Annotated in this window: 54 protein-coding genes (1 of these 54 cut by a window edge); 11 read left to right on the top strand and 43 right to left on the bottom strand. The window is 64.5% G+C overall.

The features are described from left to right. Positions 1-17: 17 nt before the first annotated feature. The 6 genes from trkA to dusB all read right to left on the bottom strand — a co-directional run bounded on the left by trkA (position 18) and on the right by dusB (position 8,426). Positions 18-1,391: a Trk system potassium transporter TrkA gene (trkA, locus tag E5162_RS04245; protein ID WP_135943689.1), complete on the bottom strand. Its 1,374-nt coding sequence runs from the start codon at positions 1,389-1,391 to the stop codon at positions 18-20. A gap of 19 nt (positions 1,392-1,410) precedes the next feature. After that, on the bottom strand, positions 1,411-2,811 hold the full coding sequence (gene ntrX / locus E5162_RS04240) for a nitrogen assimilation response regulator NtrX (RefSeq protein ID WP_135943688.1): 1,401 nt from the start codon (positions 2,809-2,811) through the stop codon (positions 1,411-1,413). Between the two features lie 7 nt (positions 2,812-2,818). Further along, positions 2,819-5,032 (bottom strand): sensor histidine kinase, encoded by a 2,214-nt coding sequence (locus E5162_RS04235; protein WP_233342143.1) that lies wholly within the window; start codon positions 5,030-5,032, stop codon positions 2,819-2,821. 84 nt (positions 5,033-5,116) lie between these two features. After that, complete coding sequence (locus tag E5162_RS04230; RefSeq protein ID WP_135943687.1) at positions 5,117-6,364, bottom strand: response regulator; 1,248 nt, start codon at positions 6,362-6,364, stop codon at positions 5,117-5,119. After that, positions 6,361-7,410: a two-component system sensor histidine kinase NtrB gene (locus E5162_RS04225; protein ID WP_135943686.1), complete on the bottom strand. Its 1,050-nt coding sequence runs from the start codon at positions 7,408-7,410 to the stop codon at positions 6,361-6,363. The genes E5162_RS04230 and E5162_RS04225 overlap by 4 nt, the downstream gene beginning before the upstream one ends. After that, entirely contained in the window at positions 7,407-8,426 is a 1,020-nt protein-coding gene (gene dusB / locus E5162_RS04220; protein WP_206751058.1) for a tRNA dihydrouridine synthase DusB, read from the bottom strand. The genes E5162_RS04225 and dusB overlap by 4 nt, the downstream gene beginning before the upstream one ends. Before the next feature lie 92 nt (positions 8,427-8,518). Between dusB and E5162_RS04215 the strand changes: the two genes are divergently transcribed. Next, positions 8,519-9,667, top strand: a complete 1,149-nt coding sequence (locus E5162_RS04215) for a bifunctional 2-C-methyl-D-erythritol 4-phosphate cytidylyltransferase/2-C-methyl-D-erythritol 2,4-cyclodiphosphate synthase (protein ID WP_135943684.1) — start codon at positions 8,519-8,521, stop codon at positions 9,665-9,667. 2 nt (positions 9,668-9,669) lie between these two features. Further along, positions 9,670-10,158, top strand: a complete 489-nt coding sequence (locus E5162_RS04210; RefSeq protein WP_135943683.1) for a CinA family protein — start codon at positions 9,670-9,672, stop codon at positions 10,156-10,158. Here the strand turns inward: E5162_RS04210 and E5162_RS04205 are convergent. The 6 genes from E5162_RS04205 to lpdA form a co-directional block, all read right to left on the bottom strand. Continuing rightward, complete coding sequence (locus E5162_RS04205; RefSeq protein ID WP_135943682.1) at positions 10,123-10,650, bottom strand: type II toxin-antitoxin system RatA family toxin; 528 nt, start codon at positions 10,648-10,650, stop codon at positions 10,123-10,125. The genes E5162_RS04210 and E5162_RS04205 overlap by 36 nt on opposite strands. Before the next feature lie 5 nt (positions 10,651-10,655). Next, positions 10,656-11,624, bottom strand: a complete 969-nt coding sequence (gene lipA, locus E5162_RS04200; protein WP_135943681.1) for a lipoyl synthase — start codon at positions 11,622-11,624, stop codon at positions 10,656-10,658. A 139-nt stretch (positions 11,625-11,763) separates the two neighbouring features. Next, entirely contained in the window at positions 11,764-12,996 is a 1,233-nt protein-coding gene (locus E5162_RS04195) for a DUF8173 domain-containing protein (protein WP_135943680.1), read from the bottom strand. Between the two features lie 11 nt (positions 12,997-13,007). Beyond that, on the bottom strand, positions 13,008-13,181 hold the full coding sequence (locus E5162_RS14725) for a hypothetical protein (RefSeq protein ID WP_158291190.1): 174 nt from the start codon (positions 13,179-13,181) through the stop codon (positions 13,008-13,010). A gap of 193 nt (positions 13,182-13,374) precedes the next feature. After that, on the bottom strand, positions 13,375-14,061 hold the full coding sequence (locus E5162_RS04190; protein WP_158291189.1) for a hypothetical protein: 687 nt from the start codon (positions 14,059-14,061) through the stop codon (positions 13,375-13,377). Between the two features lie 80 nt (positions 14,062-14,141). Further along, entirely contained in the window at positions 14,142-15,554 is a 1,413-nt protein-coding gene (lpdA, locus tag E5162_RS04185) for a dihydrolipoyl dehydrogenase (RefSeq protein ID WP_135943678.1), read from the bottom strand. 148 nt (positions 15,555-15,702) lie between these two features. Between lpdA and E5162_RS04180 the strand changes: the two genes are divergently transcribed. Beyond that, positions 15,703-16,608 carry a haloalkane dehalogenase gene (locus E5162_RS04180; RefSeq protein ID WP_135943677.1) on the top strand — a complete coding sequence of 302 codons (906 nt, stop codon included), beginning with the start codon at positions 15,703-15,705 and terminating at the stop codon, positions 16,606-16,608. 51 nt (positions 16,609-16,659) lie between these two features. On the opposite strand, the gene E5162_RS04175 is transcribed toward E5162_RS04180, so the two are convergent. The 14 genes from E5162_RS04175 to tpiA all read right to left on the bottom strand — a co-directional run bounded on the left by E5162_RS04175 (position 16,660) and on the right by tpiA (position 29,139). Next, a complete protein-coding gene (locus tag E5162_RS04175; protein ID WP_135943676.1) occupies positions 16,660-17,451 on the bottom strand; it encodes an acyl-CoA thioesterase in 792 nt (263 codons plus the stop codon). Between the two features lie 144 nt (positions 17,452-17,595). Continuing rightward, complete coding sequence (locus E5162_RS04170) at positions 17,596-17,967, bottom strand: cupin domain-containing protein (RefSeq protein WP_135943675.1); 372 nt, start codon at positions 17,965-17,967, stop codon at positions 17,596-17,598. Positions 17,968-17,971: 4 nt separating this feature from the next. Beyond that, positions 17,972-19,405, bottom strand: coding sequence for a pyruvate dehydrogenase complex dihydrolipoamide acetyltransferase (locus tag E5162_RS04165; RefSeq protein WP_135943674.1), 1,434 nt, complete (start codon positions 19,403-19,405; stop codon positions 17,972-17,974). An 18-nt stretch (positions 19,406-19,423) separates the two neighbouring features. Continuing rightward, the gene (locus E5162_RS04160; RefSeq protein WP_135943673.1) at positions 19,424-19,840 is read right to left on the bottom strand and encodes a hypothetical protein; all 417 of its coding nucleotides are present in this window, start codon (positions 19,838-19,840) and stop codon (positions 19,424-19,426) included. A gap of 6 nt (positions 19,841-19,846) precedes the next feature. Further along, positions 19,847-21,304 carry a pyruvate dehydrogenase complex E1 component subunit beta gene (locus tag E5162_RS04155; RefSeq protein ID WP_135943672.1) on the bottom strand — a complete coding sequence of 486 codons (1,458 nt, stop codon included), beginning with the start codon at positions 21,302-21,304 and terminating at the stop codon, positions 19,847-19,849. Then, a complete protein-coding gene (locus E5162_RS04150; RefSeq protein ID WP_135943671.1) occupies positions 21,304-21,711 on the bottom strand; it encodes a nuclear transport factor 2 family protein in 408 nt (135 codons plus the stop codon). Before E5162_RS04150 ends, E5162_RS04155 begins: the two co-directional genes overlap by 1 nt. A gap of 4 nt (positions 21,712-21,715) precedes the next feature. Next, positions 21,716-22,756 carry a pyruvate dehydrogenase (acetyl-transferring) E1 component subunit alpha gene (gene pdhA / locus E5162_RS04145; protein WP_135943670.1) on the bottom strand — a complete coding sequence of 347 codons (1,041 nt, stop codon included), beginning with the start codon at positions 22,754-22,756 and terminating at the stop codon, positions 21,716-21,718. Positions 22,757-22,879: 123 nt separating this feature from the next. Further along, complete coding sequence (locus E5162_RS04140) at positions 22,880-23,191, bottom strand: FtsB family cell division protein (protein ID WP_233342142.1); 312 nt, start codon at positions 23,189-23,191, stop codon at positions 22,880-22,882. A 134-nt stretch (positions 23,192-23,325) separates the two neighbouring features. Continuing rightward, a complete protein-coding gene (gene eno / locus E5162_RS04135; protein WP_135943669.1) occupies positions 23,326-24,603 on the bottom strand; it encodes a phosphopyruvate hydratase in 1,278 nt (425 codons plus the stop codon). Between the two features lie 213 nt (positions 24,604-24,816). After that, positions 24,817-24,999 carry a 50S ribosomal protein L32 gene (gene rpmF / locus E5162_RS04130; protein WP_135943668.1) on the bottom strand — a complete coding sequence of 61 codons (183 nt, stop codon included), beginning with the start codon at positions 24,997-24,999 and terminating at the stop codon, positions 24,817-24,819. A gap of 107 nt (positions 25,000-25,106) precedes the next feature. After that, positions 25,107-26,735, bottom strand: a complete 1,629-nt coding sequence (locus E5162_RS04125) for a CTP synthase (protein WP_135943667.1) — start codon at positions 26,733-26,735, stop codon at positions 25,107-25,109. 93 nt (positions 26,736-26,828) lie between these two features. Continuing rightward, complete coding sequence (gene secG / locus E5162_RS04120; protein ID WP_135943666.1) at positions 26,829-27,287, bottom strand: preprotein translocase subunit SecG; 459 nt, start codon at positions 27,285-27,287, stop codon at positions 26,829-26,831. 49 nt (positions 27,288-27,336) lie between these two features. Continuing rightward, positions 27,337-28,338, bottom strand: a complete 1,002-nt coding sequence (locus tag E5162_RS04115) for a response regulator (protein WP_135943665.1) — start codon at positions 28,336-28,338, stop codon at positions 27,337-27,339. 66 nt (positions 28,339-28,404) lie between these two features. Then, a complete protein-coding gene (gene tpiA, locus E5162_RS04110; protein ID WP_135943664.1) occupies positions 28,405-29,139 on the bottom strand; it encodes a triose-phosphate isomerase in 735 nt (244 codons plus the stop codon). Between the two features lie 176 nt (positions 29,140-29,315). On the opposite strand from tpiA, the gene E5162_RS04105 reads away from it, so the two are divergent. Both E5162_RS04105 and trpE read left to right on the top strand, forming a co-directional pair. After that, complete coding sequence (locus E5162_RS04105; protein WP_135943663.1) at positions 29,316-31,211, top strand: peptidylprolyl isomerase; 1,896 nt, start codon at positions 29,316-29,318, stop codon at positions 31,209-31,211. Between the two features lie 18 nt (positions 31,212-31,229). Then, complete coding sequence (gene trpE / locus E5162_RS04100; RefSeq protein WP_135943662.1) at positions 31,230-32,741, top strand: anthranilate synthase component I; 1,512 nt, start codon at positions 31,230-31,232, stop codon at positions 32,739-32,741. On the opposite strand, the gene E5162_RS04095 is transcribed toward trpE, so the two are convergent. After that, positions 32,738-33,682 (bottom strand): divergent polysaccharide deacetylase family protein, encoded by a 945-nt coding sequence (locus E5162_RS04095; protein WP_135943661.1) that lies wholly within the window; start codon positions 33,680-33,682, stop codon positions 32,738-32,740. The two genes, trpE and E5162_RS04095, sit on opposite strands and share 4 nt — an antisense overlap. Positions 33,683-33,774: 92 nt before the next feature. On the opposite strand from E5162_RS04095, the gene E5162_RS04090 reads away from it, so the two are divergent. The 4 genes from E5162_RS04090 to lexA all read left to right on the top strand — a co-directional run bounded on the left by E5162_RS04090 (position 33,775) and on the right by lexA (position 36,941). Beyond that, on the top strand, positions 33,775-34,362 hold the full coding sequence (locus E5162_RS04090) for an anthranilate synthase component II (RefSeq protein ID WP_135943660.1): 588 nt from the start codon (positions 33,775-33,777) through the stop codon (positions 34,360-34,362). After that, on the top strand, positions 34,359-35,384 hold the full coding sequence (gene trpD, locus E5162_RS04085) for an anthranilate phosphoribosyltransferase (RefSeq protein ID WP_135943659.1): 1,026 nt from the start codon (positions 34,359-34,361) through the stop codon (positions 35,382-35,384). Before E5162_RS04090 ends, trpD begins: the two co-directional genes overlap by 4 nt. Beyond that, positions 35,381-36,169: an indole-3-glycerol phosphate synthase TrpC gene (gene trpC, locus E5162_RS04080; RefSeq protein WP_135943658.1), complete on the top strand. Its 789-nt coding sequence runs from the start codon at positions 35,381-35,383 to the stop codon at positions 36,167-36,169. Before trpD ends, trpC begins: the two co-directional genes overlap by 4 nt. A 97-nt stretch (positions 36,170-36,266) precedes the next feature. Beyond that, entirely contained in the window at positions 36,267-36,941 is a 675-nt protein-coding gene (gene lexA / locus E5162_RS04075) for a transcriptional repressor LexA (RefSeq protein ID WP_135943657.1), read from the top strand. Positions 36,942-36,973: 32 nt separating this feature from the next. Here the strand turns inward: lexA and E5162_RS04070 are convergent, their stop codons facing one another. Continuing rightward, a complete protein-coding gene (locus tag E5162_RS04070; protein WP_135943656.1) occupies positions 36,974-39,121 on the bottom strand; it encodes a ComEC/Rec2 family competence protein in 2,148 nt (715 codons plus the stop codon). A gap of 62 nt (positions 39,122-39,183) precedes the next feature. Between E5162_RS04070 and gltX the strand changes: the two genes are divergently transcribed. Both gltX and gltA read left to right on the top strand, forming a co-directional pair. Next, on the top strand, positions 39,184-40,623 hold the full coding sequence (gltX, locus tag E5162_RS04065) for a glutamate--tRNA ligase (protein ID WP_135943655.1): 1,440 nt from the start codon (positions 39,184-39,186) through the stop codon (positions 40,621-40,623). 74 nt (positions 40,624-40,697) lie between these two features. Continuing rightward, complete coding sequence (gltA, locus tag E5162_RS04060) at positions 40,698-42,002, top strand: citrate synthase (RefSeq protein ID WP_135943654.1); 1,305 nt, start codon at positions 40,698-40,700, stop codon at positions 42,000-42,002. Positions 42,003-42,039: 37 nt separating this feature from the next. On the opposite strand, the gene lpxB is transcribed toward gltA, so the two are convergent. From lpxB to dnaE, 15 genes are all read right to left on the bottom strand, one after another. Further along, complete coding sequence (gene lpxB / locus E5162_RS04055; RefSeq protein WP_135943653.1) at positions 42,040-43,224, bottom strand: lipid-A-disaccharide synthase; 1,185 nt, start codon at positions 43,222-43,224, stop codon at positions 42,040-42,042. Further along, positions 43,221-44,072, bottom strand: coding sequence for an LpxI family protein (locus tag E5162_RS04050; RefSeq protein WP_135943652.1), 852 nt, complete (start codon positions 44,070-44,072; stop codon positions 43,221-43,223). The genes lpxB and E5162_RS04050 overlap by 4 nt, the downstream gene beginning before the upstream one ends. A 3-nt stretch (positions 44,073-44,075) precedes the next feature. Continuing rightward, positions 44,076-44,867, bottom strand: coding sequence for an acyl-ACP--UDP-N-acetylglucosamine O-acyltransferase (gene lpxA, locus E5162_RS04045; RefSeq protein WP_135943651.1), 792 nt, complete (start codon positions 44,865-44,867; stop codon positions 44,076-44,078). Positions 44,868-44,926: 59 nt separating this feature from the next. Then, complete coding sequence (gene lpxD / locus E5162_RS04040) at positions 44,927-45,955, bottom strand: UDP-3-O-(3-hydroxymyristoyl)glucosamine N-acyltransferase (protein ID WP_135943650.1); 1,029 nt, start codon at positions 45,953-45,955, stop codon at positions 44,927-44,929. Between the two features lie 9 nt (positions 45,956-45,964). Next, the gene (locus E5162_RS04035; protein ID WP_135943649.1) at positions 45,965-46,588 is read right to left on the bottom strand and encodes an OmpH/Skp family outer membrane protein; all 624 of its coding nucleotides are present in this window, start codon (positions 46,586-46,588) and stop codon (positions 45,965-45,967) included. A gap of 4 nt (positions 46,589-46,592) precedes the next feature. Next, entirely contained in the window at positions 46,593-48,986 is a 2,394-nt protein-coding gene (bamA, locus tag E5162_RS04030; protein ID WP_135943648.1) for an outer membrane protein assembly factor BamA, read from the bottom strand. A gap of 34 nt (positions 48,987-49,020) precedes the next feature. After that, positions 49,021-50,226, bottom strand: a complete 1,206-nt coding sequence (locus E5162_RS04025; RefSeq protein WP_135943647.1) for a M50 family metallopeptidase — start codon at positions 50,224-50,226, stop codon at positions 49,021-49,023. A 42-nt stretch (positions 50,227-50,268) separates the two neighbouring features. Continuing rightward, positions 50,269-51,450, bottom strand: coding sequence for a 1-deoxy-D-xylulose-5-phosphate reductoisomerase (dxr, locus tag E5162_RS04020; protein ID WP_135943646.1), 1,182 nt, complete (start codon positions 51,448-51,450; stop codon positions 50,269-50,271). Further along, entirely contained in the window at positions 51,450-52,286 is an 837-nt protein-coding gene (locus E5162_RS04015) for a phosphatidate cytidylyltransferase (RefSeq protein WP_135943645.1), read from the bottom strand. The genes dxr and E5162_RS04015 overlap by 1 nt, the downstream gene beginning before the upstream one ends. Next, positions 52,273-53,013, bottom strand: a complete 741-nt coding sequence (uppS, locus tag E5162_RS04010; protein WP_135943644.1) for a polyprenyl diphosphate synthase — start codon at positions 53,011-53,013, stop codon at positions 52,273-52,275. The genes E5162_RS04015 and uppS overlap by 14 nt, the downstream gene beginning before the upstream one ends. 29 nt (positions 53,014-53,042) lie before the next feature. Further along, positions 53,043-53,606, bottom strand: coding sequence for a ribosome recycling factor (gene frr / locus E5162_RS04005; protein ID WP_135943643.1), 564 nt, complete (start codon positions 53,604-53,606; stop codon positions 53,043-53,045). Positions 53,607-53,648: 42 nt separating this feature from the next. Further along, on the bottom strand, positions 53,649-54,404 hold the full coding sequence (pyrH, locus tag E5162_RS04000; RefSeq protein ID WP_135943642.1) for a UMP kinase: 756 nt from the start codon (positions 54,402-54,404) through the stop codon (positions 53,649-53,651). An 82-nt stretch (positions 54,405-54,486) separates the two neighbouring features. Beyond that, complete coding sequence (gene tsf, locus E5162_RS03995) at positions 54,487-55,428, bottom strand: translation elongation factor Ts (protein ID WP_135943641.1); 942 nt, start codon at positions 55,426-55,428, stop codon at positions 54,487-54,489. 42 nt (positions 55,429-55,470) lie between these two features. Continuing rightward, positions 55,471-56,343 carry a 30S ribosomal protein S2 gene (gene rpsB / locus E5162_RS03990; RefSeq protein ID WP_135943640.1) on the bottom strand — a complete coding sequence of 291 codons (873 nt, stop codon included), beginning with the start codon at positions 56,341-56,343 and terminating at the stop codon, positions 55,471-55,473. 329 nt (positions 56,344-56,672) lie between these two features. Next, positions 56,673-57,395, bottom strand: the 3' portion of a protein-coding gene (gene dnaE, locus E5162_RS03985; RefSeq protein WP_135943639.1) for a DNA polymerase III subunit alpha. It continues 2,727 nt past the right edge of the window; only the last 723 of its 3,450 coding nucleotides appear in the window; its start codon lies beyond the right edge, outside the window; the stop codon is at positions 56,673-56,675.

The raw sequence follows: 57,395 nt of genomic DNA, 5'->3' as shown, positions 1-57,395 counted from the left end.
GAGAGCCCCATATCGGTCTAGAAGTATTCGAGGCTGACCCGGAAGAGCTGTTCCACCTTGGAAACCGCACTCTTGAGGGCAAAGAAGATGACGCGATCGTTTTCCTGTATGGTGACCGGGTCGCGCTGGAAGAACACCTGGTTACCGCGCACGAGCGCACAGATGGCCACGTTTTCGGGAAGCTCCAGGTCGTTCAACGTCTTCCCGATCAACGGTGAGGTCGACAACGTAACCCCTTCAAGCGCCTCGGCTTCACCGCCCCCCAGCGTCTGCAGGCCGGTGATCCGGCCGCGCCGGATGTGCTGGAGGATGGTCGAGATCGTCACCGTACGCGGGTCGATCAGAACGTCGATGCCGAGCGCCGTCTTGACCGGGCGGAAGGCTTCGTCGTTCACGAGCGAAAGCGTGCGTTGTGCCCCCTCGCGCTTGGCCATCACCGCGCTGAGAAGATTCACCTTGTCGTCATTGGTCAGACAGATGGCCAGCTCGGCCTCCTCCACACCGGCTTCTCTCAGGACCTGCCGATCCAGCCCGTCGCCGTGAAGCACGACCGTGCGGCGCAGCGCATCCGCGGCATTTTCTGCGCGGGTCTTGTCGCCTTCGATCAGGCGGACTTTCACGCCCGACACGCGTTCAAGCGCCTGAGCAACATAGAGCCCGATATTGCCGGCCCCCACGATCACGACACGCCGTGCGCGCGGCGCGGCCCGGCCGAACACATCGAGCGCTCGACCGACATGGCCCGCAGCCACGGACAGATAGACCTCGTCCTCGGCCATAAGCGGGTCGTTGCCCTGCGGTACAAACAAGGTCTTGTCACGCAGGATTCCGACCACATCAATCGCCAGATCGGGAAAGAGCTCCAGCAGCTGGTCGCGCGAACTGCCGGCCACCGGCGAATTCTCGTCCACGCGGACCCCCAGCACCTGGACCCGTCCGTTGGCGAACGGCGCGGTGGTAAACGCCCCCGGCGTTTCCAGGCGTTGCAGTATGGACCGGCTCACCTCCAGCTCGGGCGAGATGGTCACGTCGATGGGCAGATTCCCGGTGGAGAACAGATCGCGCCATTGCTTGTCGAGATAGCTTTGCGCCCTCACCCGCGCGATGCGTGTCGGGGTTTCGAACAAGGAATGCGCAACCTGGCACGCAATCATGTTCGTCTCGTCGGAATAGGTCACCGCGACAAGAAGGTCGGCATCCTTTGCGCCGGCGCGCTTGAGCACGTCAGGATGGCTGCCGTGGCCGACAATGCCGCGCACGTCGAGATTGGTGGTCACCCGGTCGATCAGTTCGGCCGACCAGTCAACGACCGTGACCGCATTGCCCTCGCGCGCCAGCTCGCGCGCGATTCCGTAGCCCACACGGCCTGCGCCGCACACGACTGCTTTCATAGGAAACCTGCTCCAAAAATCAGGACGCGTCGTTCGGATCGGCGTCTTTTTGACTGCTCGCCACGCCGAGCGCCTTCAGCTTGCGGTGGAGCGCGGAGCGCTCCATGCCGATAAAGCTCGCAGTGCGGGAGATGTTGCCGCCAAACCGCGATATCTGCGCTTTCAAGTACTCACGTTCGAACTTTTCACGGGCATCGCGCAGAGGCAAGGCGATCATGCGCTCGGATTCAAAGCCTTCCCCGTCATGTTCGCGGGACACGACCTCGGAGGGCAGCGCATCGATCGTGACCGGCTCGTCCGGCGTGCCCGAGGCCAGGATCAGCAAACGTTCCACGTTATTACGCAACTGGCGCACATTTCCCGGCCAGTTATGGGCCTGGAGCGCGGCCATCGCATCGTCACCGATGACCCGGCGCGTGAGACCGGATGTCGAGGCCAGCCGGTCGATGAAATGCTCCACAAGGCGCGGGATATCCTCACGCCGTTCCGCCAGCGAGGGGACCGTCACGGGAACCACGGCCAGCCGGTGGAAGAGATCCTCGCGGAATCGGCCCTGGGCGATCAGCGCTCGAAGATCACGGGCGCTGGAGGACAGGACGCGGACATTCACTTCCACATCGACACCGCCGCCGATCCTGCGGAAATGCTGTTCGACCAGCATCCGAAGCAGTTTGCTCTGCGTTGCCACCGGCATGTCGCCGACCTCATCCAGGAACAGAGTCCCGTTATGAGCCTGCTCAAGAAGGCCCACGCGCTCCACGCTGCCGTCGGGACGCTCGGTGCCGAACAATTCTTCCTCGACCCTGTCCGGATTCATGATCGCGGCGCTGACGGCCACGAAATTGCCGTCGCGGCGCGTGGACGCGGTGTGGATAAGGCGGGCAATCAATTCCTTGCCGGAGCCCGACGGGCCCTCGATCAGGATGCGCGAATTGGTCGGCGCGACCCGGTCGATGGTCTGGCGAAGATGAACCGCGCTCGCGGAATCGCCGATGAGCTGATCTTGAAGATCGCTTTTCTTGCGAAGCTCGGCATTTTCCCGGCGCAGTTGGGAAGCTTCGAGCGCCCGCTGAACTGTCAGCAGTAACTTATCGGATTTAAACGGCTTTTCTATAAAATCATAAGCGCCTTTGCGGATCGCGGCGACGGCCGTTTCGATCGTGCCGTGACCGGAAATGACGATCACCGGCATGTCGGGGTCGCCCCGCTTGATTTCGTCGAGAAGCTCGATTCCGTCGAGCCGGCTGCCTTGCAACCAGACATCAAGAATCGCGAGCGAGGGCGTGCGCTGTCGCATTTCTGCGAGCGCCTCGTCCGCTTGTGAAGCGTAGCGCGCGATATAGCCCTCATCTTCCAGGAGACCGCCAATCAATTCCCGGATATCGGTTTCGTCGTCTACGATCAGGATATCTTGCGCCATCTCGTCCTCAAACTTGCGCGCTTTCGGCGCGGTTGGGCAGTGAGCCGTTATTGTCTAGCAAGGGGAAGGCCAGCCGAACCACGGCGCCCTGTTGGGAATCGTCGCGATCGTGAAGCTCCAGCCGGCCCGAATGGTCTTCCATGACCCGCCGAACGATGGCGAGGCCCAGCCCGGTCCCTTTCTCGCGCGTCGTCATGTAGGGCTCTGTCAGCCGCGCCTTGTCCGGCGATGGCCAGCCCAACCCGTCATCCTTGACCTCGATGATCGCGAACCCATCCTGAACCAGGACTGAAACCTGCATCTGGCCGATCGACTTCCCGGCCTCCGATTCCATTCGGGTGGAAACCGATTCGGCCGCGTTTTTCAGTATATTGGCCAGAGATTGTGTCGCCAGACGCGAATCGCATTCCACCATCACCGCGTCGTCGGGACGCTGCAGCGAGACCCTGATCTGCGGCGAGGCGACCCTCTGCGCGAAAACCGCCCCTTCCGCCACGACATTGAGATCGGTGACTTCCATTTTCGGCGCGGGCATTCGCGCGAAGGTCGAGAATTCATCGACCATCCGGCCAATATCGCTGACTTGTCGGACGATCGTATCCACGCACCGGTCGAAGACATCGACCTGGGTCTCGTCCACATCCTTGCGGTACTTGCGCCGTAAACGCTCGGCGGAGAGCTGGATAGGCGTCAACGGGTTCTTGATTTCATGAGCGATCCGCCGCGCCACGTCCCGCCAGGCCGCGTTGCGCTGTGCCGCAACCAGCCGTGTCACGTCGTCGAAGGTGATCACCATCCCACCATCGTCATCGAGTGCCGCGCGCGCATTGAGGTGAACCAGAGCGCCATCCGCGCCAGTCAGGTCGATCTGACGCTCCGCAATGTCGCTCGGACGGCGAGCCGCCTCCTCCACGACCGCCGCGAACACAGGCGCAGCGGTATCGACCGTCTCGCCAACGACATCGCCCGGTTCGAGGCCGAGAAGGGTTGCGGCAGAACGGTTCATGAGTGTGATGCGTCCGTCTGAGTCAACGCCGATCACCCCGGCGCTGACACCGGTCAGCACCGCCTCGATGAAGGCGCGCCGCCGCTCGGCCTCCGCGTTGACCTCCAGAAGCGTCGAGCGCTGGCTATTCAGCTGGCGAGTCATCCGGTTGAAGGCCCGCCCAAGGGCGGCGAGCTCATCGGGATTGCCGGCCACTTCGACGCGCGCGTCCAGATCTCCGCGGCGCACACGTTCGGCTGCGCTCACCAGTCTGCCGACCGGGGCCACGACCTGGTTGGCAGCCGACAATGCCAGCCAGATCGCGCCGGCCAGGATCAGCATGGCCGCCTCGACGTAGACAAAGAAGAAGAGACGGCGCGTCTGTTCCTCCGCCGCGACCGCATCGCGGAACGCGGCCGTGGCTTGTTCGGTCTGCGTCAGCAGGCTGAAATCGTGGTACCAGACGACGTAGAGATAGGCATCCTCGTAGGCGGGCAGCTCGAGCAATAGCCGGACGAAATCAGGCGCATCGTCCCGTGTCACCGGGTCGGAAACCGCAATTTCGGTGTCGCCGAGAATCTGGAACAGGCGTGGTGATGGCGCCGTGAAAAGCGGCGCATTCTGAGCTTCGGCGCGGGCCAGAATGGTGGACTGGGAATCCACGATGTAGGCAGCCTGGAAATTCCGCCGGATCGCCTGCTCACGCAGATAGGCCGAATACACGATCCGATTGCTGCGCAGCGCTTCGACCGCCTCGCCCTGGGAGAGGTCGTTGGCCATCGACCGCATCTGGATGCGGGCCAGTTCGAGCTCCTCGGGTGCCTGTTCTCGTCCGAGATCGGCTACGCTTTCCACGAGTGTGTTCACCGGCTCGCCCAGCCAGAACTCCATGCCCCGGCCCAGGACGAGCGCGTTGAACCCCGCGGTCAGGACGGCCGGGGTGATCGCGGCGACCGAAAACAGGATGATGAAGCGGATATGCAGGCGCGGCGCCGGTTCGCCGAAGCGGCGTCCCATGAGTTTTCGCACCACCCGGATGCCGGCCGCACTCAGCAGAACCAGGATCAGCGCGCCATTGCCGAAGATGAGTGCATAGAGCTGGCGGCTATTCTCGTCGGCGTCGCGCGACATCGACAGGAAGGCGAGCAGGATCAGCCCGATACTGGCCAGCGCGAACCCGACCGCGAAAAGCGATCGGCCTCCGGCACGGGTCAGGTGTTGCCTTCTGAAAGTCAACGCAGGAAGCGCTCCATTAAACAGACGCCCATCCTGACGCGAGTGTGACCCATTGTCCACGCTCTGTTGCCGAACTGGCGCAACTCAGACATCCAGATTCAGCGCTTCGATCCGTCTGGCCAACGTGTTGCGATTCCAGCCCAGAAGTGTGGCGGCATCGCGCCGCACGCCGCCAGTCCGTGACAGGGCTGCTTCGATCAGCGCGGCATCGACGCGGTCGTGAACGCTGCGCCCGGGGTCCGCCTGGCCAGAGGCGAACGCGCGGCTGGCAGCGTCGATGACGGCGGCCTCCAGGGCCTCCGCGTGTTCGCCTGCTTGCGCAAGAAGGCCCGCCAGGAGCTCGGCTGAAGGCATCTCGCAAAGGCTCAACCGCGTGAGCACGAATTCCAGTTCGCGCACCTCACCCGGCCAGGCCCAGCGTGAGAGGGCCGTGCGCACCTGTGCGGGCAGGCTTCGCTCCGGCGAAAGCCTCGACCAGACATGATCGACGATCAGATCGAGATCGCCCTCGCGATCTCGGAGCGGGGGCAGCTCGACAAGGCCCGCACCGATGAGAAAATAGAGCGCATCCGGCAACGCGTTGCGGACGGTGGGCGAACCGGTGACGTAGAGGTTGGTGGCGGGTTGAGCTTCGCACCACTCTCGCACCTGCTGCGCGGCCCGCTCGCTCCACATGTCGGCGCGGCGAAGCAAGAGACCATCGGCCTCGCCCGTTGCCGCGCCGGGCCCCTCGCGGTCAAGCCGGGCCGGACCCAGCTCGATCAGCTTGCGTCCGCCGCGGGCGGTGTGCAGCGCACGTGCAGCCGTAGCACGGCCAGAGCCCTCCGGCCCGGTGAGCAGCACGGGGCAAACGACACGGGATAATCGGCCGAGCGCCTGGAAAACCGTCTGCATCGCGCGCGACCGGCCCAGCAAGCCTTCGTACCCGCCGGACTTTGTCGGCCGGCTTGTCTCGCCGCTGCGCCCCGGATGAGCCGCCAGGCAGGCGCTGACTGCACGGGTCAGCTCATCCAGGTCGAACGGCTTGGGAAGATATCGCCGCGCGCCCCGCTTGGCCGCGTGGATTGCGGTCGCGGCAGTCGTCTGTGCACTCACGATGATGATGGGTGCATCGGGACGCACGCGCGTGATTTCGTCGATGCGATCCAGGAAATTCTCCTGACCCAGTACGACATCGGCGACCAGCAGATCTGCGTCCCCGCCGATCATACGGTCGATCGCGCTCTGCGGAGAGGCGGTCGCGCGCACATCAAATCCGGCACGCGACAAAGCCTTGGTCACGACCAGGCGCAGCGACTCGTCATCCTCAAGCACAAGAATGCGGGCGGTCATGTATCCCTGGCCTCCTGAAGGAAGAGCTTGAACACGGTCCGTCCGGGCCGGCTTTCGAATTCAACCGCGCCATTGTGAAGGTCCGCCACGCGGCTGACAAAGGCCAGGCCCAGCCCCTCGCCCGCCGGCTTCCCCGTCACGAAGGGATTGAAGATACTCCCGGCCAGCCGGTCCGGCACGCCCGGCCCTGTATCGAGCACCTCCAGCTCCAGGCGGGCATCCGGCGCCGCGCTGCCCGGTCCCAGCCGGCGATAGCGCGTCGTCAGGCGCACCAGTCCGTCGCCATGGCGCGCAATGGCCTCCGCCGAGTTCGTCAGCAGGTTGAGGACCGCCTGCAACAGGAGGTCGCGGTCGCCCCAGGCTTCCGGCAAAGATGGGTCGAACGCTTCCTGGAAGCGGATCTCGTTGCCCGCAGCTACGCGTGCCGAGGCAATAGCCTCACGCGCGAGCGCGTGCAGATTGATCGAGGTGGCCTCACCGGCAACCACATCGCCGATCCGGCTCCAGTGCTCCGCAATCCGCCGGGCCCGATCCAGTTCGGTCATGATGATTGCGGCGAGCTCGGCAGTCTCGCCATCTGCTGTCTGTGAAATGAGCTGGGCCGCGCCGCGCGCGCCTGCAATCGGGTTCTTCAGCTCGTGCGAAAGCAGGCGTCCGAATCCGACCGCGGCATTGGCCGCCCCCTCGCCGCTGGGCTGGACCGATGCGGCCGGGGTCGGCCGGATCACGAGACACAGATCGTCTCCGTCCGGAACCGCGTCGATGGCACCGCGCAGGCGCTCGTCGCCCTCGTGGAGCGACACATCGTGAGCAAGCACTTCGCGTCCGCTGATCCGCGCGCGCCGTGCAATCTCCCCGGCCACACGGCCCCACGCGCCAAGCTCCTCCAGATCGGCTCCGATCAGGCGCTGACGCGAGCGTCCGAAAAGTGGCTCAGCCGCCCCGTTTGCGTAAATTACCTGTCCGCAGGCATCGATCATGATCAGCACTGACGCGGCGGTCTCGGCCGCCCGCGCCGCGCGCCGTTCGATCGCGTCGAGACTCACGCGGCAGCCTGCCGCGAGGCCGTGTCGCAGAAGGCGAGCAAGGCGGCGCGCGTCCGGGTCGCCGAAGTTTCGCGGCACAATTGCGCCCGCGCCTGTTTGGCGCGGTCCGCATCCGGTTCGGCCCAGTCCACAAAGCTCGCGAAATGCTTGCGCATGCAGCGCACGCCGAGCTCTTCGCCGTAGAGCTCGACCGAATCTGCGAGCGCCTCGTCCAGCGCCTGCCCCGCAATGGCGACCCCCGGTTCCACCAGAGCTCCGCCGTCGCGAAGGGCGTGCCCGATGGCGCCCGGCAGCCAGGGACGTCCCTGACTCGCACGGCCCACCATGACCGCGTCGGCGCCCGACTGACGCAGAGCGGTCCGGGCCTCGTCCGGGGTCGCGATATCTCCGTTGACCACGAGGGGCAGCGTGCAGACATCGCGCACGGCGCGTACCGCGGCCCAGTCGGCCTGGCCCTTGTAGAATTGCTGCCGCGTCCGCCCGTGGACGGTGACCATCTGGATGCCGGCATCCTGTGCCCGGCGGGCAAGTTCGGGCGCATTCACGCTGTCCTGATCCCAGCCGAGGCGCATTTTCAACGTCACCGGCAGGGACACGGCCCGCACCGTCGCCTCGATCAGACCGAGCGCGTGATCGAGATCGCGCATCAGCGCAGATCCCGACAGCCCGCGAGTGACCTGTTTTGCCGGGCAGCCCATATTGATGTCGATCACCTCGGCGCCGGCGTCAGCCGCTATGCGCGCGCCGATATCCATCCATTTCGCCTCGCGCCCGGCCAGCTGGATGACGCGCGGTCCGCTGCCGGAATCGCCGCGCATGCGCCGCACGACATCCTCGCGCCCCTGCGCCAGAGTCTCGCACGCGACCATTTCGGACACGACCAGCCCCGCGCCGAAGCGCCAGGCCTGCTTGCGGATCGGGTAGTCGGTCACGCCGGACATGGGCGCAAGCAGACAGGGCCCGCGCACGAAGACGGAACCGATGGAAAAGGTCGATGTCGCAGCGGTGTCGGCCATCATTCTGCTCATAGCGCGTCTGGACCTGGGCTTCCAGAGACCGTAACGCTTCCACCTGCCTGATCTGCAATCTGCGACCGGAACCTCCGCCCATGGCCTCCCGCTTCACCGCCTGTATCGTTGCCGCCGGCCGGGGCGAGCGTGCGGGAGGGAGTGAGCCCAAGCAGTTCCGCCCCCTGGCGGGCAAGCCCATGCTGCGCTGGAGCGTCGAAACCTTCAGCCAGCATCGCGACTGCGCAGAGATCGTCATCGCGTGCGCCCCCGATCAGGTCGCGCGGGTCGAGGACATGACGCAAGGCCTCGTCTGCCCCGTTTCTGTCGTGCCGGGCGGGACCAGCCGGACCGCCTCCGTACGCGCGGCGCTCGAGGTTGCTGACGCACCACATGTGCTCATCCATGATGCCGCCAGGCCCGGTGTCACCCCTGCCCTGATCGACAGGCTGCTGGCGGCGCTCGACGATGCTCCGGGTGCCGTTCCCGTCCTGCCTGTGGCCGATGCCCTGACGCGGGAGGATGAAAGCGGACTCGTGCCGGTTTCCCGCGACGGGCTGATGCGTCTCCAGACTCCGCAGGCCTTCGAGCGGGCCCGTCTGACCGAGGCCTTCACGCGCGCCGGCGAGGTCAGCTATCCTGACGAGAGCGCCCTGGCGCGCGCAACCGGTCTCCCGGTGGCCACCGTCCCGGGCGAGGAGCGTAATTTCAAGGTGACCTGGCCTGAGGATTTCGAGCGTATGGCATCCCTGCTCCAACCGAACCCTGCGGCCATGACCGTGTCGGGTTCCGGCTACGACGTTCACCGCCTCGCGCCGGGCGATGGTCTGACCCTGTGCGGAGTCTTCATCGACTGCTCCCTTCGCCTTGTCGGTCATTCTGACGCCGATGCCGGCCTGCACGCCATTACCGACGCGCTCCTGGGTGCATCGGGTCAGGGCGATATCGGCCAGCACTTTCCCCCGACCGATGCGCGGTGGAAGGATGCGGACTCAGTCGATTTCCTGCGCCATGCGCTGGGGCTGGCGCGGGAGGCCGGGGCAAGCCCGGTCCACGTGGATGTCACACTGATCTGTGAGCGCCCCAGGATCGGACCCTTCCGGGATGCCATGCGGACGAGAGTCGCTGCGATCCTGGACCTTGCGCCACAGCGGGTGAACATCAAGGCGACCACAACCGAGAAGCTCGGCTTTACCGGACGGGGCGAAGGTCTCGCCGCTGAAGCCATCGTGACCGTGAGGGTGCACTGACCATGTTACCGGCCAACCTGATTAGGCTTGCAGAGAACGTGAACGCCTTGTCGCGCGAGCATGGCCTGATGATCGCCACCGCCGAAAGCTGCACCGGCGGCATCGTGGCCGGGGCGTTGACCGAGATCGCCGGCTCATCCAGCGTTCTTGACCGCGGCTTCGTGACCTATTCCAACGAGGCCAAGCAGGAAATGCTCGGCGTTGATAGAGCGCTGATCGACACCCACGGTGCCGTGTCGGAAGAGGTCGCGCGCGCAATGGCGGACGGGGCACTTGAGCATTCGAATGCCGGACTGGCCGTGTCTATTACCGGCATTGCCGGCCCTGGCGGCGCAACGGCATCAAAGCCGGTGGGACTGGTGTGGTTTGGTGTAGCCAGAACCGGCCAGGCCGTCCGCACATTCCGTGAAGAATTTGGCGAGCTCGGCCGCTCGCAAGTGCGCGAGCGCGCAGCCCTAACCGCTCTGGGTCTTCTGAAGGAGGCCTTCTAGCCCCTTCATCTCCGCCTCGACGTCCAGAGTGTCCTTTCCGACCGGCTCGAGACGCTTCTGCGCGGCTCCCTCGAACGCGTCGATCAGGAAGCGCACAGCCCGGCCTCGATTGGTGTCGACCAGCATCTGCAGGATCGGATTGCGGAAATGGTAGCGAATCCAGAAATCAACCAGCGTCGAGCCGTCTGACAATTCGTGGAAGCGCCACCGATTGGCCAGGTCGGTAAACGGCCCGGACAGATAGGTGACATCGATCCGGCGGTCCGGCTTGCACAGGTGAACGCGCGAGGTGAATTTCTCGCGCACAAAGCGGAACTTCACCCTCGCCTCGGCGTCCATCTCCCCTTCGCCGTCCGAGACATGGTTTCGCGTCACGCGCATGGCCGTGATCAGCGGAATGAATTTGGGGTATTGGCGGATATCCGCGACCAGATCGAACAGTTCGTCCGGACGGTATTTCAACCGCAAACGCTCGACATGCTCGGTCGTCATGCCCGCTAGACCTGACGGCCCGCAGCCAGGGCGGCTTCGCGCGCCGCGCGCAGCTTCTCGAAATCCTCGCCGGCATGGTAGCTTGAGCGGGTCAGCGGCGTGGCCGAGACCATCAGGAAGCCCTTCGCGCGAGCGATGGTCTCATAGCCCTTGAACTCGTCCGGCGTTACATACCGGTCGATCGCGGCGTGCTTGCGCGTCGGCTGCAGATACTGGCCGATCGTCAGGAAATCGATTCCGGCCGACCGCATGTCGTCCATGACCTGCATCACCTCTTCCTTGGTCTCGCCAAGGCCGACCATGATGCCCGACTTGGTGAACTGGGCCGGATCGCGCTCCTTGACGCGTTCGAGCAGACGCAAGGAGTGGTAATACCGCGCGCCCGGACGAATGGAGAGGTAGAGCCGCGGCACGGTCTCCAGATTATGGTTGAAGACGTCCGGCTTGGCGTCGATCACGATTTCCGCAGCGCCCGGCTTGCGCAGGAAATCGGGTGTCAGGATCTCGATCGTGGTCCCGGGTGCGGCCTTGCGAATCTCGCGGATCACTTCTGCGAAGTGCTCCGCTCCGCCATCGGGCAGGTCGTCGCGATCAACCGAGGTGATGACGACGTGCTTCAGCCCCATCGTCGCGGTCGCCTCACCCACGCGCTTGGGTTCGTCGGCGTCGAGCGCGTTGGGAAGTCCGGTCTTCACATTGCAGAAGCTGCAGGCCCGCGTGCAGGTATCGCCCAGAATCATGAAGGTCGCATGCTTCTGCGACCAGCATTCGCCGATATTCGGGCAGCCAGCCTCCTCGCAAACCGTGACGAGGTTGTTTTCCTTCACCACATTACGGGTCTCGGAGAAGACGCCGCCAGCGGGCGCCTTGACGCGAATCCAGTCCGGCTTGCGCAGGACAGGGGTGTCCTCGCGCTTTTGCTTTTCCGGGTGCCGCGCTGCGCGCGCGTTGCGAGCATCAATCAGTGTCGTCATGAGCCGTTACATGGACCGGAGCGCGCCAAGGTTCAAGCACACCATGCTGATGCGCGTCGCCGCACCCGGGGAGCGTAAACACGAAAACGCCCGGCTGGACACGGGCCAGCCGGGCGCAATTTCAAGAGTGGACGTCTGTCTAGACCGCGTCGTCCGTCGTAGCGATCCGATCATTGTGCCGTGAGAAGATCGCGACACTCCACGCCCCCAGACCGATACACAGGACGATCGAGACGATGAGCCATCCGATCACCGGGATCATGCCGAGCGCGACGATCGCGGCCAGCGCCACCAGGAATGAGATGGCACGAAGGCCCAGCCCGGCCTGCCCGCCCTTGCGATTGAAAACCAGATCTCCAACCGCCATGCCACCGAAGGCAAACGCCAGGAACAGAACCACCGGGTAGATGAAGAGCAGGATCAGTCCCAGAGGGATGCCGACGATCGTGATCATCAGCAGAACCATCAAGGTCAGGACGAGTACCGGAGACACCGCCAGCACAATGAGGCCAAGCAGGGTCGAGATGAAGGGACGGCGGCGGAAGGCTGCCGCAATGGCGCCCACCGAGCGCGGGGCGATCAGGACGGCCAGCATGCCCAGGATGAACGCGCTGAACGCCGATGCACCGGCCAGCGGCCACTCGGGCAGCTTGAAATTGGGGCCGTCATAGTCGCCGAATTCGCGATCCGTGAACTCGCGGTATTCGTAAGTGACACCTTGGGGAATCACTGCGCCATCCTCGATCGTCGGCTCGTGAAGGCTCTCGACGAGCACCGGTCCCAGCAGGCGGGCCGACTCTTCGATGACGACCGAACGTGCCCGGATCTCGACCGGACCGGCAACCTCCCCGGAAATCCGCACATCGCGGCCAAACGCCTCCAGGCCGCCCAGGACCTGACCGTCGACACGCAGATCGCGGCCATTCAGTTCGGCATCGCCCCCGACAAGCCCGCTGGCTTCGAGCACAACCGAAGCGCCGCTGGCATTCAGGTCCTGTCGAATCTGGCCGGAAACCGTGATATCGGCTGCGCCCAGATTGACCGAACCGAGCACCTCTCCGGCAATCACCGCGTTGGCAGCGCCGACATTCACGTCGCCGCCTACGCGGCCTTCTTGACGAAAGTCGGCAACGGCCACGCTGACATCGCCGCCGATGTCGGCATCGATGCTCATGTCTGCGGCAAGACCGTCAACATCGCCTCCGACACGGCCCCTCAAGGTGACGTCGGCAGCCAGCACGAAGATGTCGCCATTGTCATCGAGATCGAGAGACAGGTCGCCGCCGACATATTGGGCGTTCGCCGCGGTGAATGCGGTGCCAGACAGGACAAGAGCAGCCAGCACGTATCTGACGTGATGAAGAATATTCATTTCGCCCTCCTCTAGCTGCGCTCGCAGCGTTGATTGTCAGAAGGGACGCAGGACACGTCGCGCGTGTCAGCAGCCCCTTCCACTCCGACCAGATCGGCGCTGGCCTCACCCTCTTCGATGACAATGATGCAGCCGCCCAGCATCAGCATCGACGCCGCAGCGGTAGTCAGGAGGAGACGTTTCATTTTCTTACCGTTCTTATTGTGACCAACCATATCGAAACTCGATAACATATCGAAACTCGATATCAAAGCATTTTTTCCGAAAAACGATAAAACTCGTGAACGAACCGGCACGCCAAAGGTCCGGAAACGAAAAAGGCGGCGCCCCCTCGGGACGCCGCCTGTACCTGCCTTGTTGAAGGAAAAACGGACTCGGCTAGTCGCCGTTGCAGTCTCTGTCCTCGCGCGGGGTAAACGTCACCAGCGAGGCGTCGATCAACTCGTTCAGCTCCGGTTCGTTGTCGGCCATCACGGTCAGCGGCGCGCCAAGGGCCGCGCGCGAGCGGAAGACAACCTCATGCGCGCAGATCGTGCCGCCTGCCTGGAGATCGCCGGAAATGACGATTTCGCTGCGGTCACCGCGGCGGAACAAGCCACCGCGGCCCTCACCTGAAATATCGACCGCCTCCTGGAACGTACCGCTCAACGTCGCACCGCCGACCCGCGCCCGAATCGGCCCTTCGAAGACGCCGGCGAACTCGACACCCGCCGCATTCACGTCCACGGGCCCGCCATACCAGCCTTCCAGATCGATTCCGGCCCCGTTGGCGATCGTGCGTCCGTGAATCCTGGCGTCGACCTCGATGGAGGCGCCGTTCAGGTCGGCATCCCCGCCAATTTCACCTTCGACATCGACGCTCGCGCCATTCATTTCCAGGTCTCCGCCGACCCGGCCGCGGGAGGTGACGGCGGTGCCGTTCATCTCGCGATTTCCCTCGGTATCGCTGTCGTAGGTACCGGCAAGGCCATTGAATTCGGAGTCCTGCGCCAGGGCGGGCGCTCCCGCGGCTGCGGCAACCAGAACGACGCCACTCGAAATCAGACCAACCAAATTTGACATCATGTTTCTCCTGTCCAGACGGCGCACTTGGCGTGCGCTCTGCCAGCCATGATGCACTCAAGACCGGATCTGGATGCAAGCGATTAGTAGTGAATGGCCCGGTCGTACGCGTCCAGCACGCTCTCGTGCATCATTTCAGACAGGGTCGGGTGCGGGAAGACGGTGTGCATGAGCTCCGCCTCGGTGGTTTCCAGCGTTTTGCCGACCGCATAGCCCTGGATCAGCTCGGTCACGTCTGCACCGATCATGTGCGCGCCCAGCAACTCGCCCGTCTTCTTGTCGAAAATGGTTTTCACAAAGCCCTGATCTTCGCCCAGCGCAATCGCCTTGCCGTTTCCGACAAAGGGGAAATTCCCCACCCGGATTTCGTATCCGGCCTCTTTCGCCTTGGCTTCGGTCAGGCCGACCGAGGCGATCTGGGGATGACAGTAGGTGCATGCGGGAATGTTCGACGTTTCCATTGCGTGCGGGTTCTCGCCGGCAATCTTCTCCACGCAGATAATGCCTTCGTGAGACGCCTTGTGCGCAAGCCACGGCGCGCCGGTCAGATCCCCGATCGCGTACAGGCCTTTCACCCCGGTCCGCCCGAACCCGTCAGTCTTCACGTGGGATTTCTCGATCTCGACGCCGAGCTCCTCAAGCCCGAGATTCTCGACATTGCCCACGATCCCGATGGCGAGGATCGCGCGGTCATAGGTATTCTCTTCCGTCTTGCCGCCAGAAAGCTTGATCTTCGCCTTTACGGCGCTGCCGGAAACGCTCACCTTCTCGACCTGCGCGCCGGTATGAATGGTCAGCCCCTTTTTCTTGAACGCTTTCAGGGCGAAGGCAGAAACTTCTTCATCTTCCTGAGGCACGATGCGGTCGAGCATCTCGACCACGGTCACCTCCGCGCCCATGGTCGCGTAGAAGTCGGCAAACTCGATCCCGATCGCGCCCGATCCGATGACCAGCAGCTTCTTCGGCATCTCGTCAGGGACCATCGCCTCGCGATAGGTCCAGATCCGCTTGCCATCCGGCTCCAGTCCGGCCTGGGGGATGGTCCTTGCACGCGCGCCGGTCGCGAGAATGACATGACTGGCAGTGTAGCGCGTATCCTTGCCGTCGGCCTTCACGATGACGGCCGGCGCCTCACTGCCCTTCTCCAGGCGCGCTTCGCCCTCGATCACGGTCACCTTGTTCTTCTTCATCAGGCTGGACACGCCCGAGGACAGCCGGCCGGCCACCTTGCGCGAGCGTTTCACCACTGCGTCGAGATCGAAGGAGATATTGTCCGCGCTGAGACCGAATTCCTTGGCGTTCTTCATCAGGTGATAGACGTCGGCCGTGCGCAGCAGCGCCTTGGTCGGGATGCAGCCCCAGTTCAGGCAGATCCCGCCGAGCTTGTCGCGCTCGACCACGGCGGTCTTCATCCCCAGCTGGGCGCCGCGAATGGCCGCCACATAGCCGCCCGGCCCGCCGCCAACCACGATCAGATCGAATTTTGTTTCGGACATGAAATAACTCCGCCTTTTGGGTCGGTTTTTTCTTACCGGTTACGCCCGGCGGACGCCACCATGTGTTCGCAGGCTGAAGCCCGGCAGTGGGGGCTTTCCCAGACACCTCGACGCGTTGCATGCTGATATGGACATGTGAGGAGTTCCTATGACGACCGTTGACGCCCTGCGCACCCCGGACGATCGCTTTGCCACCCTGCCGGGCTGGACCTATGAACCGCGCTATATCGATGACTTGCCAGGCTATGAGGGCCTGCGCATGGCCGTCCATGACGAAGGACCGCGCTCGGATGCGCCGGTCTTTCTCTGCCTGCATGGAGAACCGAGCTGGAGTTATCTCTACCGCAAGATGGCCCCGGTCTTCCTGGCCGCCGGCGCGCGGGTCGTGATGCCCGACCTGTTCGGCTTTGGCCGCTCGGACAAGCCGGTGGATGACAGCGTCTATACCTTCCACTGGCACCGCAACTCCCTCAAGGCCCTGATCGAGCGGCTGGACCTGACCGATATCTGCCTCGTCTGCCAGGACTGGGGCGGGCTGCTCGGCCTGACGCTGCCGATGGATTATCCGGATCGCTTCACCCGCCTCATCGTGATGAATACCGGGATCGGGATCGGCAAGAGCCCGGGCGAAGGGTTCGAGGCCTGGCGCGAATACGCGCGTACCCATCCGGACATGGATGTCGGCGCGCTCTTGAAACGCTCCACCGCGGGGATGAGCGATGGCGAAGCGAATGCCTATGCCGCGCCCTTCCCCGACGAGCGCTACAAGGCCGGCGTGCGCCGCTTCCCGGCCATCGTGCCGACCGATCCGGACATGGAAGGTGTGGAGACGGGCAAGAAGGCTCTGAAATTCTGGAGCCAGGACTGGTCTGGCGAAAGCCTGATGGCCATCGGCATGCAGGACCCGGTCCTCGGCCCCGCCGTGATGGAGTCGCTACGCAGCGTGATCCGCAACTGTCCCGAACCGATGAAGATCGAACAGGGCGGACACTTCGTCCAGGAACATGGCGAGCCGATCGCCCGCGAAGCCGTCAGACGCTTCGCGCTGGCCTGAAGGCGGGATCGAGGTCCGGCCAGGCGTGTCCGTAATCGCGGGCACACACCGTCAGGAGTGCGGCTCCAATCTGCGCGCCGGGGTCGGGCGGCCGTTTTCATCGAGTGCGACCATCACATAGGTCGCCTCGCCGACCAGACGGCGCTCGCCGGACATCAGATCCTCGGCCTCGGCCCGCACGGCAATCTGCATGGAGGTCCGGCCGACCGAAGAGAGCTGCGCGATGACGTCGAGCAGCTCGCCCTCCTTCGTCGGCGCAATGAAATCGATCTTGTCCGAGGCCGCCATGCCGACATCGCTGCGCGTATGGCGCGCGGCGGCGATGTAGGCCGCCTTGCCCATCAGCGACATCGCATTGCCGCCGAAGAGCTGGCCGAGGTGATTGGTGTCACCGGGAAAAACGAGCTGCAGCACCCGCGCGAACCCGGCGTCCGACGCGGCGAAGTCCGGCAGCGCGTCCGGAGAGGGCGGCAGGCGGGCGGGATTGGTCTTGCGGTCGCCGGCCACCATGGTGAAGGCGCCTCGCGTACACAGGCGGCGCTCGCCGGTTCGCAGGTCCTCCGCCGACAGCTCGACATCGACCACCATCGACGTGCGCCCGACCATCCGCACCTGTCCGGTCAGCTCGATCAGATTGCCGACATAGACCGGCGCTTCGAAATCCAGCCTGTCGCAAGAGGCCGTGACGAAGGGCCGGCGCGCATGCCGGGCGGCGACCAGGAAGGCGATCTTGTCCATCTCGGCCATCGCCGCGCCCCCGAAATAGGTGCCCTGGTGATTGGTCTGGTCGGGAAAGACGAGATCGGTATGGCGGATCTCGGCGAGATGGGCAGGTTGGCTCATGACAGGTCTCCGGGCTACATCCCCCGCGTTCCCCGGAACGTGGGCACGCTCAAGCTAGGACGCTTTCGCCAGCCCTGCACCCGGCGGCAACCGTCCTGCTCCGTTGTTTTCAAGGTGCTTGCGGAACCGGGGCGAAGGCCGGCGCTAGATTTCGCCGACCTCGGCGGTCAGCGCCCCGCCTTCCTGGCCGGTATTGACCACGCCGGCACGTTCCAGCAGCAGCATGTGGACCGGACCCTCCTCCACCACGGGGCGGTGGCGCAGCCCCTTGGGGATCACCGTCATCTCCCCGGGGCGCAGGACGAGGGGCTCGCCGTTCTCGATCTCGATGCGCAGCACGCCCTGGAAGACGAGGAAGAGCTCGTCTTCCTCCTCGTGGTGATGCCAGATGAACTCGCCCTCGGCCTTGGCCAGCTTGACCTCGTAATCGTCCACCCGCGCCACGCGCTTGGGCGACCAGACATCGTCGAAGCGCGCGTGCTTGGCGGCGATATTGATGACTTGGGGCGCGTTCATCGCTCTACATCAACAGCGTCATCGGGTCTTCGAGATAGGCCTTGAAGGCATTGAGCCAGCGGGCACCGGTCGCGCCATCGACCACGCGGTGATCGCAGGTCAGCGTCACGGTCATAACCGTCGCCTTGGCCAGCGCCCCGTCCTTCACGACCGGGCGTTCCTCTCCCGCGCCGACCGACAGGATCATGCCCTGGGGCGGGTTCAGGATGGAGGCAAAGGAGCTGATCCCGAACATGCCCAGATTGGACAGCGAGAACGTCCCGCCCTGGTATTCCTCCGGCTTCAGCTTGCGGTCGCGCGCCCGCTCGGCCAGGTCCTTCATCTCGCGCGAGATTTCCGCCAGGCCCTTGCGGTCGGCATCCTTGATCACCGGCGTTATCAGCCCGCCCTCGATCGCCACGGCGACCGAGACATCGGCATGCTTGTGCCGGGCCACGCGCCCGTCCTCGATCCAGCTCGCATTGGCGTCGGGCTGGGCTTTCAGCGCCGCGCCGGACGCCTTGATCAGGATGTCGTTGACGGAGACCTTCACGCCCTCGGGCGCCTTGGCGTTGATCTTCTTGCGGAACTCCAGCAGCGCATCGATATGCACATCCACGTTGAGCGGGAAGTGCGGTACGTCGCGGAAGGACTCCGACAGGCGCTTGGCTGAAATCTTCTGGATGCCGTCCGCCTTAACGATCTCGTAGCGCTCGCTCGAAATGCCATAGGCCTTGAGGGGCTCTTTCTCGTCGATCTGTTTCGGTTTCTCTGCGGACGGCTCGGACTTGGCCGTCGCTTTCGCGGCGGCCTTGCCTACGCCCTCTTCCTTCGCCTTTTCGATATCGCGTTTGACGATCCGGCCATGCGGCCCGGAGCCGGTAACGGCCGTCAGCTCGATATCGGCATCGGCCGCCAGACGGCGGGCCAGAGGACTGGCCTTCACCCGCTCACCATCCTTCTCCGGTGCCGGCGGCGCCTTGGTCTCGGACGCGCCCTCGCTCACATTGGGATCTTTGGCTGACGCCTGCTTTCCTGAATCCCCGGATTTGCCCTCGGCGCGATCCGGGCTCTTGCCGGCCTCTTCGCTCTTGGTCTCCGAGGCCCCGCCCCCCGCCTTCGACGTGTCGGGGCTTTCTTCCGGGCCGGAGCCCGGCGCCTTGGCTTCCGGCTTGTCGTCACCCGGCGTCCAGTCGTCTATCGCGCTGTCGTCCTCGCCCTCTTCCAGCAACAGGGCGATGACCTGATTGACCTTCACACCTTCGCTGCCTTCCTCGACCAGCAGCTTGCCGACCCGGCCCTCGTCGACGGCCTCGACCTCCATGGTCGCCTTGTCGGTCTCGATCTCGGCGATGATGTCGCCGGATTTGACCTCGTCACCTTCCTTCACCTGCCAGCTGGACAGCGTGCCCTCCTCCATGGTGGGCGACAGGGCGGGCATCAGAACTTCGATGGGCATGAAAAGGCTCCGCAGGGTTTAAGCGTTTGGCGCGCGCAGGATCAGGCGCGGGAAGAAGGTCAGCAGGAAGGTGGCAACGTAGAAGCCGAGTCCGACCGCCCACATCACCATCTCGATATTCGCATCCACGCCGCTGGCCGAGTTGATCAGCGCGGCCTGTCCCGCCGGGGAGAGGCCCTGTCGCCCGTCAATCTCGTACAGCGTGTCGATCAGTCCGGCGTGCTGGACGCGCGCGCCCTGAAAGAAGACGATCAGGAAGGCGACAGCAGCGCTGAAGAAGGCAAAGGCGAACAGGCGCAAGATGCCCCCTGCCCGGGCCAGGAACGCATAGAGCGCGACGATATAGGCCGACACGATCGTGAAGAAGACCGACACGCCGAGCATGAGCACGTTCATGAACTCGATCAGCTGCTCGATCACATCGGCTTCGGTCATTGTCGATCAATCCACGTAACAGACGGCCTTCGCCGCGGTGATGATATCGGCCACGCCCGGAAGAGAGAGCTTTTCCAGGTTCGCCGCATAGGGCAGCGGCACATCGGCCTGGTGCACGCGCGCAGGCGGAGCGTCGAGATAGTCGAACGCCTCGGCTGTCACCACGGCGGCGATTTCCGCGCCCACGCCATGCTGGCCCCAGCCTTCTTCCGCGCAGACCAGGCGATTGGTCTTCTTGACCGAATCCACGATCGTTTTCGTGTCCAGCGGACGCAGCGTACGCAGGTCGATCACCTCGGCCTCGATGCCATGCTCCTGCGACAGCGTCTCTGCCGCCTCGAGCGCGTAGCCGACCATGCGCGAATGGGCCGTGATGGTCAGGTCGCTCCCGATCCGGCGCACCTTCGCCTTGCCGATGGGAAGGACCCAGTCCTCCATGTCGGGTACGTCGAAGGTTTCGCCGTACATCAGCTCGTGTTCCAGGAACACGACCGGGTTGGGATCGCGGATGGCGGCCTTCAGCAGGCCCTTGGCGTCCGCCGCATCGTAGGGCGCGATGACTTTCAGGCCGGGAACATGGGCATACCAGCTCGAATAATCCTGGCTGTGCTGGGCGCCGACGCGGCTGGCCGCGCCGTTGGGGCCGCGGAACACGATGGGGCAGCCCATCTGCCCGCCGGACATGTACAGCGTCTTGGCCGCCGAGTTGATGATCTGGTCGATGGCCTGCATGGCGAAGTTGAAGGTCATGAACTCGACGATCGGCTTCAGCTTGCCGAAGGCCGCGCCGACACCGACGCCAGCAAAGCCGTGTTCGGTGATCGGGGTATCGATGACGCGCTTGTCGCCGAATTCCTGGAGAAGCTCACGGGTCACTTTGTAGGCGCCCTGATACTCGGCCACTTCCTCGCCCATCACGAAGACGGCCTCGTCGCGGCGCATTTCCTCGGCCATCGCGTCACGCAGCGCGTCGCGAACCGCGGTCTCCTTCATCGATGTGCCTTCGGGGATTTCCGGGTCGGAGGCGGACGGCTGGGCATGACGCACGCGTTCGGGCTGTTTGTGATCGGAACTCTCCGATGCCTCGCCGCCCTTTTCGCTCTCCTTCTGGGAGGCGGAGCCGCTCTCGGACTCGTCCGTGCTTTCATCGGAAGAGGCTGCGCCCTGGGCTTCGGGCTTGTCCTCGCCCGGCGTGTAATCGTCCAGGGCGCTCTCGTCCTCGTCTTCGTCCAGCAGCAGGGCGATCACGGCGTTGACCTTCACGCCTTCGGTGCTCTCCTCGACGAGCAGCTTGCCGACCGTGCCCTCTTCCACGGCCTCGACTTCCATCGTGGCCTTGTCGGTCTCGATTTCGGCAATGACGTCGCCGGAACTGACCGTGTCACCCGGTTTGACATTCCACTTGGCAAGCGTGCCCTCCTCCATGGTCGGGGACAGGGCGGGCATCAATACTTCGATGGGCATCAGGCGGTCGCTCCGGCTGGAGATTGGTAGCGCAAGGCATGCGCACGCATGCGCTCGGCAAAGGCCATAAGGGTATTGAGCGGACGGATCAGGACCTCGATGAGGACCATTTCGCCCTGCTCGTTCAGCGTGATCTTGTCGATACCGACCAGGCCCTTGCTATCGACCGTTCCGGTGAACTCCAGGATCAGGTCCTGGCCGTCAATCACCTCGTTTCGATAGGCAAAGCCGTCGACGGTCTCGATCACGCCTTGAAGAATGTGAATCAGGTAGTCCTTGTCCTGCGTGGGCGTCCACACGACCGGAGAACGCAGCTCGCATCCCTCCGCAATGATTGCAGAGAGCGCTGTCGCGTCTTTGGCCAGTACGGCTTCGTGCCAGCGGGACAGGAATTCGTGAGCGGTCACCGCCCTACCCCTCGATCAGAACGTCGGTATAGAGCTCGTCCGGGTTCGGCTCCGGGCTCTCGCGGGCAAAGTCCGCGGAGTCCGAAACGATCTCCTTGATCTCCTTGTCCATTTTCTTCAGCGCGTCCTCGTCGGCATAGCCGGCTTCGAGGATTTTCTTCTTGGCGCCTTCGATGGGGTCGGAGTGCGAGCGGATATCGTCGACTTCCTCGCGCGTGCGGTATTTGGCCGGGTCGGACATGGAGTGACCGCGATAGCGGTAGGTCTTCATCTCCAGGATATACGGCCCGTTGCCCGAGCGCGCATGCTCGGCGGCCTTGGCCGCGGCCTCGTTCACGGCGACCACGTCCATCCCGTCGACTTCCTCGCCGGGAATGTTGAACGACACGCCGCGCTTGTAGAGATGGGTCTCGGAGCTCGAGCGCTTCACGCTCGTACCCATGGCGTACTGATTGTTCTCGATCACGTAGACGACCGGCAGGTCCCAGATCTTGGCCATGTTGAAGCTCTCATAGACCTGGCCCTGGTTGGCCGCGCCGTCGCCGAAATAGGTCACGGAGATCTTGCCGTTTTCCTTGTACTTGTTCGACAGCGCCAGACCCGTCCCGATGGGAACCTGCGCGCCGACAATGCCGTGACCGCCGAAGAAGTTCTTGTCCCGGCTGAACATGTGCATGGAGCCGCCCTTGCCGCGCGAATAGCCGCCCTCGCGCCCGGTCAGCTCGGCCATGACCCCGTTCGGGTCCATGCCGGTGGCCAGCATGTGGCCGTGATCGCGGTAACCGGTGACGACCTGGTCGCCCTCTTCAAGCGCGCCCTGCACGCCGACAACGACCGCTTCCTGGCCGATATAGAGGTGGCAGAAGCCCGCGATCAGGCCCATGCCGTAAAGCTGGCCGGCCTTCTCCTCGAACCGGCGGATCAGCAGCATATCCTTGTACCAGGACAGCATCTGGTCCTTCTCGACCGTCAGCTTCTTCGACGCGCCGGACGACTTCTTCGATGCGGAGGACGTAGAGGAGGAGGAAGAGCTCTTGCTCGCCATATTTCGCACGCGAACAATAAGTCGCGCTCCCTGTCTGAGTTCCGCCCGGACTTAACAGGGATCGGCCCGGCAGGTAAAGCGGCAAAAGGATTGCTGCGCTTGCGAAATAAGTGTCAGAGACGCCTAGTAGCGCACGCGCTGCGGTTCGATTTTTATAATGATTTCATCGGGATGTGCGAAGTTCAGGACTTCACGCGCACGCTCTTCGACATAGTCCAGGTCGAGTGCACCCTGGTCAGGGGATAGCCGCGCCACGCGATCTTCTAGGTCGCGGCGCTCAACCTGAGCCAGCTCGAGCTCGGCCTGCGTTTCCGCGATGCGCGACTGGGTCACCATATAGCTGTACAGACCCTGATCGCCTTCCAGGGCGTGATAGCCCAGATAGGCGATAGCGCTTGCCAGCGCGAGAGTCGGAGCGAAGCGCTTCAGCTTCATCAGACCATCCCATCCACCGTCCGCCATTTCTGCGGATCGTGGGCGAACCTTACCCGGCGTAGCGTAAAGGAAGAGTTAGAAGCGCCTTGCAGGCCTCAGTTGCGATTCGGGCAATGTCAGTCGCCCGGCCGCATTCAGGCCGCCGCGATGGCCCGGCGCCCGGCATAGAGCCCGGTCGAGCCCAGCTCGGCTTCGATGCGCAGCAGCTGGTTATACTTCGCCGTCCGGTCGGAGCGGGCCAGCGAGCCGGTCTTGATCTGTCCGCAGTTCGTGGCCACCGCCAGGTCGGCAATGGTCGCGTCCTCGGTCTCTCCTGAGCGGTGGCTCATCACCGCGCCATAGCCGGCGCGCAATGCCATTTCGACGGCATCCAGCGTCTCCGAGAGCGTGCCGATCTGGTTGACCTTGACCAGGATCGCGTTCGCCGCGCCATCCTGGATGCCGCGCCACAGGCGCTTGGGATTGGTCACGAACAGATCGTCGCCGACCAGCTGGCATTCCCCGTCGAGGGCCTCGGTCAGCGCGACCCAGCCCTCCCAGTCGTCTTCGGCCATGCCGTCCTCGATGGAGAGGATCGGATAATCGGCCACCAGTTTCTTCAGATAGCTGCCGAACGCTTCGGGTTTGTGCGCCACGCCCGCGCCTTCCAGCACGTACTGGCCGTCCTTGAAGAACTCGGTCGAGGCCACATCGAGAGCGAGCGCGACATCCTCGCCCGGCGTATAGCCTGCGTCCTCGGTGGCCTTCATGATGGCGTCCAGCGCGGCCTCCGCACTCTTCAGGTCGGGCGCAAACCCGCCCTCGTCGCCGACATTGGTATTGTGGCCGTCCTGCTTGAGGCGCTTTTTCAGCGCGTGGAAGATCTCCGAGCCGCAGCGCACCGCCTCGGCAAAGCTCTCCACGCCCACCGGCATGATCATGAACTCCTGGAAGTCGATCGGATTGTCGGCGTGCGCGCCGCCATTGATGATATTCATCATCGGCGTCGGAAGCTGGCGCGCATTGACCCCGCCGACATAGCGGTAGAGCGGCAGGTTGACCGCCTGGGCCGCCGCCTTGGCCACCGCCATCGACACGCCCAGCATCGCGTTGGCGCCGAGACGCGACTTGTTCTCCGTCCCGTCCAGCCCGATCAGAACCTCGTCGATATGGCGCTGTTCCTCGGCATCAAAGCCGGCCAGTGCGTCGAAGATCTCGCCCTCGACCGCGTTGACGGCCTGGCGCACACCCTTGCCGTTATAGCGCGCATCCCCGTCGCGCTTCTCGACCGCCTCGTGCGCGCCGGTCGAGGCCCCCGAGGGCACCGCCGCGCGGCCCATCGAGCCGTCTTCCAGCATCACGTCGACTTCGACCGTGGGATTGCCCCGGCTATCGAGAATTTCACGGGCGAGAATATCGACGATCGCGGTCATGGAGGCGTTCCTGCTGAGCAAGGGAAGGATTTGCGCGCTTCATAGACGAGCGTTCGAAGCGGGGGAAGCCCCGGCCGACTTCACATTCATACGCTGAAATCCCGGCTCGGCCCTCTGGGCCGCCCGCAGGTTTCAGAGCTTGACCGGCATGCACGAAAAACCCCGCGCGATCTCTCGCGCGGGGTCTTTAAAAACATCGAACCTAAAAAAGGCTCAGTCGTCTTTCGGCTCGAGGATCTGCTTGCCGCGATACATGCCGCTTTTCAGATCGACATGGTGGGGACGGCGCAGTTCGCCGCTATCCTTGTCCTCGACATACGCCGTGCTGCCGATCGCGTCATGGGACCGGCGCATGTTGCGCTTCGACGGGGTGGTTTTTCTCTTAGGGACCGCCATCGGGTCTCTCCACTTGCAAACGACTCAAAATCGGAAATCGCGCGGTGTTCACCGGCGATGTGAAGGCGCGGCTATACAGAAAACCGCCCGCCAAGGCAACTCTTCACCTACACCAGCCGCGATTGCTCCATCGCGGCGGAGATGAAGCTTGAAAACAGCGGATGGGGCTCGAACGGCCGCGACTTGTATTCGGGGTGGAATTGCACACCGATGAACCAGGGATGGTCGGCGTATTCCACGATCTCGGGAAGGATGCCGTCCGGCGACAGTCCGGAGAACACCAGCCCAGCCCGCTCCAGGCGCTCGCGATAGTCGATATTGACCTCGTAGCGGTGGCGATGGCGTTCCGAAATCTCCGCCGCGCCATAGATCTCGCGCACCCTTGTGCCTTCGACCAGGCTCGCCGGATAGGCGCCCAGGCGCATCGTTCCGCCCAGATCGCCCTCGGCCGAGCGGCGCTGCAACGCATTGCCCTGCAGCCACTCGGTCAGCAGGCCGACCAGGTGGGTGCCTTCGGCGGCAAATTCGGAGCTCGTCGCATCCTCGATCCCCGCCAGGTTCCGGGCCGCTTCCAGCACCGCCATCTGCATGCCGTAGCAGATGCCGAAATAGGGAATCTTGCGCTCGCGGGCGAACCGCGCCGCCGCGATCTTGCCTTCCGCGCCGCGCTCGCCAAAGCCGCCGGGCACCAGGATGCCGTGCACGTCTTCCAGCGCGCCGAACGAATCGGGCTGCTCGAACTGTTCGGAGTCCAGCCAGCGCAGTTTCACCTTCACGCCGTTGGCGATGCCGCCATGGACGAGCGCCTCCATCAGCGACTTATACGCGTCCATCAGGACGGTATACTTGCCCACGATGGCAATCGTGACTTCCCCGTCCGGCGCCGCAACGACGCGCGAGATGTCCAGCCAGCGCGTCAGGTCGGGCTCGGGCGCATCGTCGATGCGGAAACGCTCCAGCACGACCCGGTCGAAGCCCTGCGCGTGGTATTCCAGCGGCACGTCATACAGCGAGGACGCATCGCGCCCCTCGATGACGGCATTCTCCGGCACGTTGCAGAACAGCGCGATCTTGCGCTTGTCGCCCGGATCGATGGGAATCTCGCAGCGGCACAGCAGCACGTCGGGCTGGATGCCGATCGAGCGCAATTCCTTGACCGAGTGCTGGGTCGGCTTGGTCTTCATCTCGCCGGCCGCCTTGATGAAGGGCAGCAGCGTCACGTGAATGAAGATTACCTGATCGCGGCCGAGCTCCTGGCCGAGCTGGCGAATTGCCTCGAAGAAAGGCAGGCCCTCAATGTCGCCGACCGTTCCGCCAATCTCGCACAGCACGAAATCGACATCGCCGGCGTCGGACAGGACGAATTTCTTGATCGAGTCGGTGACGTGGGGAATGACCTGCACCGTGGCGCCCAGATAGTCGCCGCGGCGTTCCCGTTCGATGATCTGGGAATAGATGCGCCCGGTCGTCACATTGTCGCTCTGCGCGGCATTGACGCCGGTAAAGCGCTCGTAATGACCCAGATCCAGATCGGTTTCCGCCCCGTCCTCGGTGACGAAGACCTCACCGTGCTGGTAGGGCGACATCGTACCCGGGTCGACGTTGAGATACGGGTCCAGCTTGCGCAGACGGACCTTGTATCCACGGGCCTGGAGCAGAGCTCCGAGGGCGGCTGAGGCGAGGCCTTTTCCAAGCGAGGAGACCACGCCGCCTGTGATGAAAATATATCGCGGCATGGGCACTCGGATTAGCGCAGAATCACGAAGGGCGGAAGCGGCAAGCCTGCTTGCCGCCACAAAAACTCAGTTGATGACGCGAAAGCAGACCGCCTAGCGGTCGCCAGGAACCGCAGGCTCTTCGGTCTCGGCACTGGGATCTTCGGCCGGAACGTCGCCTGGAACTTCAGGCGACTGGCCTGCCGGGCTGTCCTCGGCGGGAAACTGGGGAACGTCCTCGTCGCCGGTTTCGGAGCCCGAACCGCTGAACGCGTCGCCGAACAGGCCCTCGATCGAATCGCCATCCTGCTCGATGCGCTCCTCGTCGAAAACCGAACGTCCGGTCGAGTCGATACCCGACACGATCGCCAGCAAAACCGAGTTCGCGACGAAGATGGCGCCGAGAATCATCGTCAGGCGCGTCATCAGATTGGCCGCGCCGCGTCCGCTCATCATGCCGCCCGGCCCGCCACCGCCGATACCCAGCGCTCCGCCTTCGGAACGCTGCATGAGGATGACCGCGACCAGAGCCGAGGCCACCAGAAGGTGCACGATGAGAAGAACAGTCGTCATGACGCTCGCTTTACGCGTTGGAACCTGCCGGGCCCGAGCGGTCCGGCGTCTAGCTGGCCGCGCGTTTTAGCTCAGCGTCGTCCTCTGCGCCACCGTCATTCTGCTGTTGGACCACCATGCGCTTGCGCAAGGCTTCGACAGTGCGTTCGATTTCTTCGCCCGCGCCCGGAATCCCGCTGGCATCGTCGCCGCCCACAAAGGCCGCGTAGGCCCCCATGGCCAGCTCCTTGGCCAGGCCGAGATTGGAGCGGCTGAAGCCTTCTTCGGTCTGTAGCGACACGATGACCTCGGCGAGCGCCTGGGCAACCCGGCACGCTTCGCGCGCCCGTGCCTTGGCCAGGCGCATGCGCAATTCCTTGCCGGTCCGTTCCAGGTCGGTGAAATCGATCTGGGCTGTGCGTCCAGCCTGGCGCTCGCGCACGGCCGCTTCCATGCCCACGACGATGCGCATGCACAAACGGCGCACCCGCTCGCTTTCGACCGTCTGCTGCGCCTCGTGAATCCACGCCGCCGCCTGGTGCATCGCCTCTTCGTCGCCCTCAACGGCGACTTTGAGCGTGTTGGGCGCCTCGATCGCCTTTACGCTACCACTTCCGCGCTGGTCGTCGCGCCGGCGGTCCGGCCCGATATAGTCGCTGGTCACGATGAAGGGTTTGCGCGCCTTGACCAGGGTGCGGATACGCTCCTCGACAAAACTGGTGGAGAACGGACGAATGATCACGTCGTCTGCGCCCGAGCCGATGGCCTGCTTGAGGATATTCCCGTCGCGCACCCAGCAGGTCAGCAGAATCGCCATGAACGCGTTGCCGCCCACCTCGCCCGAGCGGATCGCCCGGACCAGGCGAAAGACTTCGGCTTCGTTCTGGGAGGTTTCGAGCACGATGAGATGAGCCGGCTTTTCGTCGATCCGGCGGCGCATTTCGGCCAGAGAACCGATGCTTTCGATCTCGCGAAATCCGATCTCGTGAAGCGCGTACCGCGTGGTTCTCAGATTGACGTGCACCGGGTCGAAAATGACCGCGGACGCCTTCTTGTAATCAATGCCCGCCATTCAACACCCCGTCTGCTTTCTGCATGTTTCTTCAACGCAGTATTCGCAGAACAGGTGAAAATCGCCTTACCGGACAGAGTTAACAATTGATGCAAAACATTCCGGGTCCAGACTTGCGCCGCCGATCAGCGCCCCATCAACGTCAGCCCCGACCAAGATTTCCGCGCTGTTGTCCGGCTTGACCGAACCGCCATAGAGTATCCGCAAGGCCTCCGGGCGCCCGCGCGACCAGATCTCGCGAATGTGCGCGTGCATGGACTGCGCGTCCTCCGCACTTGCCGACCGGCCCGTGCCGATCGCCCACACCGGTTCATAGGCCACGATCACATCCGCTCCCGTGACCGACTCCGGCACGCTGCCGTGCAGCTGCGCGCTGACCACATCTTCGGCCCTGCCCGCCTCGCGATCCTCCAGCGTCTCGCCCACGCAGATGATCGGGATCAGGCCCGCGCTCAACGCCGCATCAGCCTTGGTGCGAACCGCCTCGCTGGTTTCCCCGTGCCCGGCCCGCCGCTCGGAATGGCCCGTAATCACGTATCGCGCACCGCAATCGGCGACCATTTGCGCAGACACGTCTCCGGTGTAGGCGCCCGTGGCGGCCGGTCCGCAATCTTGCGCCCCCACCTCGATCGCCTTGTCGGTGCAGCGCGCCGCGAAGGCCGCAAGCAAGGTGAAGGGTGGACAGACCAGTACGTCGCAGGGCGCGTTGGGATTGGCGGCGCGGTGGAAGGCCTCGACCCAGCTCAGGTCGGCGGTCAGGCCGTGCATCTTCCAGTTTCCTGCGATTAGCGTGCGCCGCACCGTCTGCTCCTCACCATTGCGATTGAAGGCGTCAGCGATAGCAGCGTGGCCGCGAACGGGCAACGCATGCCCTGAACCGGCAGCGCCCGCTTGCTGGCCAACCGCGAGGCGGCTAGGTTCGCGCGCAATTGCAACCGTATTCCGGGGGAGGCGCTGCCCCAGCGCCCTGATTCTTCATGCTTGCCGCCATTCGTTCGCTCACCCGCTCGCCTTTCGCCGTCCTGATCATCATCGTGCCGCTGCTGGCCGCGTTCGCCCTGTTCGGGGTGACTGACGTCTTCCGCGTCTCGCCGACATCGGCGGCCACCGTGGGCGGCGAAACGATCAGCGCCCGGGAGCTGAGCACCACCTATCAACGTGAGCTGCGCAACATCCAGACCCAGAACCCGGGCGTGACCCGAGAGCAGGCAGAACAGGCGGGTCTGCCCGACCGTGTTCTCGGCCGCCTCATCGATCAGGCCGCGATTGAAGCCAAGGCGGACGACTTGCGTCTCGGCGTGTCCGACGAAGAAGTGCGCGCCGGCATTCAGACGATCGAGGCGTTCAGCAATCCGTTTACCGGCCGCTTCGACCGTCAGGCCTATCGCCAGGCCCTCTCGAACGCGAACTACAGCGAGACCGAGTTTGAAGACAGCGTCCGCGGGGACCTGATGCGGACGCAGCTGGTGCTGCCCCTGCTGACCGGGCTGGCCGTTCCCGACACGATGGCAACGGCGCGCCTGGCCTATGAGGGCGAGCGTCGGTCGGTCGACGCCCTCTTCCTCTCGCCTGCCCTGGCCGGCGACTTGCCTGCACCGACCGACGAAGAACTTCAGACCCTGATCGACGAAACGCCGCAGGCTTTCCAGCGTCCCGAGCTCCGCCGGATCACGCTGGCGCGCGTTTCGCCGGAACTGATGATGCGCGACATTGAGGTCGCCGAAGACGATCTGCGCAATCTGTATGAGATCCGCCTTGAGAATGGCGAACTCGCCGATCCTGCGACGCGCTCGCTGCGCCAGTGGAATGCGCCCGACGAGGCCACGGCGCAAAGCGCGGCCGTGGCGCTCAATGCCGGGACCGATCCGGCCGAGGTCGCCGCCGAATTCGGTCTGGGCGAGCCGGTCGAGCTGACCGATGTTCAGGCCTACGAAATTCCCCAGAGCGCCGTGGCCGATGCAGCTTTCGAGGCCGGCGCGAACGAGGCGGTCGCGGTGGAGGCCCGGCTCGGCTGGCGCGTTGTGCTGATCGATGCGGCGAACGATCCCCAGGTGCCCGGTTTCGAACAGGCCCGCGCCGGTCTGCGTGCCGAGCTGGCGCTCGATCAGGCCGAGCAGCTGGTTCTGGACAAGATTTTCGAACTCGATGAAGCCCGCGCCGGCGGCATGGCACTCGACCAGGCCGGGGCGCAGGCCGGCATTCCGGTGGAGTATTTCGACTTCGTGTCGCAGTCGGGCGTGACGGCCGATGGCGTCCGGGTCAGGGGCCTTGCCGATAACGAGGAAATCCTCGCCGCCGCGTTCGAGTTTCCCGCAGGGTTCGAGACCGATCCCACCGAGTATGGCGAGAACGGGTATTTCGTGCTGCGCGTCGATGCGGTCGAACCCGCGCGCGTCCCCGATCTGGCCGAGGTCCGCGAGCGCGCGGAGACGCTGTGGCGCTTCCGCACGGTTGACGAGCGGCTGCAGGAACGCGCCGACGAGGCGATGACCCGCCTTGAGGCGGGCGAGGACCTGAACGCGATTGCCGACTCCTTTGGCGAAGGCGCGCGAGTGGAAACCGCGACACTGCGTCGGTCCGAAACGGCCGGGCCGTTCAATCAGGACCTGGTTCGCCGCGCCTTCGCGGCCGGCGAGAACGAGGTGTTCGAGGCGCGTGCAGGCGATCAGCGGACCCGGGCCGTGGCCCGCGTGAGCGAGATCATGCCCCCGGCCAGCTTGGACCCCACGGACGAGACACGCACCGACATCGCCGCCGGTCTTGAAAGCGATCTGTCCCAGCTGATCCGGACCCACCTGCTGTCGACCTATGAGATCGAACGCAACCCTACCCTGATCGACCAGGCTCTGGGCCGCTCGAACGCCAACCCGTAACGCGCGGAACCACGCCTCATGTCCGCATTCACGCCTGACCTGGCCACGGCGCGCAGCCTTCTCGCCCAGGGCAAGCCGGTCCTGCTGACCGCGCGCCGCGTGGACGATCTGGAGACGCCGGTCTCCGCATACCTCAAGCTGGCGGGTGCCGGCGCCGGTACGAACAGCTTCTTGCTGGAAAGCGTCGAGGGCGGCGCCTATCGCGGCCGCTACTCGGCCATCGGGATCGATCCGGACCTGATCTGGCGCTGCCGGGACGGTAAGGCCGAGATTGCCCGGGCCCCCGCGCCCGGTCAGCAGCCCTACGAATTCGTCGCTCAGGACGTCCCCGTGCTGGACTCGCTCAAGGCGCTCATCGACGAATCCCGGCTGGACATGCCGAGCGGGCTGGCCCCGCTCTCGGCCGGGCTGTTCGGTTATCTCGGCTACGACATGGTGCGCCATGTCGAAACCCTGCCCGGTCACGCCGATCCCGATCCGCTGCAGACGCCCGAAGCCACGCTGATGCGGCCGCGCGTCATGGTCGTGTTCGATGCGCTCGCGCAGGAAATCATGGCCGCCGCGCCGATCCGGCCGCGCGACGGTGTGTCGCCGGAGGAGTCCATCGAGGCGGCGACCCGGCGCATCGAGGCGGTGTTCGACCGTCTGGACTCCCCTTCGCCCGGCCACCGCCAAGGCGAACGCCGCGACGAAGAGCCGGACGCGCAGTCGAACACCTCCGACGCCGCGTTTCACGAGCGCGTCCAGCGTGCGCGCGACTACATCCGCGCCGGGGATATCTTCCAGGTCGTGCCGAGCCAGCGCTTCTCGGCGCCATACACCCTGCCGCCCTTTGCGCTCTACCGGTCGCTGCGCCGGACCAACCCCTCGCCGTTCCTCTACTACTTCGATCTGGGCAATTTCCAGATCGTGGGGTCCAGCCCGGAAATCCTGGTCCGACTGCGCGACGGGATCGTCACCATGCGCCCGATCGCCGGGACCCGTCCGCGCGGTTCGACCCCGGAAAGCGATGCGCGCTACGAGCGCGACCTGCTCGCCGACCCCAAGGAGCGGGCCGAACATCTGATGCTGTTGGATCTCGGGAGAAATGACGTGGGCCGCGTCTGCCTTCCTGGTTCGGTAACGGTTACCGACAGGGAGATAATCGAGAGATACAGTCAGGTCATGCACCTGGTTTCCAATGTCGAAGGCCGCTTGGCCGACGGCGAGGATGCGGTTTCTGCCCTCTTTGCCGGCTTCCCCGCAGGTACGGTTTCTGGCGCCCCCAAGGTCCGGGCGATGGAAATCATTGATGAACTGGAGCCCCACCGCCGCGGCATTTATGCCGGCGCAGTGGGGTATTTCGGCGCGGGCGGCGGTCTCGACACCTGCATCGCCTTGCGGACGGCCATCGTGAAGAACGGCCAGATGCATGTGCAGGCAGGCGGCGGCGTCGTGCTGGACTCCGATCCCGAACTCGAGCGTCAGGAATCGGTCAACAAGGCCCGTGCCCTGTTCCGGGCCGCTGCGGAAGCCTGGCGCTTCGCCTAACTCTCCCGGGCCGCCAGATCGCGGATGGTCACCAGCTGAACCCCCTCGCGGGCGGCGCGGGCGCCCAGCCCTTCCAGGGCAGCAAGGGTCAGGCTGTGCGGATGGCCGATGGCAATCGCCGACCCGGTCTCGCGCGCGCGGGAAAGTGCGTCCGAAAGCGCTGAATCGATTGCTTCTTCGTCGATCTCATGGTCGAGGAAGACATCTCGGCGATAGGCTCTCAGCCCGGCTTGCGCAGCCCGGTCGCCGGCCACGCTTTCACTGCTGGTGAGAGAGTCCACAAAAACCAGACCCTGCCCCGAAAGCGGCGCAAAGAGCGCATCCATGGCCCCGGCGTCCGAAGTCAGCCGGCTGCCCATATGGTTGTTGAATCCGGTTGCGCCCGGCACGCGGGCCAGCGCCCAGCGGACCCGTTCGCCAATCTGGTCGGCTGTCAGATGGCGCGCCAGCGCATGCGGCCCAGGATCGTCCAGACCAACCGGCTCCATGGGCAGATGAAGGAAAACATCCTTTCCCGCCGCCCGAGCCGCCAATGCCAGCTCCGGGGTCGCGTCTGCATAGGGCAGGAAGGCGAGTGTCAGTGGGATATCAAGCGCCAGCAGACGTTCGGTTGAGGTACGGTCGAGGCCCACATCGTCAATGATGATCGCCAGCGTCGGTGGCTGGGAAAGCCCATCCCCGGCATCCTGAACTGTCGTCACAGTTCCATCGAAACTCGAAGTACATTCGGTAGGTATCGGTACTATTTCGCGATTAGCAATTCGCGCGACTGAGCTTGTCGCCGTTTGCGCATCACCAGACACAGCAAGGCCGCCCAGGCTGTCTTCTAGCCGCATGACCGCGCCCTCCGCGCCGGCCTGGAAGGCCAGGCCGGAACAGATCAGGAGGCCCGCGGCGATTGCCGCGCCCAGATGTGGCGCAAAGGCAGCGGTCTGAGTCATGAACGCTGCATAGCGTGAGTCGGCCAGCTTGGCGCGGGGCGGCGCCTCGCCTAACTTCGCCCCTCGTTCACTGGAAGGGTCGGCCACGTCTCATGCTCCTGCTTATCGACAATTACGACAGCTTCACCTTCAACCTGGTCCATTATTTCCAGCAGTTGGGAAGCCAGGTGCGGGTGGTTCGTAATGACGCGATCAGCGTTAACGAGGCCTTTGCCATGTCGCCGTCCGCGGTGGTGATCTCGCCGGGTCCCTGCGATCCTGACCGCGCCGGGATCTGCCTCGATCTGATCCGCAACGCCCCGGAAACACTGCCAATATTCGGTGTGTGCCTCGGCCATCAGGCGATCGGGCAGGTCTTTGGCGGCAAGGTCGTCCAGGCGCGTGAAATCATGCACGGCAAGACCAGCGAAATCGAGCACGAGGGTGCCGGCGTGTTCCATGAACTCCCTCGTCCGCTCCTGGGCACGCGCTACCACTCCCTCGCGGTCGAACTGTCTGCCGACAGTCCTCTCAAGGTGACCGCGCGTACGGCCGACGGCGAGATCATGGGGCTGTCTCACCCGACGCGGCCGATCCACGGGGTTCAATTCCATCCCGAGAGCATCGCCTCGCAGAGCGGCCACCAGATTCTGGCCAATTTCCTGACGCTTGCCGGGCTACCGGCCGCCATTCCGGCATGAGCCGGCTGTCTCCCGCCATACAGGCCCTGGCCGCCGGCCGCGCGCCGGACCGGTCTGCCCTGGAGGCAGCCTTCAATGCTCTGATGGACGGTGAGGCCGATCCAGTCGAGATAGGCGGTTTGCTGATCGGGCTTGCTGCCGTCGGAGAGACACCCGAAGCGCTGATCGTTGGCGCCGAGGCTATGCGGTCACGCATGACGCCCGTGCACGCGCCTGAAGGCGCCATCGACACCTGCGGAACGGGCGGCGATGCGCGCGGCACCTGGAACATCTCGACTGCGGCCGCTCTCGTCGCAGCGGGCGCCGGCGCCACAGTCGCCAAGCACGGCAACAAGGCGGCATCCTCCAAATCCGGCTCGGCGGAGGTCCTCGAAGCTATCGGCGTGAATATCTTCGCCTCGGTGCCATCGGTGGAGAAGGCCCTACGCGAGGCCCGGGTCGGCTTCCTCTTCGCGCAGGCCCATCACGGTGCCGTGCGCCATGTCGGACCGGCCCGCAAGACACTTGCAGTACGTACTATCTTTAATCTGCTGGGTCCGTTGTCCAATCCGGCCGGCGCGAGGCGTCAGCTCCTCGGCGTTTTCGATGAACGCTGGCTGGAGCCCATGGCCGAAGCTCTGCGCGGACTCGGCGCCGAGCGTGCCTGGATCGTGCACGGCAGCGACGGGCTCGACGAATTGACCACAACAGGTGAAAGCCTTGTGGCCGAACTCACGCCGAAAGGGCAGATACGCCGGTTCACAGTGACCCCTGAGGATGCCGGCCTGAGACGGGCCTCGCTCGATGAGCTCAAAGGCGGCGATCCTCAGCACAATGCCCAGGCGCTGCGCCGTCTGCTCGATGGCGAGACCGGGGCCTATCGCGATATCGTGCTGCTGAACGCGGCGGCTGCGCTGATTCTCGCCGGGAAAGCAGAGAGCCTGGCCGAGGGAGCTGCGCTGGCTGCGCGCTCGATCGATGAGGGCCAAGCGAGGAGCGCTCTGCAGACGCTAAGTGACGTGACCCACGAGGAATACCGATGAGCGATGTGCTGGCACGAATCGAAGCGTACAAGCGCGAGGATGTCCGCAACCGCGAGACCGATCGTCCGTTTGATGCCGTCTGCACCGCTGCAGAGCTGGCGCCGCCGGTTCGCGGCTTCGCCTCGGCCCTTGAATCCGCCTCGCGCAACGGCCGCCCCGCGCTGATTGCCGAAATCAAGAAGGCAAGTCCGTCCAAGGGTTTGATCCGCGAGGACTTCGATCCGCCCGCACTTGCCAGAGCCTATCAGGCCGGCGGTGCGACCTGTCTCTCTGTGCTGACGGATACGCCCAGCTTCCAGGGCGAGGATGCCTACCTCCAGGCCGCGCGAGACGCTGTCTCCCTGCCGGTCCTGCGCAAGGACTTCATGTACACGCGCTGGCAGATCGCCGAATCGCGCGCGCTCGGGGCCGATTGCATTCTCGTCATCCTGTCCGCGGTCGACGATGACACGGCGCGCACCCTTATGGATGAGGCCGCCAGATGGGGCATGGACGCGCTTGTCGAGGTTCACGACCGCGCGGAAATGGAACGCGCCAATCAGCTCGGCGCCACTCTGGTGGGCGTGAACAACCGCAATCTGCGCACCTTCGAGACGCGTCTGGAGACATTCGAATCGCTCGCGCCGCACGCGCCGACGCAGGCCCTCTTGGTGGCCGAGAGCGGCATCTTCACGCCGGACGATGTCTCGCGGGTCGCCTCGGCCGGGGCGCGGGCGCTTCTGGTCGGTGAAAGCCTTATGCGGCAGGACGACGTCACCCAAGCGACTCGCCGACTCCTCGGCTAGCCCTCCCGCGTCCGCCACGCGGCTTGACGCCTGCATGGAACAGGCATAGAACATTCGGCATAACTTCCGCTTTTGTTCCAGCCGCAGGGGGACGTCCATGCTCACCAAGAAGCAGCACGAGCTTTTGGTTTTCATCCATAAGCGTTTGAGCCGCGATGGTGTCTCGCCCTCGTTCGACGAAATGAAGGAAGCTCTTAATCTGGCTTCGAAATCCGGCGTTCACCGTCTGGTGAGCGCGCTGGAGGAACGCGGCTTCATTCGCCGGCTCCCCCACCGTGCGCGCGCCCTCGAAGTTCTCAAAATGCCGGAAATGACCGGGTCCCGTCCCGACACTGCACCCGGCAACGTGGTTCAGGCCGATTTCGGACGATCGGACCGCGGCAGTCAGACCTCGGAAGTCCCCGTTCTGGGACGTATTGCGGCTGGTGTGCCGATCGAAGCGATTCAACACGAAACCGATCGCCTCCCCGTCCCTCCCGACATGCTTTCGGGAGGCGAGCACTTCGCGCTTGAGGTCAGCGGCGATTCGATGATCGACGCCGGCATTCTCGACGGCGATGTCGTGGTGATCCGGCGGTGCGATACCGCCGGCAGCGGCGAGATCGTCGTGGCGCTAGTGGACGATCAGGAAGCGACGCTCAAACGCCTTCGCAAGAAGGGCAATTCCATTGCGCTTGAGGCGGCGAACCCGGCGTATGAAACGCGTATTTTCGGTCCGGACCGCGTTCGCGTGCAGGGCCGGCTCGTCGGCTTGATCCGTCGTTATCACTAGAGCCTTGAATGCCGGGCGCTCGGGCCGGGAGGCTAGCCGTCCGGCCGCGGCGTCCAGGGACGTAAGCCCCGCGCCGTATTTGCGCCCTGAAAGCGGATGACCTGACCGTCGCGGACCCAGAATTCGGTCGAGCCCAGGCGCGAGCGTTCGCGGCTGTCGAGAACGAGTGCCGCGCAACGCCGCGTCAGCCACGGTGAGACGGCCACATCGATCACGATGATATCGGCGCGCGCGCAATCGTCTTCCAGCGCCTGTGCACTGTCCGGAAAGGCCAGGACCAGCCCGTCCACGGTCTGGCCCGTGCAGCCAAGAGCGTCACAGCGCAAATCCGCTCCCGCCGGCGCGGTATTGGTTTCGCCGACACGCTGAAGAAACACGCGCGCATCGAACCGCCCTCGCCGCCGGTCATTGGTCTGCCATTGCCTGTCCTCGCCCTCGGCGTCGGGGTTTTCCGGCGCGTAGCGCGCGATTGCCGCGCCGCTTTCCGTGATCAGCATGTCGGGTGCCGTTGCACTGCTCCAGACCGAGAATCCGGCCGCGATCAGCACAGCACCAGTGGGCCGAACCGCGCCACGGCCTATGGTCAGGAGCGCGAACCCGAGACCGTAGAGCGCCACCGTCAGGCCAGGCGCCGCGCTGACCGCGACTGCAGCGCCCTCGCGCGTCGCAGCGGCGTTGGCCACCCACATCACGACGCGGAGTCCGGCGTCCATCAGTGCAAGCGGACCGGCTTCCAGTCCGACCGGCATCAGCAAGAGCGACGCCACGCCCCAAGGCATCACCCAGAAGGTGAAGACCGGCATCGCGGCCAGATTGGCCAGGAAGCCGTATGCCGCCAGGCGTTGGAAGTGGAAGGCCGCGAAGGCGCCGGTCGCCATGCCGGCGATCAGGGATGTGGCGGCAAGTCCCGCAAATCCGTTCCAGGCGCGCGCTACCCAGCCGGGTGGCTGCATCGGCGCCCGGCGCAGCCGCGTCCACAAATCAAAGACCGCGATCAAGGCCGCCACCGCAGCGAAACTCATCTGGAAACCCGGTTCGATCACGCTTTCCGGTGCCATCACCAAGATAATGAGCGCCGCAAGGGAAAGGGACCGGAAGGAAAAGGCGCGCCGGTCGAGCATGACGCCGAACAGAACCACGGCGGTCATGATGAAGGCCCGCTGTGTGGAAACCGATGCGCCCGAAACGACGAGGTAGGCGAGCGCGGCTGTGAGCGCGATCAGCGCCGCGGGTTTGCGTGGATCGTAGGCTCTGGCAAACGGCACGATGGCTGCGAAAGCGAACCGCGCCGCAAAATAGATCCCGCCGGCCACCAACGCCATGTGCAGTCCCGAAATGGCGAGGATATGTCCAAGGCCTGACACCCGCAGGGCGTCTGCCTGTGCCGACGAGACACCCGATCTGTCGCCGGTCAGGAGCGCTGCCGCCAGACCGCCCGTGTCCTCGCCGCCCACATCGCGGATGCGCTCGGCGAGGCGCCAGCGCCATCGCACGAAATCGCGCACAGCCCGGTCGCTCGTCTCGCCCGACAGGATCGCTTCAGGTGGAGCAATCGCAAACCCTGTAAGGCCGATCGCGTCGAACCAGGCGGCACGAGCCGGATCGTAACCGCCCGGGGCAGCCGGGCCTCCCGGTGGAGCCAGCACGGCATTGACGCGGACTAGGTCACCGGGTTCCAGCTCCCCCAGCCGGGTCCGGATGCGAACCCGGTGGGGCGGCGTCTCGCTACTCTCCATGTCGGTGACGCGAAGAATGAGCCGCTCGCGTGTGCCCGATCGCTCGACGCGCTCAATCCATCCCTCCAGAACGTGTGCGCGTTCCCGGCCGTGGTCGGCGCCGGACGCAAAGCTCTGCGCGTGCCATTGAGCCAGCGCGAACCCGGTGAGCGTCAATGCGAGAAGAATGAGTGCAACCAGACCGCGCGGGTGGCGGTGCATGCGTGCGGCCAACACCGTGATCAGGATCGCGATCACAACCGCCAGCCCCGGTGTCTGGGGCGGTGGCTCGCTTCGAAGCGCGAAATAGGCTGCCGCGCCGGCGCCGATTGCCACCGGCGCCCACAGGATGAGACGGCGTGGATCGGGTGCATCAAAGGCGGTTTTTGCCCAACCGAGCAGAGCGCGCCGCGTGCGACACCGCATGGGCGTCACGGCCCGGTCCACCACCTGAAGAAGGGTCATTGCGCGCCCTGCCCGCAAAAGAGTTCACTGGAAGACTATCTCTTTTTGAGGCCGGCGTGCTAATGATCGCGCCCACCTCGCAGCGCAGCAAGATTTCGCACGTGCAGAATTCAACTCAGGTCATTACCCGTTTCGCCCCCTCGCCCACCGGCTTTCTCCACATTGGCGGGGCGCGCACCGCATTGTTCTGTTCCTTGTTTGCCCGCCACCACGGCGGCCAGTTCAAACTGAGGATCGAGGACACGGACCGCGCCCGGTCTACCGACGAAGCCGTCGAGGCCATTCTGGAAGGGCTTGCCTGGCTGGGCCTGAACTGGGACGGAGACGTCGTTTCCCAGTTCGAACGCGCAGACCGCCACCGTGCCGTGGCGACCGAGCTGCTGCAGACTGGCAAGGCATTCAAGTGTTACTGCACGCCCGAAGAGGTCGAGAGCCTGCGGGAGGCGGCCTTCGCGGAAGGCCGGGCCCTGCGCTCTCCCTGGCGCGACCGCGATCCGTCGCAGGCGCCTGACGGGGCCGCCTTCGTTGTTCGCTTTCGCGCACCGGAGGACGGCGTCGAGATCGAGGATGCCGTCCAGGGCAATGTCAGTTGGGCCGCCAAGGAGTTCGACGATCTCATCCTTCTGCGCAACGATGGCGCGCCGACCTACAATCTCGCGGTTGTGGTCGATGACCACGATATGGGCGTAACGCATATCATCCGCGGCGACGACCACCTGACCAATGCCGCGCGCCAGACGCAAATCTATCGCGCGCTGGGCTGGGATGTGCCGGTTTTCGCGCATATCCCGCTCATCCACGGGCCAGACGGCAAGAAGCTTTCCAAGCGTCACGGCGCGCTCGGCGTCGAAGCCTACAGGGACATGGGCTATCTGCCCGAGGGCCTGCGCAACTATCTGCTTCGCCTGGGCTGGGCCAAGGGTGACCAGGAACTCTTCACCGACGAGGAGATGGTCGAAGCTTTCGATCTCGACGGATTGAACAAGGCTCCCGCCCGGCTCGACTTCGACAAGATGGCCAGCGTGAACGCCTTCCACATGAAGCGGGCTGACGATGCGCGCCTGACCGATCTGTTCTGGGATGCTATCGCGGGGCGTGAAGACCTGCGTACCGATGACACGGCACGCGCCTGGGTCTTCAAGGCCATGGGCACGATCAAGGATCGCGCCAAGACGCTGGCCGAGATCGAGGATCAGACCGCGTTTCTCTTGCGCCCGCGTCCCTTCAAGCTTGAAGGAAAGCAGGCCAAAGCGCTGAACGACGAGGCACGCGAGCGCCTGTCCCGGCTGCGCGATGTTCTCGCCGGCCAGGCCGACTGGAGTGAAGCGGGGCTGGACGCCCGTCTGAAGAGCTTTGCCGAGGAAGAAGCGGTCGGATTCGGCAAGGTCGGCATGCCGCTGCGCGCTGCAGTGACCGGTGGAGCACCGGCGCCGGATATGAGTTTCGTGCTTGCCGTCCTGGGACGCGAGGAGACGCTGTCCAGGCTCGACGATCAGCTATAGAAAACCACGCCCTTCAAACCTATCTGAAGGGCCAATCGCCGCAACAAACTGCGCCAGAAAAAGGGGTTGGAGAGATGGAAAACAAAGCCAAGGAAAAAGGCACTGCCCAGCTGACGATTAACGGGAAGACGATCGACCTGCCGATTTTGGGCGGTACCGTCGGTCCGGACGTCATCGATATTCGTACGTTGTACAAAAATGCCGGGGTTTTCACCTTCGATCCGGGCTTCACCTCCACAGCGAGCTGCGAAAGCCAGATCACCTATATCGACGGCGGCGAAGGCACCCTGCTCTACCGGGGTTATCCGATCGATCAGCTGGCCGACAATGCGAGCTTCGTCGAGGTGGCCTATCTCCTGCTGAACGGCGAACTGCCGACCGCCCAACAGCTTGAAGACTTCGACTGGACGATCCGCCGGCACACCATGCTGCACGATCAGATCGACCAGTTCTTCCGCGGCTTCCGCCGCGACGCGCACCCGATGGCGATCATGGTTGGCACGGTCGGCGCCCTGGCGGCCTTCTACCACGACAGCACCGATGTGAACGATCCTGAAGCCCGCATGATCAGCGCGCACCGCATGATCGCGAAGATGCCGACGATCGCAGCACGCGCCTACAAATACTCGGTCGGCCAGCCCTTCATCTCGCCGCGCAACGACCTCGACTACGCCTCCAACTTCCTGCGCATGTGCTTTGCGGTCCCGGCCGAGGACTACGAGCCCTCGCCGACGCTGGCCCGTGCGATGGACAAAATCTTCACGCTGCACGCCGATCACGAGCAGAACGCCTCGACCTCGACCGTCCGGCTCGCCGGCTCCTCGGGGGCCAATCCGTTTGCCTGTATCGCCGCCGGTATCGCCTCGCTCTGGGGGCCCGCTCACGGCGGTGCCAACGAAGCGGCGCTCAACATGCTTCGCGAGATCGGGTCGGTCGACCAGATTCCCGAATACGTGAAGCGCGCCAAGGACAAGGACGACCCGTTCCGCCTGATGGGCTTCGGTCACCGCGTCTACAAGAACTACGATCCGCGCGCCAAGGTGATGCGCGAGACCTGCCACGCCGTGCTCGACGAGCTCGGCGTGAAGAACGATCCGCTCCTCGCCGTGGCCATGGAGCTTGAGAAGATCGCACTGGAGGATGACTACTTCGTCGAGAAGAAGCTGTATCCCAATATCGACTTCTATTCGGGTATCACCCTGAAGGCGATGGGCTTCCCGACCGAGATGTTCACCGTGCTGTTCGCTCTGGCCCGGACCACCGGCTGGATCGCGCAATGGTCGGAGATGATCGAGGATCCGAGCCAGAAAATCGGCCGTCCCCGTCAGGTCTTCACCGGCGACACTGCACGCGACTACGTGCCGATTACCAAGCGCTAGGCGGCGCTTTCTGACGACAGAGAAGAACCGGCGGCTTTCAGGCCGCCGGTTTTTTTCTGGTTTCGATCAGATCGAGGATTGTCCGGGCCGCCGTCTCGCCGGGCGACCCGCCGTCGCCCCGCATGAGCTGTGTCTGGGCGACCAGTCGACGCGATAGCTCTGCGCGGCGCTCGGGCGACTCAAGCAGCTCGATCAGCGCCGGGGCCAGCTCGGCCGGCCGGCAGCGCGTCTGGACGAATTCCGGGATCAGCATCTCGTCCGCCGCGATATTGACTAGGCTGATATATTTCGACCGCATCAGCACGAAGCGGGCCAGCGCCCAGCTGGCCCAGCCGAGGCGATAGGCCGCCAGCGTGGGCACGCCAAGAGACGCGAGCTCCAGCGTCACGGTCCCCGAGCAGGCCAGAGCCAGGTCGGCCGCGGAAAACGCGTCCTCCCGGTCCTCCTCCGCAGCGATGACCGCATCCTGCATGCGTTCGTCGTCGGCCATCCGGTCTCGCACACCTTGCGCTATCGAGTCAGACAGCACGGTAAGGACGCGCACCCGGGGACGGTCCTTGCGCACACGCGCCACGGTCTCTGCAAAGGGCTCGTAGAGCCGTTCCAGCTCGCTTCGCCGGCTGCCGAACAGAACCAGCAGCACCGGCTCGTCCTCCGCCAGCCCGTATTTCTTCCGGAAGGCCGCGCCGTCACCGGGCTTCATCCGCTCGAGGGCCGGATTGCCAACGAACGTCGTGGGCAGGCCGGCCGGCTCGAAATAGTCGGGATCGACCGGATGAATGCCCAGAAGATGATCCACGGTTCTGGCCAGCACCTTCGCGCGCCCCGGCCGCGTGGCGAAGACTTGAGGCCCGACATACTTGATCCGGAGCGTATCCGGGGCGTGCTCGGTCAGCTTCCAGGCCGCGCGTAACATGAAACCCCAGGAGTCGATCAGAATGGCGGCATCCGCCTCGAATTCCTTCGCCGCCAAGGCGGTTTCTTCTGCTCTTTCATGAACTAGCTTCAATATCTTGAAGCCGTCAAACATCCCCAGAACCGAAAGGTCTGCCGTATCGATCTGAGAGTTTATTCCTTCCCGGGCGAGCGCTTTTCCGCCCACTCCGGCGACCGCGACGTCGGGCCGGAGCCGGCGTAGATAGCGGACGAGATCGGCCGCCAGCAGGTCACCTGACGGCTCTGCAGCCACAACGAAGATTCGCGGCGCACCAGTCCGGCTCATGGCGTCTCGACCTCGTCTCTCGGCAGGACGACCACGAACAGGCCCGCCTCGTCGGCCGCACGTGCGACGTCGTCCGGGTTGATGATCAGCGCCCCGCCCTCGATCACCGCGATCCCCGCGAGCCCCGCCTGCGCGGCCCCGATGACGGTGGATACGCCGATCACGGGCAGGTCGACGCGCAACTCCTGCGTGGGTTTGGGGCGCTTGGCCAGCACGCCCCGGCGCGCCCCGGCCTGGCCGCGAATATTCGGAGGCAGCGTCGCGACCCGCGCGAGCATCTCGTCCGTGCCTTCCTGGGCTTCGACCGCCAGGACCAGTCCGCCGCAGACGACTGCGCCCTGTCCGATATCGAGCGATCCGGTTGCCGCGGCGATTTCCAGGGCCTTGAGCGCGTCCTCTCGATCGGCCTCGCTCAGCGCGAGCCGCCCCACAGGACCTTCGACCGCAAGCAATCCGCCGGTGAGTTCCTGAGCTCCAACCACGGTGAAACCGGCTTCTTCGAAGGCGCCGACGATGGTTCGCAGAAGGGCATCGTCTCCGCGGGTCGCCGCCGAAAGCACGCGCGGAAGCAGCTTCACGCCCGCCCAATCGGGCTTCAGCGCCGAGAAATCCGGCCGCTTGACGACCCCGGCAAGGCATACCGCGTCGCAGCCCGCTTCGCGAAGGTCAGAAATCGCATGCCCGAACTGGGCGATCGTTCGCACGGTCGCCCCGGGGAAGTCAGCCGGATCGGCGAAACCCTGAAGCGCGATGACACAACCAAGACGCTCGTCTTGCGAGCAGGCCTTCGCGATGGCCTTGGGCAGGCCACCCCCACCGGCAATCAGCCCGAGCCGGTGCCACGTCATGGCCTAGCGCTGTTCCGGTCCGCAGAGCGGACGCGCAGAGGGCGACTGGATGAAATCGATGATCTCCATCACTTCCTTGCGCTCCCCGAACAGACGGGCCGCATCCTCGACCCGCTCGGTGAACTTGCCTTCGGTGGCGAATATCATCCGGTAGGCGGCGCGCAGGTCGTGGATCAGGTCCCGGCTGAAGCCGCGGCGTTTCAAGCCCACCAGGTTCAGTCCGGCGAGCCAGCCCAGATTGTCTACCATGCCGTACGGAATGACTTCGCCGGTCACCGCGGCTCCGCCGCCAATAAAGGCGTAGCGCCCGACGCGGCATCGCTGGTGGATGGCGGAAAGCCCCCCCAGGATACAGTAATCGCCGACGCTGACTTCTCCGCCCAGGGTCGCGTTATTGGCAAACCACACATTATTGCCGACCCGGCAGTCGTGCGCGATGTGGGCGCCGACCATGAAGTAGCCGTCGTGACCAAGCTGTGTCAGGCCGCCGCCTGCCTCGGTTCCCATATGAGCGGTACAATGCTCGCGGAAGGTATTACGGTCCCCGATTACCAGTCGCACATCCCCGCCCTTGAACTTGAAGTCCTGCGGCGCGCCGCCGATCACCGCGAACGGGTAGAAGACGCAGTCCTCGCCCACCTCGGTGCGTCCCTCGATCACCACGTGGGCGTGCAACTTGACCCGGTCTTTCAGGGTTACGTCGGGGCCCACGACGCAGAACGGGCCGATTTCGACATCGCTGCCCAGCTGTGCCTTCGGATCCACAACGGCGGTGGGGTGGATGGTTGCGCTCATAATGTCTCCGGCAATCGGAAGATGGGGACCGGCTGGGTAAGCGCGTGGCCCGCCCGTGTCTAGGAGGTCTTGCTTCGCCGCTTGCGCGCGCGCTCGCTTTCCCGGCGGATCCAGGCGGTTTCACGCATGAAGTTGCGGATCGGCTGGGCTGGCGACCCCGCCCAGGTCTCCCCCGCCGGGACATCGCGCATGATCGCGCAGTCGGCCGCCAGGCGCGCCTGGTCGCCGACCTCAAGGTGATCGGCAACACCGACCCGGCCGCCGAACTGGACGCCGCGCCCGATGCGCACGCTGCCGGAGACGCCCGCGAAGGCTGCCATCACCGTATATTCGCCCACCACGACATTGTGGGCGATGTGGGAGAGGTTATCGACGCGCACACCCTTCTTCAGATGCGTGTCGTCGAACATGCCGCGGTCGATCGTGACGTTGGCGCCAAGGGTGATTTCGTCGTCCAGAATGACCCGCCCGACATGAGGCAGGGTCAGCATTTCACCATTCTCGTAAGCGAGCCCGAACCCGGTCTCGCCCAGAATTGCTCCGGCCGAAATCTCGCACCGCTCCCCGATGAGCGAGAAGCCGATCGCGGCGCGCGCACCGATCCGCGTGGACGCGCCGACTTCGACGCCCGGTCCGATAACCGCGCCCGCCCCGATCCGCGCATCCGCACCGATCCGCGCCCCTGGTCCGATGATGCAGCCCGGCGACAACCGGGCGGAGCCGTCGATCTCGGCATCGGCGCTGATCAGCGATTCGCCGAGATGTTCCCTGGGCCGGATGAGGTGACGTGCCGCCCGCGCCAGCGCCGCACGCGGGCTGGAGGTCACCACGGCACTATTGCCCGCACTCGCCAGACGCTCCGCGACAAGCGGGTCGGAAACAAGGATGACGGCATCGCTCGCCTGGACCGCATCGGCGGCTTTCGGATCGGTCAGGAAAAACAGATCGCCGCGACCGGCCTTGGCCGGTGCGGCGATCTGATGAACCTCACGCCCGCCCTCGCCGACGAGTTCACCGCCGGCGAGCGAGGCAATGTCGTCAGCCGAAAGCGGGCCGAGAAGCTCGTAGAACCGCGTATCGACTGCCATGTTCGGGACCTACTGGTCTTCGGTCATCTGCACTTCGCCGGCCTCGTTGACCGACAGGCGCACACGATTGACCGGCGTCGTGGTCATCCGCGAGTTCAGGCGCTGGATGGCCGCATCGGAAATATCGACCGCTTCCGTGGCGAAAACCAGGTTGGCGCGATCGATCAGGATGTCGGCGCCGCGCTCGTTGACGATTTCCTGCAGGATTTCCTCAAGCGCTTCCATCACCGGCACCATGGCACGGCGCTGTGTGACCTGCAGTTCACGCTGGCGAACCTGGCGGGTCTGCTCGAAGCGCTGCGCTTCGACTTGCAGCGCCTGGAAGCGCTGGGCGAGGTCGGGACGCTGCTGGATGGCGTCTTCGGTCAGCGAGGAGGTCTCGGTGTTGAGCGCTTCGCTCTCGCTCTGGATCTGCTCGCGAATGGGAGTGAGCTCGGCCGCAATCTCGTTGCCGATCTGCTCCACGCGGGTGGCGATATGCTGGCCGACCGCGCTCTCGGCGAGAATACGCTGCTCGTTCATGACCAGCACGTTTTGCGCTGACGCCGCGCCGGCCAGACCGCCAGCCAGAGCGAGCGAAGCAAGCAGCAGGCGCGCGGGCGTGCTGAGAAGTTTGGAGAAGGTACGCAGCATTGGACTAGAACCCTGTTCTTGTACTGAAGCGGAAGAATTCGGAGCGATCGTAGGTTTCTTTCACGAGCGCCTCTGCGAAGTCGAATCGGACCGGACCGAAGGGCGAATCCCAGAAGATCGACACGCCTGCGGACACGCGCGGTTCAAGGCGGTCCACGGTGTAGGCCGCGGTCCCGCCGAGATCTTCGATCTGATCTTCGTCAGGAAGAAGGCCAAGCGTGCCCACTTCTGTGAAGATGCTGCCGCGGATGCCGTATTGTTCGGGCAGACCAAGCGGGAAAGCGAGTTCCGCTGCGCCGATGGCATAGAAGTTACCGCCCAGCGCATCCCCGGACGCAAGTTCGTCCGTGCCGGTCTGGCGCTGAACGACGCGCGGCCCGATACCGGCCGTTTCAAAGCCGCGGAATGAATTGCCGCCCTTGAAGAAGCGGTCATTGATCCGCGCCGTATCGCCGCCCCAGGAGAGGAGAAGCCCCGTCTCACCAGTAACGGAGAAGACGATATCGTCCCGGAAGACGTTGCGGTAGATGCCCGCCTGAAGCTCCGATCGGACGTATCGCACGTCGCCGCCAAACCCGGCCATGTCCTGATTGAAGGCGACACGGAAACCATTGGTCGGCTCATTCCTGTTGTCGACGCGATCCCAGGACACCGAATAGCCCAGCAGCGAGGTGAGACGCGCGCCCTCCGCGCGGAGAATGGATGGCGACACACCGCCGAAGGTGTTCACCTCGTCATTACGCAGCGTGTAGTTCACGCTGCCCGATACCGAGCGTGTCAGAGGGAAGCCGGCGCGAAGCGAAAACCCGGTCGACTGGGTTTCGAAGGAGGCTTCCTGCGAAAAATCGGTCCTGACCTGGAAGATATCGATACCCGCCGCGAGATTGCGGTCCAGGAAGCGAGGCTCGGTGAAGCGGATATCGATCTGCTGACGGCGCGAGCTGGCCGAAACCCGCAGGCGCAGGAACTGCCCGCGGCCTCGCAGATTGCGCTCGGAGATCGAGAAATCGACCAGGAAGGAATCTGTGGAGGAGAAGCCCGCCCCGAAGGCGAGTTCACCGGTCGGCTGTTCGGTTACGTTGACGCGCACCTGTGCGCGGTCGGCCGTGCTGCCCTGGATCGGCTCGACTTCGACCTCTTCGAAAAAGCCCAGCGAGCGGACGCGGTTGCGCGAATAGTCGAGCAGCGCCTGGTTGAAGGCATCGCCTTCCACGATCTGCAACTCGCGCCGGATCACGCGGTCGAGCGTGCGCGTATTGCCGACAATGTCGATGCGCTCGATATAGACGCGCGGCGTCTCGTTGATAACGTACTCGATATCGACCGTTTGATCTTCCCGGTTGGTCGTGACGCGCGGGCGAATGTCCACGAAGGCGTAACCGGCTGCACCGGCCGCGAAGGTCAGCGTGTCGATCGACTCCTCGATCTGACTGCCGACATAGAGCTGGTCGGGCTGGGTCGCGACGATGCGGGCCAGATATTCCTCGTCAAGGTCCGCGATTTCGGTGGAGACGCTGATCTCGCCGAAATTGTAGCGTTCTCCCTCATCCATGGTGAAGGTGATGAAGAAGTCTTCCTGGTCCGGCGTCAGCTCGGCAATCGCGGAGACCACCCGAAAATCGGCATAGCCACGGTCGTTGTAAAACGACCGGAGTTGTTCGCGGTCATATTCGAGGCGATCGGGGTCGTAATTGTCGTTCGAGCTGAAGAAACGCCACCAGCGTGCTTCGCGCGTCACGATCTCGCCGCGCAGCTCGGAATCGCTGAATGCGCGGTTGCCCACCAGGTTGATGCGGCGAACGCCAGTAACCGGGCCTTCGGAAATCTCGAAGACCAGGTCCAGGCGATTCTGCGGGAGCTCGACGATCTTTGGCGTCACCTGCGCCGCGAAGCGGCCCGACCGGCGGTAGACTTCGAGAATGCGCTGAACGTCGGACTGGGCGCGCGCTCGGGTGAAGATGGCGCGCGGTTGAATTTCGATCTCGTCGGTAATCTTGTCGTCGGCGATCGCGCGATTGCCCTCCAGGATCACCCGGTTCACGATCGGGTTCTCTTCCACATACAGAACCAGCGTGGGACCATCGATCGCAACGCGGACGTCTGAAAACAGGCCGGTCTGGAACAGGGTCTGGATGGAGAGGTTGATCAGGCGGGGGTCCGGCACGTCACCGGGCTGAATCAACAGATAGGACAGGATCGTATCCGCTTCGACGCGGCGATTGCCTTCCACCAGGATTTGCAGGATTTGCTGGCGGTCCGGCTCGGCGCTCTGGGCCTGCGTAGCAACCGGGACGTCGGTCTCGGTCAGCGCCGGCGTCGATTCCTGGGCCTGCGCGCCGGAGGCGAGCAGGAACACGGACGCGAATGCTGCGCCAAGACCATTGAAATATTTCAACATAAGCGTCTTCCGGTCCCTCACCCGACGCGATCGATCAGGAAAACAAATCGCGCAAATAACTGATGTCGTTCCAGGTCGCTACAAGCATCATCCCAAGCAAGAGGGCAAGCCCCAACCGGAAACCGGTCATCTGGATCGCCTGACTGGGAGGACGCTTCGCAACGGCTTCGTAGGCGTAATACAGCAGGTGGCCGCCGTCGAGTACCGGAATGGGCAGGAGATTCATCAATCCCAGCGCCACGGAAAGAAGCGCGGAAAGCCCGAGCAGCCCCCCGGCAAGTCTGACCAGACGGTCGGCACCGCTCGGCCCTGCCCCTTCAACCTGGGCTGTACCATTCGCGTCGACGGCCATGTTGGCGATCTGTCCGGCCGTCGTGGCGATGCCGATCGGACCGTTGAGATACTCGGTCGAAGCGCGTCCCGTGATCAGCCTGCCCATGTAGTCAAGAATCTGGCCAACCGTCTCGGCGGTCTGTCTCACGCCATAGATCGGCGCTTCCAGCACGGAATAGCGTTGTGTCGTGACCTGCGCCTCGGGCGACAGGCTGACGCCCAAAACACCGCGCGCGCGTTGCCCGCCCAGAGGGTCGTCGAGAACCCGTCGCTCAGGTGTTGCGATCAGCGTCCGGCGTTCGCCGTCACGTTCGATCACGATTTCCAGCGGTTCGCCGGCGCGCATGAACACGGCCTGCGTCACGTCGAAGAAGCCTTCGACGCGCCGGCCCTCAATCGAAACGATCAGGTCGCCGGGCTCGAACCCGGCTTCGGCCGCTGGCGACTCCTCGAGCACCGTGCCGACCAGAGGCTCCATGCGGACTTCACCGCGCATCATGCCGAGCGCGGCAAAGACCAGGATTGCCAGGAGGAAATTCGCAATGGGTCCGGCGGCGACGATCAGGGCGCGTTGCCAGACCGGCTTGAAATGAAAGACCTGATCGGCGCACTCATGGTCGCTGCGCAGCCGGTCCAGAGTCTCGGCATCCGACGCGCTGGCGGCGTTCTCATCGCCCAGAAACCGCACATAGCCACCCAGCGGCAGGGCCGCGATCCGCCAGTCTGTCCCTTTCTTGTCGGTCCAGGACACCAGCGTCGGGCCGAATCCGATGGAGAAGACCTCTGCGTGAACGCCAAAGCGGCGCCCGACCCAGAAATGGCCCAGCTCGTGGATCACCACCACGAAGGAGATCACGGCCACGAAGGCGATCAGGCTCAACAGGCCGGAAGAGAGTGTCTCGAACATTCAGTTTTCCCTCACCTGTCGCCTTGCAGCGCGGAGAGCCCCCTACTCCGCAGCCTGAAGACCGATCTGGCGGCGCGTTTCCTCGCGGGCCGCAGTATCAATCTCGAACACGTCCTCGAACGAGGAAACCGGATGCCCGCTGAACGGGCTGTGAACCAGCCAGTCGAGAGCGTCAGAAACCCGAGCGGCAATGTCAAGAAAGCCGATCTGACCGTTCAGGAAGGCCTCGACGGCAATCTCGTTCGCCGCATTGAGCAGAATGCAGGCCGCCTGCCCCTCTTCCATCGCCTGCCGGGCAAGGCTCAGGGCGGGAAACCGGCCCTCATCGGGAGCCTGAAACGTCAGCCTGCCAAGGGCCGCGAGGTCGAGCCGCTCGACCGAAGTCGCCAGGCGCTCAGGCCACGCCAGCGCGTGCGCGATCGGGATGCGCATGTCCGGCGAGCCCATCTGGGCCAGAAGTCCGCTGTCCACGTATTCGACCAGCCCGTGCACGATGGATTCCGGGTGGACCAGCACATCGACCCGCGCAGGCGGAAGATCGAACAGGTGGCAGGCTTCGATGATTTCGAGCCCCTTGTTCATCATGGTCGCGGAATCTATGGAGATTTTCGCGCCCATCGACCAGGTCGGGTGCGCCAGCGCGTCCTCCCGGCTCGCCCGCGCCATTGCGTCGCGGCTGGATTGGCGGAACGGGCCGCCCGAAGCGGTCAGGATGATCCGCCGGACCTGATCCATGGACTGGCCGGCAAGGGCCTGGAAGATGGCGTTGTGTTCGGAATCCACTGGCAACAGGCACGTGCCCGCCTCTGCGGCCGTGCGCATGAACAACGTCCCTGCGCATACGAGGGCTTCCTTGTTGGCGAAGGCAACCGTCTTGCCGCGGCGTACCGCTTCAAGCGTCGGTGGCAGGCCGGCAGCCCCCACGATGGCGGCCATCGTCCAGTCCGCGTCAAGGGCCGCCGCCTCGCACAGAGCCTTGGCGCCCGCCCCGGTCTCGATCCCGGTACCTGCGAGTGCCGCCTTCAACGCCCCATGAAGGCGTTCGTCACCGATCGCGACGAAACGCGGACGAAACTCTCGCGCCTGCGCGCACAAGGCGTCGAGATTACTGTGCGCCGTCAGGGCGGTCACCGAATACTGGCCCTCCGGCGCGCGCCTTAGAAGGTCAAGCGTCGCCTGTCCGACCGAGCCCGTCGATCCGAGAATGGTCACCTGGCGTGTCATCACAGTGTGCCCACAGGCCAGACTTGGGGAGCCATGAGCATCAATCCTCCTGCCACGAGCGTGGCAAGCATCAAGGCATCGACCCGGTCCAGGACACCGCCATGGCCGGGGATGACGGAGCCGGCATCCTTAACCCCAAAACGCCGCTTGGCCAACGACATCACCAGATCGCCCAGCACCGCCGCGAGTGCGATGGGCAGCGCGACAAGGGCGGCATGTCCGGCGCCGAGTTCAAAACTCATCGCCAGAAGCGTCCCCCCGGCCACGCCGAAGATCAGGCCGGCGACCAGACCCGACCAGGTCTTGTTGGGACTTGCCACCGGCAGAAGCTTGGGGCCGCCAAGCCACGTGCCCGCGACATACGCGAAGGTATCCGCGCTCCAGACCACGGCCAGCAGATAAAGCACGCTGATCAGCCCGGTCTCGGGCTGCGAGCGCATTGCGACGAGAAGCGCCGTACTTGCCGCCACGTAGAGCACTCCGAGCAGCGAGATCGTCGCTCCGCCTCGGGGTCTGCGGTCCATGAAGACACCGACCGATCCGGCGAGAATCCAGAAAGCCGCCCAGGCCGGCGTACCTTGCGCGGCCAGCAGAGCCGCGCCCACCGCCGTGCCGGTCGCCGTCGCGAAGGCGCGTGGCCGGGCGGTGGCATCGGACATGCGAATCCACTCCCACGCCATCGCGGCGGAGAAAGCGGCAATAAAGATCGAGAAGGCCTGTCCACCCGCGATCACGCATGCGAGCGCGACCGGTGCCAGAATCAGTGCCGACAGGATGCGTTTGAGCAGAACGGGATCGCGGGCTTTCGAGGCCGCCTGCGGGTCAGACTGGGTCATTCAGTTTCACGGCGCCAAACCGCCTGTCGCGCGATGCATACTGGGCAAGGCAATCGGCAAGTATACTCTTGTCGAAATCGGGCCAGAGCGTCTCGATGAACACGTATTCTGCGTAAGCGGCCTGCCACAGGAGAAAATTCGAGGTCCGCTGCTCGCCGCTGGTGCGGATGACCAGATCGACATCGGGAAGGTCTGCCGTATCCAGAAACCGGCCGAAGCCGGCCTCGTCGAGATTTGCGGGATCCAGCTCGCCGGCCGCTGCGGCGGCGGCCATCTTGCGCGCGGCTCTGACCAGCTCGTCCCGGCTGCCGTAATTGAATGCGATCGCGAGATGGAACCGGTCATTATGCCGGGTCTGCGCCTCGGCATTTTCCACGATCTGCTGGATGTCGTCGTTCAGATTGTCCCGGCGTCCGAGGATGCGCACGCGCACCCCTTCGGCGTCCAGCTTGTCGAGGTCGGCCTGGACGAAGCGGCGCAGGAGATCGAACAGCGCGTCGATCTCCTCGGCGGGCCGGCGCCAGTTCTCGGTCGAGAATCCGAACAGCGTCAGATGAGTGAGGCCCAGCTCCCCGGCGGCACGCACGGCCCGGCGCACGGCCTCGACGCCCGCCCGGTGACCGAAAGCGCGCGGACGGCCCCGTTTGGCCGCCCAGCGTCCATTGCCATCCATGACGATGGCGACGTGGCGCGGAAGCGGCTCTGGGGCTTGCGTGTGCGCAGCCATGACTGCCTCTCCTGACCCGGTACCCGGTGTCAGACTTGCATGATCTCTTCCTGCTTCGACTTCAGAAGCTGGTCGATTTGTTCGATGCTCGCGTCGGTGGATTTCTGGACCTGGTCGGCGAGCTTCTTGTGCTCGTCCTCACCGATCTCGCCATCCTTTTCCGCGCGCTTGAGCGCGTCCATTCCGTCGCGCCGCACATTGCGGACCGCGACGCGCGCCTGCTCCGAATAATTGCCGGCCGTCTTGGCCAGTTCCTGGCGCCGCTCTTCGTTGAGCGGCGGAATCGGGATGCGCAGCAGCGTGCCCTCAACTACGGGATTCAGTCCCAGAGACGAGTTGCGGATTGCCTTGTCGACGGCGCCGACCAGCGACTTGTCCCAGACCTGAACCGACAACATGCGCGCATCCGGCGTCGACACGGTGCCAACCTGGGAGATCGGTGTCAGAGAGCCGTAGGCATCGACCTTGATCGGATCCAGCAGGCTTGAATGGGCGCGGCCGGTCCGCAGGCCGGAGAATTCCTTCTTGAGCGCCTCGACCGCGCCTTCCATGCGCCGCTTGATGTCTTTCAGATCGAAATTCGCTGTCGTCATCGAATATATCCTTCCCGCTTGTCTTGTCTCTCGGGCCCGGTTCTAGGCCGGTTTGCCCACGACCGTCGAGACACCCTTGCCGTCCAGCACATTGGCAAGCCCGCCGGTTTCAAGAATGTTGAACACCACGATGGGGATCTGGTTGTCGCGCATCAAAGTCACGGCCGAAGCGTCCATGACCTTCAGGTCCTTGGCCAGCACATCGATATAGTCGAGGCTCTCGAAGCGCTTGGCATTGGGGTTCTTGCGCGGATCGTCGTCGTAGACTCCGTCCACCTGCGTGCCCTTGAACAAGGCCTCGCAGCCCATCTCTGCCGCGCGCAACGCCGCAGCGGTGTCGGTGGTGAAGAACGGATTGCCCGTCCCGGCCGCGAAAATGACCACGCGGCCTTTCTCCATGTGCCGGATGGCGCGCCGCCGGATATAGGGCTCGCAGATCGTCATCATCGGGATCGCCGACTGCACGCGCGTGGGCACGCCGCTGCGCTCGAGCGCAGTCTGCATGGCCAGGGCGTTCATGATCGTGGCCAGCATGCCCATGTAGTCGGCTGCCGCCCGGTCCATCCCCTTGGCCGCGGCCGAAAGCCCGCGGAAGATGTTGCCGCCGCCGATGACCAGGCACAGCTCGTAGCCGGCATTGACCGCCTGGCCGACTTCGCCGGCAATGCGCTCGGCGGTCTCCATGTCGATGCCGTAATTTTGCGAGCCCATCAGGGCTTCGCCCGAAATCTTCAGCAGGACCCGCCGATAGGGACCGGACGGTACGGGGCGGATAATGTCCTCAGAGTCGTCGCTCACGATGTCGTTCCCCGCACTTTTCTCGCCACCATACAGACTACGGGCGCTGGCAGACTCGCTGCCAACGCCCGCGCACCATAGCCTAGGATTTGGAAACTGCAGCCACTTCCGCGGCGAAGTCTTCCTCTTTCTTCTCGACGCCTTCACCGAGCACCATGCGCTCGAAACCGGCGAACTGGATCGGAGCGCCGACATCGGCTTCCGCATCCTTGATCGCCTGCTCGACCGACTTGTCCTGGTCGAAGACGAAGGGTTGCTTGAGCAGAACCACTTCTTCGAAGAACTTGCGCAGGCGGCCTTCCACCATCTTCTCGATGATGTTGTCCGGCTTGCCCGAGGCGCGCGCCTGATCGGCGAACACTTCGCGTTCCTTGTTCACGACCGCGGGATCGAGATCCTCGACCGTCGAGGCGAGCGCAACGGCCGGCGCACCGGCCGCCACGTGCATCGCGATCTTGCGGCCAAGCTCTTCCAGCTTTCCGGCATCGCCTTCCGACTGGAGCGCGACCAGAACGCCGATCTTGCCCATATTGTCAGCCATCGCGTTGTGAACATAGGTCGCCACAACGCCCGCATCGACGCTCAGGGCCGCCATGCGGCGCAGCGACATGTTCTCGCCGATCGTGGCGATCAGGCTGGTCAGGGCGTCGGTGACACTCGCACCGGAAGCGGTCTTGGCTTGCGACAGCTTGCCGACCTCGCCGGCTTCGATCGCCAGCTCGGCAATCTCGCGCACGGCGGTCTGGAACTTCTCGTTACGCGCCACGAAGTCGGTTTCGGCGTTCACTTCAACCGCAGCGGCGGCCATGCCTTTGCCGCTCTTTGCCGACGCCACCGCAACAAGGCCTTCGGCGGCCACGCGATCGGCTTTCTTGGCGGCCTTGGACAGACCCTTCTTGCGCAGCCAGTCGACGGCAGCCTCGATGTCGCCATCGGTTTCCGTCAGCGCTTTCTTGGCGTCCATCATGCCTGCACCGGTCATGTCACGCAGTTCTTTAACCAGGGAGGCCGAGATCTGGGCCATGGGGAGGTCTCCTGTTTGTTCAGATGCGACGACGGCCGCGTATTAGGACTTGGCGTCTTCGGCCGGAGCTTTTTCAGACGCTGCGCCTTCAGGGGACGCTTCGGCCTGGGCGGCTTCCGTCGGAGTTTTCTCAGCCGGAGCTTCCTCGACCGGGGCCTCCTTGGACAGCGCCGGTTCGACCGGAGATTCGGACTCGCCAAGATCCATGCCGAATGCCGCCTGGCTGTCGGAGATGCCGTCGAGCACCGCATCGGCAATCAGGTCGCAGTAGAGCGCCAGGGCGCGCGCCGCATCGTCATTGGCCGGGATCGGATAGTCGATCGGATCCGGGTCGCTATTGGTATCGACGATCGCGATGACCGGAATGTTCAGGCGCTTGGCTTCCTGGATGGCGATCGATTCCTTGTTGGTATCGATCACGAACATCAGGTCCGGCGTGCCGCCCATTTCCTTGATGCCGCCCAGCGAACGCTCGAGCTTCTCGCGCTCACGGGTCAGGTTCAGGATTTCTTTCTTGGTCAGACCCTGCGGGCCGCCTTCGCGGTCCAGCAGCTCTTCCAGTTCGCGCAGGCGCGCGATGGAATGGGAGATGGTCTTCCAGTTGGTCAGCGTGCCGCCGAGCCAGCGGTGATTCATGTAGTACTGGGCGCAGCGCTGCGCAGCCTGTGCGAGCGGCTCGGACGCCTGGCGCTTGGTGCCGACGAACAGGACGCGGCCACCACCGGCGGCAACTTCACGTACCTTGACCAGAGCCTGGTGCAGCAGCGGCACGGTCTGGGACAGGTCGATGATGTGAATGTTGGAACGCTCGCCAAAGATGAAGGGCTTCATCTTCGGGTTCCAGCGGTGGGTCTGGTGACCGAAGTGCGCACCGGCTTCGAGCAGCTGGCGCATGGAGAATTCGGGAAGGGCCATATCGTTTTTCCTTTTCCGGTTGGCCTCCACAGGGCGGAGTCGCGGACCGGCAAGCCGGGCCGAAACACCGGAAAACGACGTGAACCATTCACGCCGATGCCCCGTGTGTGGAATCGCGCGCGCTTATACGAGCTACGCGGCTCTGCGGCAAGCCGTCGAACCGCTTTCACTCACGCGCTGTGCAGCCTAGCGTCCAATTGAATGTAACGGCCACGCCACCGGACGAAGCCGTAAAGCAACCCTGCCCCGGTGCAAACCCTGAAAACATCGCGCGCCGCCCGGCTGCCGGGAGCAAGGCTCGCTTCCATCTGGCCGCGTGGCGCAAGGGATCAGAGCGTCTCCACCTCAAGCACGCCGCCCACCTGCTTTAGCGCGGCACGCGTGGCAGGGTCGATTGCGTGCTGGCCGGCCAGACGTACTTCGGCGATCTGTCCGTCGCTCAGCCCGAGCCGGATATGAACACCGCCGCGCGGCACACCCTCGCGCTCGTTGGCCCGGTCGAGGCGGCTGCGAATCTGGTCGAGGGCGCCGGGATCTTCGACGTGCACGCGCATGCCGTCACCGGCATGCTCGACCGCGAACGGATCGAGGGTTTCCGCGCCCTCAATGATCAGCCGGATCTCGCCATCGTTATCCTCGATCTTGGCGGTGACCATGACCGCCGCACCCGGTTCGAGCACGTCGCGGATGTCGGCGAGAATCTTGGGCGGAACGAGCGCCTCGAACTCACCGGACGGGTCGGACAGCGTCAGGAAGGCAAACTTGTCGCCCGAGCGCTGCGAGACCTTTTCCTGGCGCCGCCGGACGACGCCGGCAAGCCTGGCCGCGCGGGCGCCCTCGGCCGCCCTCGCCGGCAGATCGGCAAACAGGGAGACGCCGCGCTTGGCCAGCGCCGGACGCATGTCGTCGAGCGGGTGGCCTGACAGGTAAAACCCGATCGCGGACAATTCCTCGTCCAGGCGCTGGACCGGATCCCACGGGTCGGGCTCGCGAAGCGACGGCCTTTCCAGGCTGTCCCCGCCCGCGGCCGGACCGCCGAACAACGAGGCCTG

The sequence above is a fragment of the Marinicauda pacifica genome (assembly GCF_004793635.1).
In the GTDB taxonomy this organism is placed as follows: domain Bacteria; phylum Pseudomonadota; class Alphaproteobacteria; order Caulobacterales; family Maricaulaceae; genus Marinicauda; species Marinicauda pacifica.
This window is presented reverse-complemented; position numbering and strand designations above follow the sequence as displayed.

Coding starts and splice junctions, on each gene's coding strand:
- trkA (WP_135943689.1), bottom strand. CDS start 1,391: ATGAAAGCAGTCGTGTGCGGCGCAGGCCGTGTGGGCTACGGAATCGCG.
- ntrX (WP_135943688.1), bottom strand. CDS start 2,811: ATGGCGCAAGATATCCTGATCGTAGACGACGAAACCGATATCCGGGAA.
- E5162_RS04230 (WP_135943687.1), bottom strand. CDS start 6,364: ATGACCGCCCGCATTCTTGTGCTTGAGGATGACGAGTCGCTGCGCCTG.
- dusB (WP_206751058.1), bottom strand. CDS start 8,426: ATGGCCGACACCGCTGCGACATCGACCTTTTCCATCGGTTCCGTCTTC.
- E5162_RS04215 (WP_135943684.1), top strand. CDS start 8,519: ATGGCCTCCCGCTTCACCGCCTGTATCGTTGCCGCCGGCCGGGGCGAG.
- E5162_RS04210 (WP_135943683.1), top strand. CDS start 9,670: ATGTTACCGGCCAACCTGATTAGGCTTGCAGAGAACGTGAACGCCTTG.
- E5162_RS04205 (WP_135943682.1), bottom strand. CDS start 10,650: ATGACGACCGAGCATGTCGAGCGTTTGCGGTTGAAATACCGTCCGGAC.
- lipA (WP_135943681.1), bottom strand. CDS start 11,624: ATGACGACACTGATTGATGCTCGCAACGCGCGCGCAGCGCGGCACCCG.
- E5162_RS04195 (WP_135943680.1), bottom strand. CDS start 12,996: ATGAATATTCTTCATCACGTCAGATACGTGCTGGCTGCTCTTGTCCTG.
- E5162_RS14725 (WP_158291190.1), bottom strand. CDS start 13,181: ATGAAACGTCTCCTCCTGACTACCGCTGCGGCGTCGATGCTGATGCTG.
- E5162_RS04190 (WP_158291189.1), bottom strand. CDS start 14,061: ATGATGTCAAATTTGGTTGGTCTGATTTCGAGTGGCGTCGTTCTGGTT.
- lpdA (WP_135943678.1), bottom strand. CDS start 15,554: ATGTCCGAAACAAAATTCGATCTGATCGTGGTTGGCGGCGGGCCGGGC.
- E5162_RS04180 (WP_135943677.1), top strand. CDS start 15,703: ATGACGACCGTTGACGCCCTGCGCACCCCGGACGATCGCTTTGCCACC.
- E5162_RS04175 (WP_135943676.1), bottom strand. CDS start 17,451: ATGAGCCAACCTGCCCATCTCGCCGAGATCCGCCATACCGATCTCGTC.
- E5162_RS04170 (WP_135943675.1), bottom strand. CDS start 17,967: ATGAACGCGCCCCAAGTCATCAATATCGCCGCCAAGCACGCGCGCTTC.
- E5162_RS04165 (WP_135943674.1), bottom strand. CDS start 19,405: ATGCCCATCGAAGTTCTGATGCCCGCCCTGTCGCCCACCATGGAGGAG.
- E5162_RS04160 (WP_135943673.1), bottom strand. CDS start 19,840: ATGACCGAAGCCGATGTGATCGAGCAGCTGATCGAGTTCATGAACGTG.
- E5162_RS04155 (WP_135943672.1), bottom strand. CDS start 21,304: ATGCCCATCGAAGTATTGATGCCCGCCCTGTCCCCGACCATGGAGGAG.
- pdhA (WP_135943670.1), bottom strand. CDS start 22,756: ATGGCGAGCAAGAGCTCTTCCTCCTCCTCTACGTCCTCCGCATCGAAG.
- E5162_RS04140 (WP_233342142.1), bottom strand. CDS start 23,191: ATGAAGCTGAAGCGCTTCGCTCCGACTCTCGCGCTGGCAAGCGCTATC.
- eno (WP_135943669.1), bottom strand. CDS start 24,603: ATGACCGCGATCGTCGATATTCTCGCCCGTGAAATTCTCGATAGCCGG.
- rpmF (WP_135943668.1), bottom strand. CDS start 24,999: ATGGCGGTCCCTAAGAGAAAAACCACCCCGTCGAAGCGCAACATGCGC.
- E5162_RS04125 (WP_135943667.1), bottom strand. CDS start 26,735: ATGCCGCGATATATTTTCATCACAGGCGGCGTGGTCTCCTCGCTTGGA.
- secG (WP_135943666.1), bottom strand. CDS start 27,287: ATGACGACTGTTCTTCTCATCGTGCACCTTCTGGTGGCCTCGGCTCTG.
- E5162_RS04115 (WP_135943665.1), bottom strand. CDS start 28,338: ATGGCGGGCATTGATTACAAGAAGGCGTCCGCGGTCATTTTCGACCCG.
- E5162_RS04105 (WP_135943663.1), top strand. CDS start 29,316: ATGCTTGCCGCCATTCGTTCGCTCACCCGCTCGCCTTTCGCCGTCCTG.
- trpE (WP_135943662.1), top strand. CDS start 31,230: ATGTCCGCATTCACGCCTGACCTGGCCACGGCGCGCAGCCTTCTCGCC.
- E5162_RS04095 (WP_135943661.1), bottom strand. CDS start 33,682: ATGACTCAGACCGCTGCCTTTGCGCCACATCTGGGCGCGGCAATCGCC.
- E5162_RS04090 (WP_135943660.1), top strand. CDS start 33,775: ATGCTCCTGCTTATCGACAATTACGACAGCTTCACCTTCAACCTGGTC.
- trpD (WP_135943659.1), top strand. CDS start 34,359: ATGAGCCGGCTGTCTCCCGCCATACAGGCCCTGGCCGCCGGCCGCGCG.
- trpC (WP_135943658.1), top strand. CDS start 35,381: ATGAGCGATGTGCTGGCACGAATCGAAGCGTACAAGCGCGAGGATGTC.
- lexA (WP_135943657.1), top strand. CDS start 36,267: ATGCTCACCAAGAAGCAGCACGAGCTTTTGGTTTTCATCCATAAGCGT.
- E5162_RS04070 (WP_135943656.1), bottom strand. CDS start 39,121: ATGACCCTTCTTCAGGTGGTGGACCGGGCCGTGACGCCCATGCGGTGT.
- gltX (WP_135943655.1), top strand. CDS start 39,184: ATGATCGCGCCCACCTCGCAGCGCAGCAAGATTTCGCACGTGCAGAAT.
- gltA (WP_135943654.1), top strand. CDS start 40,698: ATGGAAAACAAAGCCAAGGAAAAAGGCACTGCCCAGCTGACGATTAAC.
- lpxB (WP_135943653.1), bottom strand. CDS start 43,224: ATGAGCCGGACTGGTGCGCCGCGAATCTTCGTTGTGGCTGCAGAGCCG.
- E5162_RS04050 (WP_135943652.1), bottom strand. CDS start 44,072: ATGACGTGGCACCGGCTCGGGCTGATTGCCGGTGGGGGTGGCCTGCCC.
- lpxA (WP_135943651.1), bottom strand. CDS start 44,867: ATGAGCGCAACCATCCACCCCACCGCCGTTGTGGATCCGAAGGCACAG.
- lpxD (WP_135943650.1), bottom strand. CDS start 45,955: ATGGCAGTCGATACGCGGTTCTACGAGCTTCTCGGCCCGCTTTCGGCT.
- E5162_RS04035 (WP_135943649.1), bottom strand. CDS start 46,588: ATGCTGCGTACCTTCTCCAAACTTCTCAGCACGCCCGCGCGCCTGCTG.
- bamA (WP_135943648.1), bottom strand. CDS start 48,986: ATGTTGAAATATTTCAATGGTCTTGGCGCAGCATTCGCGTCCGTGTTC.
- E5162_RS04025 (WP_135943647.1), bottom strand. CDS start 50,226: ATGTTCGAGACACTCTCTTCCGGCCTGTTGAGCCTGATCGCCTTCGTG.
- dxr (WP_135943646.1), bottom strand. CDS start 51,450: ATGACACGCCAGGTGACCATTCTCGGATCGACGGGCTCGGTCGGACAG.
- E5162_RS04015 (WP_135943645.1), bottom strand. CDS start 52,286: ATGACCCAGTCTGACCCGCAGGCGGCCTCGAAAGCCCGCGATCCCGTT.
- uppS (WP_135943644.1), bottom strand. CDS start 53,013: ATGGCTGCGCACACGCAAGCCCCAGAGCCGCTTCCGCGCCACGTCGCC.
- frr (WP_135943643.1), bottom strand. CDS start 53,606: ATGACGACAGCGAATTTCGATCTGAAAGACATCAAGCGGCGCATGGAA.
- tsf (WP_135943641.1), bottom strand. CDS start 55,428: ATGGCCCAGATCTCGGCCTCCCTGGTTAAAGAACTGCGTGACATGACC.
- rpsB (WP_135943640.1), bottom strand. CDS start 56,343: ATGGCCCTTCCCGAATTCTCCATGCGCCAGCTGCTCGAAGCCGGTGCG.